We start from the raw sequence: 57,671 nt of genomic DNA, 5'->3' as shown, positions 1-57,671 counted from the left end.
GCTGCTGCCTGAGTTCCTCGGCGGTTCGGCCGACCTGGCCGGTTCCAACCTGACCCTGTGGAAGGGCTGCAAAGGTGTCTCGGCCGAAGACGCCAGCGGCAATTACATGTACTACGGCGTGCGCGAGTTCGGCATGAGCGCCATCATGAACGGCGTGTCCCTGCACGGCGGCCTGGTGCCTTACGGCGCGACCTTCCTGATGTTCATGGAGTACGCACGTAACGCCGTACGCATGGCCGCGCTGATGAAGAAGCGTGTGATCCATGTGTACACCCACGACTCCATCGGCCTGGGCGAAGACGGCCCGACGCACCAGCCGGTCGAGCAACTGACCAGCCTGCGCACCACGCCGAACCTGGACTGCTGGCGCCCAGCCGACGCGGTGGAATCCGCCGTGGCCTGGAAGCACGCCATCGAGCGCAAGGACGGCCCGTCGGCGCTGATCTTCTCGCGTCAGAACCTGCAACATCAGGTGCGCACCGACGCGCAGATCGCTGACATCAGCCGCGGTGGCTACGTGCTCAAGGATTGCATCGGCGAGCCGGAGTTGATCCTGATCTCCACCGGTTCCGAAGTGGGCCTGACCGTTCAGGCTTACGACAAGCTGACCGCCCAGGGCCGCAACGTGCGTGTGGTGTCCATGCCGTGCACCAGCGTGTTCGAAGCCCAGGACGCCGACTACAAGCAATCGGTGCTGCCGTTGCAGGTCAGCGCGCGTATCGCCATCGAAGCGGCACATGCCGACTACTGGTACAAGTACGTGGGCCTGGAAGGCCGCGTCATCGGCATGACCACCTACGGTGAGTCGGCGCCGGCGCCGGCGTTGTTCGAAGAGTTCGGTTTCACCCTGGAAAACATCCTGGGCCAGGCTGAAGAACTGCTGGAAGACTAAGGCTGTAGATTGAGGTGGCTGTGCTGGCCTCTTCGCGAACAAGCCCGCTCCCACATTTGATCGGGTTCACACAGTTGCAATTGTGAACCCATTCAAGTGTGGGAGCGGGCTTGCTCGCGAAGGTGGTGGCACATTCACCCCTTCACCCAAGTTGATCGAGAACCCCATGCCCCAACCGCGTCCCTACAAAGTTGCACTCAACGGCTACGGCCGCATTGGTCGTTGCGTCTTGCGTGCTCTGTTCGAGCGAGGGGGCGCCGCCGGGTTTGAAATTGTTGCGATCAACGATTTGGCCGACATGGCCAGCATCGAATACCTGACACGCTTTGACTCCACCCACGGCCGCTTTCCCGGCGAAGTGCGGGTTGACGGCGATTGTCTGCATATCAACGGCAACTGCGTGAAAGTACTGCGCAGTGCCACCCCCGAGGGCATCGACTGGGCGGCGCTAGGCGTCGACCTGGTATTGGAATGCTCAGGTGCCTACAACACCCGTGCCGATGGCCAGCGTTTTCTCGACGCCGGAGCACCGCGTGTGTTGTTTTCCCAGCCGATGGCCAGCGAGGCGGATGTCGACGCCACCATCGTCTATGGCATTAACCAGGATTGCCTGACCGGCAGTGAGCTGCTGGTGTCCAACGCTTCCTGCACCACCAACTGCAGCGTGCCGCTGTTGCGCCTGCTGGATCAGTCGATTGGTATTGATTACGTGTCGATCACCACAATTCACTCGGCGATGAACGACCAGCCGGTGATCGACGCCTATCACCATGAAGACCTGCGCCGCACACGCTCGGCGTTCCAGTCGGTGATCCCGGTGTCCACCGGCCTGGCCCGTGGCATCGAACGTCTGCTGCCGGAACTTGCCGGGCGAATCCAGGCCAAAGCCGTACGGGTGCCGACGGTGAACGTCTCCTGCCTGGATATCACCTTGCAAACCGTCAGCGACACCGATGCCGTGGAGGTCAACCGGATCCTGCGCGACGCCGCTACCAGCGGCCCGCTCAAAGGCCTGCTGGCCTATACCGAGTTGCCCCACGCCAGTTGTGATTTCAACCATGACCCGCATTCGGCGATCGTCGATGCCAGCCAGACCCGCGTTTCCGGCCCGAGGCTGGTGAACATCCTGGCCTGGTTCGACAACGAATGGGGTTTTGCCAACCGAATGCTCGACGTTGCGGAACATTATCTGCATATCGCCTCTAAACAACCTCAACAGTAATTCAGGAACTGCGACCCATGACCGTGTTGAAGATGACCGACCTCGATCTGCAAGGTAAGCGCGTACTGATTCGCGAAGACCTCAACGTCCCCGTCAAGGACGGTGTAGTCACCAGCGATGCGCGAATCCTGGCCTCGCTGCCGACCATCAAGCTGGCCCTGGAAAAAGGCGCGGCCGTGATGGTCTGCTCCCACCTGGGTCGCCCGACCGAAGGTGAGTTCTCCGCCGAAAACAGCCTCAAGCCGGTGGCCGACTACCTCAGCCGTGCCCTGGGCCGCGACGTGCCGCTGGTGGCTGATTACCTGGGCGGCGTGGACGTGAAGGCCGGCGATATCGTGCTGTTCGAAAACGTGCGCTTCAACAAAGGCGAGAAAAAGAACAGTGACGAACTGGCCCAGCAATACGCGGCCCTGTGCGACGTATTCGTGATGGACGCTTTCGGTACCGCTCACCGTGCCGAAGGCTCGACCCACGGCGTGGCCAAGTTCGCCAAGGTTGCGGCAGCCGGCCCACTGCTGGCCGCTGAACTGGACGCACTGGGCAAAGCCCTGGGCGCACCGGCGCAACCGATGGCCGCCATCGTGGCCGGCTCCAAGGTGTCGACCAAGCTGGACGTGCTTAACAGCCTGAGCCAGATCTGCAACCAACTGATCGTCGGCGGCGGCATTGCCAATACGTTCCTGGCCGCAGCCGGTCACCCGGTGGGCAAGTCGCTGTACGAACCGGACCTGCTCGACACCGCCCGCGCCATCGCCGCCAAGGTCAGCGTGCCATTGCCGGTCGATGTGGTTGTTGCCAAGGAATTCGCTGAAAGCGCCGCCGCCACCGTCAAGCTGATCGCTGACGTAGCCGACGACGACATGATCCTGGACATCGGCCCGCAAACCGCGGCCAACTTCGCTGAACTGCTGAAAGCCTCCCAGACCATCCTGTGGAACGGCCCGGTCGGCGTATTCGAGTTCGACCAGTTCGGCAACGGCACCAAAGTGCTGGCCAAGGCGATTGCCGAAAGCTCGGCCTTCTCCATCGCCGGCGGTGGTGACACCCTGGCGGCCATCGACAAATATGGCGTGGCTGACCAGATCTCCTACATTTCTACCGGTGGCGGCGCGTTTCTAGAATTCGTCGAAGGCAAGGTCCTGCCTGCGGTGCAAATGCTGGAAACCCGAGCCAAAGGTTAAGGCACGTGATCAGGAAAAGGAGCATTCCCATGATCAAGTCGTTGGCACTGGTGATTGCAGCGGGCGTGTTGGCCGGCTGTGGCAGCACGCCAAGCGCGGCGCAGGAGGCGAGCAAGCCTGCGCCCGCACAGGATAAAAACTGCTATCAGGCTGACTGGCAAGCCGAGACCATGCCGGTGATCAACAAGCGCATCGGCAACGAACGGCTGGAGAAATACGACTCTGCGCCCAACGGTCAGGAACAGGGTTGCCCTTGACGGGTCTGATCAACTAACCGACAGCAGTGGCGGCCTTTGGGCCGTCGTTCGAGGATTGGCAATGAAAGGCGTTTTCGCCCTGGCGGCACTGGCCCTACTGGCTGGTTGCAGCAGCATGAACATGTTCAATAAGGCAGAACCTGCCGATAAGTGGACCACCTGGACCTGCGACAGCAAAGCCGAGGTCAACTGGCGTTTTGCTAACCAGGCCCGTTCCGAGGTGGATGTACGCCTCGGCGGTTCCGACCAGGTTTACCGTCTTAAACAGGACGTTGCCGCCTCGGGCGTGCTGTACAGCAACGACCAGTTGGCGTTTCACACAAAAGGTGAGGAAGGCCTGGTTTACTGGGTTGCCACCGACGATTTGATCGGGCGTGGCTGCAAGGCCCAATAAGATTTCAAATTTGATGAAATCCAAATGTGGGAGGGGCTTGCCCCTTCCTACATTAAATCCGGTTCCAAAGTGGCATAGGTGGTGGGCCGGACACTGCAATAACGATTCAGCGGGCCAGGCATGCAAAACCTGACCGGCAATAACTTGAATAGCAGCCGCCGCTACGGCAGGCTTGCACGATTAACGACCCTCGACCGGGAGAGACAACACAATGGCACTTATCAGCATGCGTCAAATGCTGGACCACGCAGCCGAGTTCGGCTACGGCGTCCCAGCCTTTAACGTCAACAACCTTGAGCAGATGCGCGCCATCATGGAAGCCGCTGACAAGACCGACTCCCCAGTGATCGTCCAGGCTTCGGCCGGTGCGCGCAAATACGCCGGTGCCCCGTTCCTGCGTCACCTGATCCTCGCCGCGATTGAAGAATTCCCGCACATCCCGGTGTGCATGCACCAAGACCACGGCACCAGCCCTGACGTGTGCCAGCGCTCCATCCAACTGGGCTTCAGCTCGGTCATGATGGACGGCTCCCTCGGCGAAGACGGCAAGACCCCCACCGACTACGAATACAACGTACGCGTGACCCAACAAACCGTAGCCATGGCTCACGCCTGCGGCGTTTCGGTTGAAGGCGAGCTGGGTTGCCTGGGCTCCCTGGAAACCGGCATGGCCGGCGAAGAAGACGGCATCGGCGCCGAAGGTGTGCTGGATCACAGCCAAATGCTGACCGACCCGGAAGAAGCTGCGGACTTCGTCAAGAAAACCCAGGTCGACGCCCTGGCCATCGCCATCGGCACCAGCCACGGCGCCTACAAGTTCACCAAGCCGCCCACCGGCGACGTACTGGCCATCGACCGCATCAAGGAAATCCACAAACGCATCCCCAACACCCACCTGGTGATGCACGGCTCTTCATCGGTACCGCAAGAGTGGCTGGCGATCATCAACCAGTACGGCGGCGACATCAAAGAAACCTACGGCGTACCGGTTGAAGAAATCGTCGAAGGCATCAAGCATGGCGTGCGTAAGGTCAACATCGACACCGACCTGCGTTTGGCCTCCACCGGTGCCATGCGTCGCCTGATGGCCACCAACCCGAGCGAATTCGACCCACGTAAATTCTTCGGTGCTACCGTGACCGCGATGCGTGATGTGTGTATCGCACGCTATGAAGCGTTTGGTACTGCCGGCAATGCCTCGAAGATCAAGCCGATCTCGCTGGAAGCGATGTACCAGCGTTATTTGAAAGGTGAGTTGAACGCTAAGGTGAACTGAGCCTCAGGTGTTTAAAAAGAAGCCCGCAGCGATGCGGGCTTCTTTTTTGTGGCCGGATTTTGATCAGCTTGGCGGTGAAGTATCGAACCCTCGCTGTTCAACCACCCGAAACACATCACTCACATCCTGCACCAGAATGCGCGCGGTATTGGCCACGTTATTCAAGTCGCACTCTGCAAAGTCCGGCAGGCTGGAGCAGGCCATCAGGTTGAGGTGTTCGAGGGCGGCGTTGAGGCGTTCGCGCAGGCAGGCGTGGAGGTCGAGCAATGGGGCGTCGCTGTCGATGAGGAGCACTGGGTAATCGGTGGCGGTTTCGGTGCAGGGCGTGAAGCGGCGGGGTGGGAGTTGTTGAACCATGGCAAATATTCCTCGTATCTAAAAGGACTACCGCCGTTCGCTGCGAAACGAATGGGTGGTAGCTGTGTGCGGGTTCGCAGACCGAGGATACGAGGAACCCGGCAGACCCGAAGGTCTCCCACACACAGCCACCATAAAACAGACGTCGGGCGCAGATGCACTCGTCATTGTATTCATGATGCTTGGTTACACACGTATCGTTAGGGCTGCGAAACCCTATCGCCATTCAATGCCGGCGACGGGGCAAACTATAAGCGTCGACTTGGCATGCCGCAACGGTCGTGTAGGACGAGCGCAGCGTCTTCAGGCAAAGTAGATCAACTGTGGGAACCGCGCTTGTCCGCGATGGCTCCCACAGGGGTTGAATGGTGTGTTTAAGACGTCGGCGTTATTTGCGAATCGTCCTTGGGACTACCGGGACAATTCACGCAAGATCAATACCCAACCGCACAAACGTCACCTGTTTTAATCGCCAAAAACTATAGTCCACTGTTAGTTCTCACAGTTGTTTATGGCGATAGGCGCGCGATGCTAAGGCGGTAAAGCATCACTGACGGGAGCGATAGTGCATGAGCACTCGCAAACCGGTCGCTCCAATGTGGCCACCACCGGGTCGGTTTCCCCCGCCACGCGAGCCCGAGCTAATGCCGATAACGCCCAAAGCCTCAGCGCCGGTTCCTCGCGCGCCTGCAAAGCCACGCTCAAAGGGATAGGCGCTGGGTTCTCTGGTTGCATTGAGTTCCGTTTACAGGGGACGGCGTTTATTCGTGATCAATATCCAACTTTTCAAATACCACCTTCGCGCCTTCCTTGCTGTCCCCACTGTTGTCCTGCACATACGCGCCCGCCTTGAAGTACAGCGGTTTGTCGCCCCACGCCGCGCCGATGCGCTCGTTCCATTCGCTGTCGGCGGCGTACACGCTGAGCAGCCCGGCTTTGTTGAGGTTGATTACATAGGTGAAGCTTTTCTCCAGTGGCACATTGGAGGCGACGATGATCACGCGACTGGTGTCTTCATCCGGGCGCATGCGCACTTTGGCGACGATATTGCCGGTCTGAGTCTTTTCCTTGAACTGGTATTCGAGCTTGATCAGTGGCCTTTGGCTGTCGTAGGCGTGGATCTGCCCGATGACGATCTTGCCGCTGGAGGGCACTTGGTTGACCGCCAGGGTGGCGCGCAGGAAGTTGTCGGCTTCGGGGTAGGTCCAGTTGCGCAGACGCCCGTCAGCGTAGGTTTCGCGCAATTCGCTGCGCGGGTAGATGGCGTTTTCGGTGCGGGTGCCGGTGACGGGGGTCCAGAATTGCACGTTGCTGCCTTCGGCCTGGAAGTACTGGTCGTTGAAGCCGCTGAGCAGTTTCGGTGTTTCGATAGTCGCGGGGGGCGAGCCGACCGGAATGCTCAGGTTCCAAGTGGAGAGGTCGATCATGGTGTTGGCCTTATACAGGGGGTGAAGGCTTTGGCCCGAGGGCCTTACAGGTTCTTTATAGGCGGTGGTCAACCAGTTGTTAAACATTTACTGGCAATTTATTGGCGCCAAGGGAATGCCAAAAAGCCATGTTTCCCATGAATCGTGGCTTGTAGAGGGTGACCGTTAGTCGGCTGACTGAACTTTGGCGCAATGATGGCATCCACGTCACTTCTGATTTTCAGGATCCAGGGCTAGAGTGAGGCCTTGATGTTTGTCCGGGTTTTCTGTCAGAAGTGACCGGAGTAGACCTAAGGAAGAGTCCCAGCATGGAATGCGCTCCACATCACGGCGATGGCAGTTCGGTTCTTCTGGTGGTCGATGACTACCCGGAAAACCTGATCAGCATGCGCGCACTCTTGCAATGTGATGACTGGCAGGTGGTCACCGCAGCGTCCGGCGTGGAAGCCCTAGAGTTGTTGTTGTCCCACGAAGTCGACCTGGTATTGCTGGATGTGATGATGCCCGGCATGGACGGCTTCGAAGTCGCCCGCTTGATGCGCGGCAGCCAGCGAACGCGCATGACGCCGATCATCTTTTTGAGTGCCAACGCCCAGTCACCCGCGGCGGTGCTGGAAGGCTATGCCAGCGGCGCCATTGATTACCTGTTCAAGCCCTTCGACCCGCATATCCTCAAGCCCAAGGTCCAGGCTTTGCTGGAGCATCAGCGTAATCGCCGGGCGTTGCAGCGCCTGAGCCATGACCTGGAATCCGCCCGCGCCTTCAATGCCTCGGTATTGGACAACGCCGCCGAAGGCATCCTGGTCGTCAGTGAGGAGGGCGTGATTGCGTACGCCAACCCGGCGATTTCGCGCCTGCTCAATGCCACGATCCACGAGTTGCAAGGCCAGGAGTTCCTGAGCTTCCTGCAAAAGCCACACGTGCCGGTCTGGTCGGACTCGCAAATGCACGCCGGTTACTGCAAGGGCGAAACCTGGCGCCTGCATGATGCGATCCTGCGTACCGGGCGCGGTCAGCAAGTGTCGGTGGCCTTGTCCTGCGCGCCGTTACCCGCGGAGCAGAAGGCCATGGTGGTGACGGTGTTGGACATGTCTGAAGTGCGCCATTTGCACCAGCAGTTGGAGTTCCAGGCCGTGACCGACCCGCTGACCGGGTTGCTGAACCGGCGTGGTTTCTACCAGGCGGTAGAAAATACCCTGTTGCGCGTCGAGCGGGCCGAGCAGTCCCTGGTGTTGTTGTACCTGGACCTGGATGGCTTCAAGCGGGTCAACGACTCCCTGGGCCATGATGCCGGCGACCGTGTACTGCGTTGGGTTTCCGAGCAACTGCAGGGGTGTCTGCGTTCCTACGACATTATTGGCCGCATGGGGGGGGATGAATTTACCGCGTTGCTGGAGTTGGAGTTCCCGGAGCAGGCCGCGAAAATTTCGGAAAAGTTGATCGAACGGGTGTCCGTGTGCCATCAGGTCGACGGTTTGGATGTGATGCTCGGCGTGAGCATTGGCATCGCAACCTACCCCGATTGCGGCGCGGATTTGAACGGCCTGTTGCGTGCCGCCGACATCGCCATGTACGAAGCCAAGCGTGCGGGGCGTCAGCAATATCGCTATTACGATCAGGAAATGAACGGCCGCGCCCGCTCCCGCCTGATGCTTGAAGACAGCGTGCGCACGGCCATTCAAAACAAGGATTTCGTCCTGGTCTACCAGCCCCAGGTTTCCCTGGCGGACGGGCGTTTGCGCGGGGTTGAGGCGCTGTTGCGGTGGCAGCACCCCAGTGTCGGCGATGTGCCGCCGGGGTTGTTCTTGCCGTTGCTGGAAGAAGCGCGGCTGATCAGCCAATTAAGCGCATGGATCTACCAACAGGCCGCTGCCCAGCGTCAGGCGTGGCAAGCCACCTTCGACGATGACCTGGTGTTGAGCGTGAGCCTGAGCAGCAACCAGTTCAATATGCCCAACCTGGTGACGCAACTGCAGCAGGTGCTGGAGCGACATGGGTTACAGGGGCGTCAGTTGGAGGTGCAAATCAGCGAAGACAGCTTGATGAGCAACCTGGAAGCATCTGCCAAGCAGCTCAAGTTGCTGCGCCAAATCGGCGTGCGCATCGCCCTGGATGACTTCGGTTCGGGCAGCTGTTCCCTGGCCCACCTGCGCGACCTGGCGTTCGACACCCTCAAGCTCGACCCGCAATTGGTCGCGCGCCTGCCCGGCTCGGCCCGCGACGCGGCGATGGCGCGCAGCATTATCGAGCTGTGCGCGCATTTTGAGGTGCTGGTGGTGGCCGAGGGCGTGGAAACCCAGGAGCAAGCCAACTGGCTCAAGGCCCAGGGTTGCCCGTTTGTCCAGGGGGCATGGGCGGCGCCACCGCTGATGGCCTCGGAAGTAGCCGACTGGGCGCGCGCCCGCCTGCGTTGAATTCGCTACACTGACGGCCATTCGAACCTTGTTGCAGACCTCAATGACCGCGCTGAAATACCTCCAGGCCTACCCGCCCGCTCTTCAGGAACAAGTGCGCCAACTGATCGCCAAGGACCAGTTGGGTGCCTATCTGGACCAGCGTTACCCCGAACGCCATGCCGTACAGAGCGATAAGGCCCTGTACGCCTACGCCTTGGCCTTGAAGCAGGAGCACCTGCGCAACGCTCCCGCCATCGACAAAGTGCTGTTCGATAACCGCCTGGACCTGACCCACCGCGCCCTCGGCCTGCACACCACGATTTCGCGGGTGCAGGGCGGCAACCTGAAGGCCAAGAAAGAGATCCGCATTGCCGCGCTGTTCAAAGAGGCGGCACCGCAATTCCTGCGCATGATCGTGGTACATGAGCTGGCGCACTTCAAGGAATCGGACCACAACAAGGCGTTCTATAAACTCTGCGACTACATGATGCCAGGCTACCACCAGGTGGAATTCGACCTGCGCGTGTACCTCACGTATCGCGACCTGCAGGGCAAACCCTGACCGCACAAGGCGACCCACCATGGAAGTGAGCAAGACCAAAAGCAGTTTCTATCGCCGTCTGTACGTGGCGTACCTGATCGACAGTGGGCTGGCCAGCAGCGTCCCGGCGTTGACCGACGCCACCGGCATGCCCCGACGCACGGCGCAGGACACGATTGCGGCGTTGGCCGACCTGGATATCGTGTGTGAATTCGAGCAGCAGGAAGGTGCCCGCAACCATGCCGGGCAGTATCGGATTCGTGATTGGGGGGCGATTGATCGGCGCTGGATCGAGGGTAATCTGGCGGCCATCAAACAGGTTTTGGGTTATCCCTGACGTTTGCGCTGAACCGGCTGGCGCCATCGGGAGCAAGCCCCCTTCCACATGTGAGAGGGGAGATGTGGCCCCTCAAGCGCGCCGCATACCGATATGAGGGATGTCATCCTCAAGGTATTCCTCACCCGCCACCATAAACCCGTACTTCCCGTAATACCCCTGCAAATGCGCCTGGGCTGACAGAAAAATCGGCGTTTCGGGCCAAATCTCTTCGATTTGACGCAGAGTTTCTTCCATCATCTGGTGCCCCAAACCAGTACCGCGTGCCGCTGGCGCAACGATCACCCGGCCGACCACTACGTCACCGCCCTGGGATTCCGGGTCCAGCAGGCGCAGGTAGGCCACCAACGCATCATCTTTCCAGGCCATCAGGTGGTGGGTATCGCCAGCCAGGTCCTGCCCGTCGATGTCCTGATAGACGCACTTCTGCTCGACAACGAAGACTTCGCTGCGCAAACGCAGGATGGCATACAGCTGCTCCTTGCCCAGGTCGCTGTGATGTTTGCAAACCCAATCGACTGTCATGGTGTGGTCTCACGTAAATGTCTGTGCTGGATAGTAAGCGCGGTGGGCGGCGGTGTCTAAATCAACTATTTTTGTGAATGAAATCAATTTGCCATCATTGAGTGCGTTCACCGGCCGTTTCTTTGTGTAATCTGAGCTAATGTTAGAGCCTCAGGCATTGCCTGAACCAAGGCCATTGCCTGCCCGCCAAGGACTTTGAGCATGCTGCGACTCTCTCGTGCCGTTGCGTTGATTGGAGTGTTGTTGCTGGCGGCGCCTGCGTTTGCAGAGCGTCTGCGCCTGCGTTTGGTTGCAGATGCCTGGCCCCCCTTTACCGATGCCACGTTGATCAACGGCGGGCTGGCGACCGATATCGTCAGCACCGCCCTGGCCCGTGCGGGTTATGCCAGTGAGTTTGAACAGGTGCCGTGGGCTCGGGCGCTGATGGGCGTGGGCGACGGGCGCTATGACGTGCTGATCAACGCCTGGTACGACGATGCCCGCACGCACCTGGGAGAGTTCTCCGGCGAGTACCTGGTCAACCGCGTGCGGTTTATCAAGCGTCGCGACGACCCCATCGAGTATCAGAACCTTGAACAATTGCACGACTACCCCGTCGCCGTGGTGCGGGGGTATGCGTATTCAGCAGCGTTCGATGGGGATACGCAGTTGCAGAAAGTCCCGGTGCATAACTTCGCCATGGCCGTGCGCATGCTGGCGGCGCAGCGGGTGCGGCTGACGGTGGAGGATGAATATGTCGCGCGTTATTACTTGTCCCGCGAATCGCCCAAAGTGCGCAATGCGGTGGAGTTCCTGCCCAAGCCGCTGAGTGAAAACAGTCTGCATATCCTGGTAAGCCTCAAGCACCCCGAGCACGCGCAGATCGTGGCCGGGTTTGATCGGGAGATTGCCAGGATGAAGGCCGATGGCAGCTATGCACGGTTGATGAGTGCACATGGGATGTAGCGGCCTAAGCCGCGCTGGTGTCCTTGATCAAATGCGCCGCCAACGTACGCAGCGGCCCCAACTGCCGGCAGATCAACGCCAACTGCGTCTGCACCAGTCGCTGCCCTTCATCGATCTCATCCGGCATCTGCTCCAGGTCCGCGGCCAGGGCTTCCTCGGCATCGCTCTGGATCGCAATGGGTTGCTTGTTGGCCAGCCCCGTGGCGATCTCATCGATGCTCGCCGCGAGGGTCTTGCCCGCGCCGTCGATCAGGTGTTCGTGCACCTCGGCCGGCAGTTGCGTGTCGCGGTGCGCGCCGAGCCCTGACAAGTAGCTGAGCAAGGTATGGGACAGCACCAGGAAACGGAAACCCACGTCCGCTTCCTTACGGAAATGCCCCGGCTCCATCAACATATTGGCCAGGGTGGTCGACAGTGCCGCGTCGGCGTTGTGCGCGTTGCGCCGGGCCAGGCGATAAGCCAGGTCGTCGCTCTTGCCGGCGGCATATTGCTGCATGATCTGGCGCAGGTAGATGCTGTTGCAGGTCAGGGTGTTGGCCAGCACTTTGTTCAGGCGGCGGCCCTGCCAGTCCGGCAGGAACAGGAACACCGCCAGGCCGGCGATCAGGCTGCCGAGCAACGTGTCGAGCAACCGTGGCAAAAACAGCCCGTAGCCATCGCCCACCTGATTGAAGCAGAACAGCACCATCAAGGTAATGGCCGCGGTCGCGAGGGTGTAGCGCGTGGTGCGGTTGATAAAGAACACCAGGCCTGCGGCGATGGCGAACATCGATTGCACCAGCGGGCTGGGGAACAGGTCGAACAGCGCCCAGGCCACGGTGAGGCCGATGGCGGTACCGATGATCCGCTGGCCAAGCTTGCGCCGGGTCGCACCGTAGTTCGGCTGGCACACAAACAGTGTGGTCAGGATGATCCAGTAACCCTGGGACGCGTGAATGACATGCAAGGTGCCGTAGCCGATGCTCAGCGCCAGGGACAGGCGCAGGGCATGGCGAAACAGCAGCGACGTCGGCGTGAGCTGCGTGCGCAGGCGCGTCCACATTTCCTTGAGGTTGCGCGGGGCGCGGTCCAGCAGGTTGCTATCGGTGGCGTCGGCCAGGGCGTCGGGGTTGCTGGCGTCGCCGAGCAGGCGGTCGAGCGTCGACAGGTTGGCCGCCAGCGCCCGCAGCGAGCGCAGCAGGCCGCGCCAGGCCGGGTTGCTCTGGATGCGCAGGTGTTCCAGCGAGGCGTTCAGGTCACTGAGGGCCTCGGCGAAGCTGTCGTCATAGATGAACGGCTGGCGCAACTGGATCGACTCGGCCAGGGCCTGGCAGGCCTTGCCTTGCTGACGCAACAGGCGCTGGCAGCGGAACAGCACATCGCTGTGGAAGAACGCCTCGGCCAGGGCGTTGTAAGGGTAATGGGATGAGCTGGCGCGTTCGTGGATGTCCTGGGCCAGGAAGTACAGTTTGAGGTAGCGACTGACCTTCGAGCCCGGTCGACCATTGCCCACGCGGTGCAGGATGATTTCCTTCGCGGCATTCAGCGCAGCCACGACTCGGCCGTTTTGCTGGGCCAGTTCCAGGCGCCGTGCTTCCACATCCAGTTGGCGGATCGGTTCGAACAACGACGATTTGAGCTTGAGGTAACGCCCCAACTCGCGGAACAACCGCGCCAGGCTCTGCTGCACCGGCTGGTTGGAAAACAGCGCCTGCCACAGCACCGACAACGCGCCGTACCAGGCGGCACCCGCCACCAACAGCAGTGGCTCGTGCCAGAAATCATTCACGGCACCACCGCGCTGGTCCACACCGATCATGGTGTACACCGACAGAATCAGCGTGGCCGATGCAATCGCCCCATAACGTTCGCCCAAGGCGCCGAGCATGGTCAGGCCGAACGTCGCCAGGGCCAGGGAAATGGCGAAAATCCAAGGGTAGGGGAACAGCAACTCCACCGACAGCGCGGCGATGCTGAAACACACCAGCGTCACCGCCAGGGCATTGAGGCGGCCTTGCCAGCTGTCGTCGGTCTCGGCCAGGGCGCTGGCGATAATCCCCAGGAACAGTGGGATCAGCAGGGTCATTTCATCCTGGTACCAGCACAGCGCCATACTGCCGGTAAGGGCGATGAATACCCGAATGCTGTAACTGAATTTATCCAGCGCCCACAGGCGCCGCATGGACTGCTTGAACGAGGTCGATGACATGAAGTCTGGAGTCTTCCGGAGCGATGCCGCTAAATTGAGCTATCAAGGACGCCACGGCAAGGGTGGCGATCACATCCCCGCGCAAATATTTCCCAGGCACGCCGCAAATCAAAATGTGGGAGGGGGCAAGCCCCCTCCCACATGTTTTACCGTGCTGTGTCAGACGTATTGCGCGGCCGCGTAGCCCGAAGCCCACGCCCACTGGAAATTGAACCCGCCCAGGTGACCGGTCACGTCCAGCACCTCGCCGATAAAATACAGCCCCGGGCTTTTCAGCGACTCCATGGTCTTGGACGACACTTCCCGCGTATCCACCCCACCCAGCGTCACCTCGGCGGTGCGATAGCCTTCGGTACCCGCCGGCACCAGCTGCCAGCTCCCCAGTTTTTGCGCGATGTCGGCAATTTCGGCGTGGGTGTATTGCTTCATCGGCTTGGACACGAACCAGGTTTGCGCCAGCAGGTTGGCCATCTTCTTGGTGAAGATTTCACCCAGCAAGGTTTTCAGCTCGCTGTCCGGGCGCTCGGCTTGTTGCTGTTGCAGCCAGGTGTGGGCGTCGTGGTCGGGCAGCAGGTTAATCTCTACGGTGTCGCCGGGTTCCCAGTAGGACGAAATCTGCAGGATCGCCGGCCCGCTCAGGCCACGGTGGGTGAACAGGATGTTTTCGCGAAAGCTCTCGTTGTTGCAACTGACCAGGCAGTCCACGGAGGTGCCCGACAGCTCTGCGCACAACTCCTTGAGCTGATCGGTGATGGTGAACGGCACCAGCCCCGCGCGGGTGGGCAGCAGTTCATGGCCGAATTGCCTGGCCACCTGGTAACCGAAACCGGTCGCGCCCAGGGTTGGGATCGACAAACCACCGGTGGCGATCACCAGGGATTCACACCGCAGCTCGCCCAAGGTGGTCTGCAATTGGTAGCCGCTGTCGAGCCTGGCAATTTCCTCGATGGAGGTGTCCAGGTGCAGGCTGACGCCGGTCTGGATGCACTCATCGAGCAACATGCCGAGGATGTCGCTGGACTTGTTATCGCAGAACAGCTGGCCGAGCTTTTTCTCGTGGTACGGCACGCCGTGCTTGGCCACCAGCCCGATAAAGTCCCACTGGGTGTAGCGGGCCAGCGCGGATTTGCAGAAGTGCGCGTTGTGCGAGAGAAAGTTGGCCGGCTCGGTGTACAGGTTGGTGAAATTGCAGCGGCCACCGCCGGACATCAGGATCTTTTTGCCGGCCTTGTTGGCGTGGTCGATCAGCATCACCTTGCGTCCACGCCCGGCGGCGGTCAGCGCGCACATCAAGCCTGCGGCGCCGGCGCCAATGATCACAACTTCGGTCGAGCGCACAGCAATGTCCTCATACAAATTCTGATGTGAAATACAGTCAAATGTGGGAGGGGGCTTGCTCCCGATTGCGATGTATCAGTAACAGATGTACTGACTGACACACTGCTATCGGGGGCAAGCCCCTCCCACATTGGATCTCCGATAAATATGGAGGTCCGTGTTACAGGATGCGAACGCGCAACGAACGGCCCTTGATCTTGCCGTCATTCAGCCGCTGCAACGCCTGTTTGGCGATGCCACGCTCCACAGCCACGAAGGCCTGGAAATCAAAGATCGCGATCTTGCCCACCTGGGCGCCCGGGATGCCGGCTTCGCCAGTCAACGCGCCAAGAATGTCACCTGGGCGAACCTTGTCTTTACGCCCGGCGGCGATACACAAGGTGCTCATCTGCGGCAGCAACGGGCCACCGCCTTGCGGCTTGAGGTTGTCCAACTGGTCCCAGTTCAGCGGCGATTTCTGCAACTGCTCGATGGCCTGGGCGCGGTGGGCTTCGGACGGCGCGACCAGGCTGATGGCGATGCCGGTCTCACCGGCGCGGCCGGTGCGGCCCACGCGGTGGATGTGGATTTCCGAGTCGCGGGCCAGTTCGACGTTGATCACCATGTCCAGCGCATCAATGTCCAGGCCGCGAGCGGCAACGTCGGTGGCAACCAGTACCGAGGTGCTGCGGTTTGCGAACATCGCCAGCACCTGGTCACGGTCGCGCTGCTCCAGGTCGCCATGCAGGCCGACGGCGGAAATGCCCTTGGCCGTCAGGTGATCCACGGTTTCCTGCACTTGCTGCTTGGTAAAGCAGAACGCCACGCAGGAGGCCGGACGGAAGTGCGCGAGGACCTTGGTCACCGCGTCCATGCGCTCTTGCGGCGAGATCTCGTAGAAACGCTGCTCGATCTGGTCGTCGGAGTGGAACGCTTCGGCTTTCACTTGCTGAGGCGCACGCATGAACTTGGAGGCCAGTTGCTTGATGCTCACCGGGTAAGTGGCCGAGAACAGCAGGGTCTGGCGGCGCGGTGGGGTCTTGCTGATGATGTCTTCGATGGCGTCGTAGAAGCCCATGTCGAGCATGCGGTCGGCTTCGTCGAGGATCAGGGTGTTCAAGCCGTCGAGTACCAGCGAGCCCTTGCGCAGGTGTTGCTGGATGCGGCCCGGGGTGCCGACGATGACGTGGGCACCGTGTTCCAGGGACGCGATCTGCGGGCCGAGGGACACGCCCCCGCACAGGGTCAGCACCTTGATGTTGTCTTCGGCGCGGGCCAGGCGGCGGATTTCCTTGGCAACCTGGTCGGCCAGCTCACGCGTCGGGCACATCACCAGCGCCTGGCAGCCGAAGTAACGCGGGTTGATCGGGTTCAACAGGCCGATACCAAATGCAGCGGTCTTGCCGCTGCCGGTCTTGGCCTGGGCAATCAGGTCCAGCCCTTTGAGGATCACCGGCAAGCTTTGCGCCTGGATCTGCGTCATCTCGACATAACCCAGCGAGTCGAGGTTAGCCAGCATGGCGGCGGACAAGGGCAAAGTATTAAAAGCGGTGGCGATGGTAGTCACGGGGCTGGCTCTGCAAAACAAAATGTCGCGCAGTGTACCAGCCCTGTGGGAATTTCCCTGCAAGTTCTAGACGAGACGCCGGTCAATGCTCGATATGCTGCTCTGGGCTGGCCGCGCGTTTGCCGTCTGTTGGCGACAGTTGCAGGAAGATCCCCGCGGCCAGCATCGCCATGATGCCCACGGTGAGGAAGGTCAACTGGAACGCGCCGAGCACCGTGCTCACGCCGTCGTTGCCGGTTTCTGCGGTAAAGCCGCCGAGCAACGCGCCGGCGCATGCCACGCCGAGGCTCAGGGACAGTTGCGCCACGACCGACAGCAAACTGTTGCCGCTGCTGGCCTGGGCGTCGTCGAGGTCGATCAGGGTGACGGTATTCATCGCGGTAAATTGCAGCGAGTTGATGGCCCCCAAAACCGCCAGCATGCCCAGCAGCAACGGGTAGGGCGTGTGCTCCGTAACCAGCCCCATGCTGGCCAACATGATCCCCAACGCCAGGGTGTTGCCGGTGAGCACCACGCGGTAACCCAGGCGCTCGATCAGCGGGCGGGCGATGGACTTGGCAAACATCGCCGCCGCCGCCAGAGGCAACATGCTCATGCCAGCCTGCGACGGCGAATAACCCAGCGCCACTTGCAACAGCAGCGGCACCAGGAACGGCAGCGCACCACTGCCCAACCGTGCGAACAGGTTGCCCAGGATGCCCACCGCGAAAGTGCGCGTCTTGAACAGCACCGGCGAGAACAGCGCATTGTCGATATGCCCGGCGCGCAGCCAATACGCCGCCAGGCACGCCAGCCCGCCGAACAGCAGTAACATCACCCGCAGGTGCGGCAGGTGCAGTTCGCCCAGGCCTTCCATGGCGATGGTGATCAGCACCATCGCCGCGCCAAACAGCAAAAAGCCCGCGCCGTCGAAGCGTGTGCGCTCGCTGCCGCGCAAGTCGGGGATGAATTTCCACACGGCGTAGCAGCCGATCATGCCCACCGGCAGGTTGATCAGGAAGATCCAGTGCCAGGTCAGGTATTGCACCATCCAGCCGCCCATGGTCGGGCCGAGCAGGGGGCCGAGCAGGCCGGGGATGGTAATGAAGCCCATGATTCGCACCAGTTCGGAGCGGGGGTAGGCGCGTAACACCACCAGCCGCCCGACCGGCAGCATCAACGCACCGCCCAGACCCTGCACCACCCGTGCACCCACCAACATGGTCAGGCTGCTGGACAAGGCGCACAGCAAGGAGCCGATGCTGAACAGCATGATCGCGCCAAAGAAGATTTTCTTGGTGCCGAAGCGGTCGGCGATCCAGCCCGATGCCGGGATCAGCAACGCGACGGTGAGCATGTAGGCGATCACCACGCCTTGCATGCGCAGCGGGTTTTCCGCCAGGTCTCGGGCCATGGCCGGCAGCGCCGTGTTCAGAATCGTCCCGTCCAGCGACTGCATGAAGAAGGCGATCGCTACCACCCAGGGGAGCCAGCGGGCGGTCTTGGCATCGAGAGGGGCGCGATTCGGCATGGGATCCCTTTTGTTAGCAGGCTATGTGTCGGCGATTATGCGCCATCCGCCTCTGCTTTTCCCACTGGCGGTTCGTCTAAGTCCGACAACGCCGCGTGCTCGCCCACCAAAAAATTCAACAGCGCACGATGCACCGCCAACGCGGCTTCGCGGGACTCCAGATCAAGCAAGTGGCCAGTGTGCTCGGCGACGGCGAAGCTGCTGCGCCCCACGTACTGCTTGAACAACCGGGCATCGGCGGCCGGCGTGTATTGATCCAGCGCGCCATTGAGGAAATGCACCGGCGTTTCAATCTGCCTGAGTGCTGGCAAGTAGTTGCCATCCCCCAACGCCAGCACCTGATGGATATGAAAGCGCGCCTGGCGGTACTCGGTGGTGGCCATGTTCGCCAGGTGACGATGGTTGTTGCGCTTGAGACGCGGCGACAGGTATTGGCCCACCGTCTCGTTGAGCAAGTGGCCGACGGCGGATTTGTCATCGGCCTCGATCAGCACGCGCACGCGCTCCACATAGTCGAGCATCGCCGGGTTGAGGTTGGGCGCCAGGGCCATCACCACCGAGCTTTCGATGGAGGGCGGGTTATGCGCCAGGGTCAGCAGCGTCGAGATGCCGCCCCACGAGGCCGACACCAGGTGGTTGACCTCAAAACGCTCGACCAGGGCGCGCAGCATCTGCACTTCGTCGTCCTTGGTTACCAGGTCCAGGTCGGTGTTGTACTCACGCGAATAGCCGGAGAACGGCAGATCAAACAGCAGCACATTGAAATGCTCCGCCAGGCATTTGCTGGTGCGGGCGAAGGAGCGCGTGGTCGACAGTGCGCCGTTGACCATCAGCACGGTCTTCTTGTGCGGGTCGTTACCGAGTTGTTCGACGTGGACGTTGTAGTGTTTGAACAACTTTTGTATGACCAAACTTCCATGGTTCATCGCAGCACTCCCTGTGGTGTGGCGGTATGCCATTAACCCTTATAACGAGGTTTTTTGCAGGCGACAACAGGCCGCCCATGCACGCGGGGGGGAAGAGAATTGACTGAAGGAAGGGCCGAAACCGAGCTGTCTGAAATTAACGCAATACAGTGTGGGAGGGAGAGCAAGCCCCCTCCCACAGGGATTTTGGTGTTTAAAGGGTCAGGGTCAGGCGCTTGATCAAGGCACCGGGAAGCAGATTGGATGAAGTATTGCGCTGCCCATAGGTGCTGGCCGACAGCAGCAGCTCGCGTTCCGCCGTCAGCGCTTCCAATTGCGAACCCAGCAAGCTGTAGACGCTGTCATCAAAGCGCATGGTGCTGATCGGCGCCTTGATTTTGCCGTCTTCTACCCAGAATGTGGCGAAGCGCGTCATGCCGGTCAGGCGCGCCGCCGGCAGGTCGGAGTAATTGAGGTACCACAGGTTGCTGATGTACAGCCCGGTGCCCAACTGTTTGAGGATATCGGCCTGGGCCAGGCTGCCCGCCGCCATCTGCAAGGCGCTGGGGGCTTCGTCGCTGCTGGCGCCGTTGGCGCTCAGGCCATACTCGGCGGCGCTGCGCGAATTGACCAGTCGGCCGTCGGCCTTGCCGGCGTTAATCAGGGTCACATCGCTGCGCGGGTAGCCTTCCGTGGAGAACGCCTGGCTCAGGGAGCCGCTGATCTGTTCATTCACGGTCACCAGCGGGCTCAGGTGCTGCTCACCGGCATACAGTCGTTGCAATGAGCTGCCCTTGCTGGCGATGGCTTGGGCGGAGAACCCACCCCAGTTGATGATGCCGATGATTTCTTCCAGCGCGGCCGGCGCCAGATAGGCGCGGTACTCTCCGGGCGGCAATGGGTGCAGTGGGCGGTCGAGGAACACCAATTGCTCGCGCGCCTGCTGCAAGCGCGCGGCGAACTCGGCGCTGTCCCAGGTGTGCCCGGCGTAGCTGGCTTTGACCGCTTCGCCATTGGCATGGAACAGGCTGAAATCGAAGTTGAAGCTATTGGCCTGGTGCCAGCCGAACGCCCCGTCGGAGCTGGCAAAGCCACGGCTGATCGGGCCGGCGGCGTAGATGCCGACCAGGTCTACGCCGGCGGCGGCCTGGCTGATGTCTTCCAACACCTGCGCCAGTTGGGGCAGCGGCCGCGCCTGTTCATTGCTGCTTTGCCAGGCGTTGTGGTTGAGCAACAGGTACGGGTCCGGCGGCAACAACGGCAAGGTTTCGCGCAGTTGCTGCAAGCCCTCGGCGAGGCGTTGGCGGTCCAGTTCCGGCTCGCCGGCCAGGGTAATGCCCAGGTCGGCATGCCGGCCGTTATTGATCAGTTTCAGGTTGAGGCTGGCCTGCTGCACCTGGCCGGCCTGGCGTACCTTGGCATGGTTGAAGCGCACGAACTCAGAGGCTTCCGCCGCGTAGCCGAGGTGAAATTGTTCCTTGTCGGTGACGGCCTGTTTGAGCCACTCCACCAGCGCCTTGAAATCATTCATCAGGCATCTCCCCCAAATACGTCGACATTGCTGAATACACAGGCCGGCGATGCATGGCCGACGCGGATCACCTGGTTGGGCTCGCCCTTGCCGCAATTCGGCGTGCCCAACACCTTGAAGGTGCTGGCGTCGCCCACGGCGCTGAGCTTGCGCCAGAACTGCGCGGAAATGGCGCGGTAGTTGGGGTTCTTCACCACACCCTTGAACTCGCCGTTTTCGATCAACTGGCCCCATTCGCAGCCGAATTGGAACTTGTTGCGTGCGTCATCAATGGACCATGAGCGGTTGGTCGACATCAGGATGCCGTTTTCGATGCCGCCCACCAGTTGTGCCAGGCTCTTGTCGCCCGCTTCGATATTCAGGTTGGCCATACGGTCGATCGGCGGGCGGTTCCAACTGCTCGCACGGCTGTTGGCCACGCCGCCCAGCCCGGCGCGAAATTGCGACAACGCCCCACCCAGCGGCTTGAGCAGCAGCCCCTCGCGGATCAGGAATTGCTTGCTGGCGCGGGTGCCGTCGTCGTCGTGGCTGTAGCTGGCGAGCTGCTCGGGAATGTCCGGGTCGAAGGTCACGTTGAGCAGCTTGGAGCCGTATTGCAGATGGCCGAAGTCGCTGGCCTTCACAAAGCTGGTGCCGGCGTAGTTGCGCTCGTCACCAAGAATGCGGTCCAGTTCCAGCGGGTGGCCGATGGATTCGTGGATCTGCAGGATCATCTGGTCGGGCATCAGCAGCAGGTCGCGCGGGCCCTGGGGTGTGTTCGGCGCCAGCAGCAGTTGCAGGGCTTCGTCGGCCACCCGTGGCGCCGCACCGACCAGGTCGAAGCGGTTGATCACATCAAAGCCGCCCTGCTGGCCGAAGTTGGTGCCGCCGAGGGTGCGGGTCTGGCTGTCGCTGCCATCAAAGGCGGTGACGTTGACGCCTGGGAATACAAAACGCTGGGCCTGACGCAGTACGGCGCCGGCGGTGTTCAGGTAGATCTGCTCGACGTGGGTCATGCCCAGGCTCACGTCCCAGCTCACCAGGCGCTCGTCCCTGGGCACGGCGGCCGACGCGTCGCCCAGCAACTGGTAGCAATCGCTCAAGGACGGGAAGGGCTGGCCGAGGTCGGGCGACAGGTAATCGGCGACGTCGCTGGACACCTGTTGCTCGCGCAGGTCGAGCAACGCGTGGGGTTTGATGCGCCGGGCCTGCTGCTCGGCGCGCTCGAGGGCGGCTTGCAGGCCGGCAAGCGAGATATCGTTGGTCGCGGCGTAGGCTTCAACCCCGTTGAGGCGCACGGTGAGCATGGCGCCTTCGTCGTGGCTCAGGTGCGGCGGTTCGGCGACGTTCTTGCGTACCGACAGGTAGTGGCCGGATTCGCGGACGTAGCGTAGGGAGAAAAATTCGGCGGCGGTGCGCAGGGCACTGAAGTGTTTTTTGAGTGTGGCGTGGTGGTCGAACATGGGGCCTTCCTTGTGGGCGGCTCAGCGCGGGCAGGCAAACAGAGTAGGCCTGGGCTGGGGGCTGATCAAGGAAAGTGTAAAGGCAGGGGTGTGGTTTCTGGTCGGGCCTCATCGGGGGCAAGCCCCTCCCACATTTGACTGTGTTTACGCATCTGAATGGGTGAACACAGTCAGTGTGGGAGGGGGCTTGCTCCCGATAGCGGCGCCACGGTGTATCAGTTACTGCGCAATCTCACGCAACGGCTTGCCACGCACCGGCGCATCGCCCGCCACGTAGTAGTCGGCGGTGCTGCGCGGCAGTGGCTTGCGCCCACGAATCTTGTCGGCGATTTTCTCGGCGATCATGATCGTCGGCGCGTTCAGGTTGCCGGTGGTGATGATCGGCATGATCGACGCATCGACCACACGCAGGCCTTGCATGCCATGCACGCGACCTTCGCCATCCACCACGGCCATCTCGTCGGTGCCCATCTTGCACGAGCACGAAGGGTGGAACGCAGTCTCGGCGTGCTCGCGGATGAACCTGTCCAGTTGCTCATCGGTTTGCACCTCGATACCGGGGCTGATTTCGCGGCCACGGTACGGGTCCAGTGCCGGTTGCTGCATGATTTCACGGGTCAGGCGGATGCCATCGCGAAATTCCTGCCAGTCCTGTTCGGTGGCCATGTAGTTGAAGAGGATGCTCGGGTAGTCCCGTGGGTTCTTCGACTTCAGCTGGATACGGCCACGGCTCGGCGAACGCATGGAGCCCATGTGCGCCTGGAACCCGTGCTCTTTCACACCATTGCTGCCGTTGTAGTTAATCGCTACCGGCAGGAAGTGGTACTGGATATTCGGCCATTCGAATTCTTCACGGGTACGGATAAAACCGCCCGCCTCGAACTGGTTGCTGGCGCCGATACCGGTACCGTTGAACAGCCATTCGGCACCGATGGCCGGCTGGTTGTACCAGAGCAGCGACGGGTACAGCGACACCGGCTGGGTGCACGCATATTGCAGGTACAGCTCAAGGTGGTCCTGCAGGTTTTCGCCGACGCCGGGCAGGTCGTGAACCACCGGGATGTCGAGGCTTTCCAGCAATTTGGCCGGGCCCACGCCGGAGCGTTGCAGCAATTGCGGCGAAGCGATGGCGCCGCTGCACACCAGTACTTCCTTGCGTGCACGGGCTTCAACGCGCTCTTCGGCGGCGCCGATCAGGTAACGCACGCCCACCGCGCGCTTGCCTTCGAACAACACCTTATCGGTGAGGGCGTGGGTGACGATGGTCAGGGTCGAGCGCTTTTTAGCCGTGTCCAGGTACCCGCGTGCGGTGCTGGCGCGACGGCCGTTGGGCGTGACGGTACGGTCCATCGGGCCGAAACCTTCCTGCTGGTAGCCGTTCAAGTCTTCGGTACGCGGGTAACCGGCCTGCACGCCGGCTTCGACCATGGCGTGAAACAGCGGGTTATTGCCGGCTTTAGGCGTGGTCACGCTGACCGGGCCATCGCCGCCGTGCCAATCGTTGGGGCCGATGTCGCGGGTTTCGGCCTTGCGGAAATACGGCAGGCAGTCGAGGTAGGTCCAGTCTTCCAGGCCCGGCAGTTTCGACCAGTTGTCGTAGTCCATGGCGTTGCCACGGATGTAGCACATGCCGTTGATCAGCGAGGAACCGCCCAGGCCCTTGCCCCGGCCGCACTCCATCCGGCGACCGTCCATGTGCGGCTCCGGGTCGGTCTCGTAGGCCCAGTTGTAGCGGCGGCCTTGCAGGGGGAACGCCAGGGCGGCAGGCATCTGGGTACGGAAGTCGAGGCGGTAGTCCGGGCCACCGGCTTCCAGCAACAGGACGGTGACGCCTTCGTCTTCGGTCAGACGGGTCGCCAGGGTGTTACCGGCGGAGCCGGCACCCACAATGATGTAATCGTATTCTTGGGACATTGGATGCACCCTCTTTGAGGTGGGGTCAGGTCGGGCCTCATCGGGGGCAAGCCCCTCCCACATTTGGAATGTGTTCACCAATCAAAGTGTGGGAGGGGGCTTGCCCCGATGGCGGCCTCAAAGGCACTACAAATCTCGGGTGTTAGAACACCGAGGCGTAGTCGCCCAGCTCAACCTGTACCGATTTGATGCGAGTGAAGTTGTTCAGCGAGCTGATGCCGTTCTCACGGCCCACGCCCGACTGCTTGTAGCCACCCACCGGCATCTTCGCGTCGGACTCGCCCCAGGCGTTGATCCAGCAGATACCCGCTTCCAACTGATGAATCACGCGGTGGGCGCGGTTCAGGTCCTTGGTGACCAGGCCGGCGGCCAGGCCGAAGTCGGTGTCGTTGGCGCGGCGGATCACTTCTTCTTCAGTCTCGTAGGTGAGGATGCTCATCACCGGGCCGAAGATTTCTTCGCGCACGATCACCATGTCGTCGGTGCAGTCGGTGAACACGGTCGGTGCCACGAATGCGCCTTTGGCCAGGTCGCCCTCGGTCAGGCGGTCGCCGCCGCACAGCAGGCGGGCGCCTTGCTCTTTGCCCTTGGCGATATAGCCCAGCACGCTTTCCATATGGGCAAAGCTGACCAGCGGGCCGAAGTTGGTGTTTTCGTCTTGCGGGTTGCCGATGCGAATGCGCGCCACGCGCTCGACGATCTTGGCTTCGAACGCCGCTTGCAAATGCTTGGGCACGAACACGCGGGTGCCGTTGGTGCAGACCTGGCCGGAGCTGTAGAAGTTGGCCATCATCGCGGTGTCGGCGGCGCGGTCGAGGTCGGCATCGTCGAAAATGATCAGCGGGGACTTGCCGCCCAGCTCCATGGTCACGTCCTTGAGCGACGAACTCGACGCGCTGGCCATGACTTTCTTGCCGGTGTCGGTGCCGCCGGTGAACGAGACTTTCTCGATGCGCGGATGCTCGGTCAGCCAGGTGCCGACTTCACGGCCGCTGCCGGTCAGCACGTTGAACACGCCCGCCGGTACGCCGGCTTCGGTGTAAATCTCGGCCAGTTTCAGGGTGGTCAGCGAGGTGACTTCGCTGGGCTTGAAGATCATCGCGTTACCGGCCGCCAGCGCCGGTGCGGATTTCCACAGGGCGATCTGGATCGGGTAGTTCCACGCGCCGATACCGGCGACCACGCCCAGTGGCTCGCGGCGGGTGTAGACGAAGGCGGTGTCGCGCAGCGGGATCTGCTCGCCTTCGATGGCCGGCACCAGGCCTGCGTAGTATTCCAGCACGTCGGCGCCGGTGACGATGTCGACGTACTTGGTTTCGGAGAAGGCTTTACCGGTGTCCAGGGTTTCCAGGGCGGCCAGTTCATCGTTGCGCTCGCGCAGGATGTCGACGGCACGACGCAGGATGCGCGAACGCTCCATGGCGGTCATGGCGGCCCAGATTTTCTGGCCTTTTTCGGCGCTGACCACGGCACGTTCAACGTCGTCTTTGGTGGCGCGTTGCACTTGGGCGAGAACTTCACCGTTAGCCGGGTTGATGGCTTCGAAGGTGGCATCGCTGCCAGCGTCGCTGTAGCCGCCGTCAATGTAGAGTTTTTGCAGGTCGAAACGGGCCATAAAGTCCTCGCAAGTGCATAAGTGGTTGGCGTTACCCGCCGCACAAGGGGCGGCGGACGTTCAGGGGTTGAGCGGTTATAGGTGCTCTAACTCACCTGCTTGGCCAATTGGAAATCCATGTATTCGTGAGCGATGCGTTGCGCCTGCTCCGTATCGAAAGCGTCTCCCGACAGGGCACCGCGCAACCACAAACCGTCGATCAGGGCCGCCAGGCCTCGGGCTGCGCTGCGTGCCTCGGGCAACGGCAGCGTGCGGCGGAACTGGCAGCACAGGTTGGAATACAGACGCTGATCGTTGATCCGCTGCAACCTGTGCAAAGACGGGTGATGCATGCTGGAGGCCCAGAAGGCCAGCCAGGTTTTCATTGCCGGGCCGTTGACCTGGCTGGCGTCGAAGTTGCCGGCGACGATCACCTGGAGGTGAGCGCGTGGGCTGTCGTCTTTCAACGCCTGTCGACGGGCGTGGATGTTTTCCATCAGCACGCTCATCAAGTACTGCATCGTCGCTGCGATCAGGCCGTTCTTGTCCCGAAAGTAGTGACTGATGATGCCGTTCGAAACGCCGGCCAAACGGGCGATCAACGCAATGCTGGCATCTCCCATCCCGACCTGATCGATGGCCGTCATCGTGGCTTCGATCAATTGCTGGCGGCGTATGGGTTGCATACCGACCTTGGGCATGTAGCACCTCTCCTTAGGCCTGCCGACGGGCGATCACGTCCATCGGCTTGAAGGCCAGTCTATTTTGTTTTGATTGAACGTTCAATCAACAAAGAATAAGCTCTGCGACAAATCGTCGCTGCTGGCAGGTATTTCCTACTTGAAAGACAGCGACATCTGACACCTGGAAAACCCCGCAAACGCCCTATGCACCGCCTCGGCGGGGGCAGGGATTTTCGGGCTGTCTTTATAACACCCGTCCGTCGACTGCCGAAAAATCGATGGCGCGGGATAACCGTTGCCTTGTGTTTCTCTCTCGCACTGCCTGGAGCATCTGCGCCATGAGTTCTGCCTCTCTAATAAAGACCCCGCCGGAAAAGGTGCGGGTCAACGGTTGGGTGTTCTACACCTCCACCGCGCTGATTCTGTTGTTGACCGCCATCCTGATCATCGCCCCGCAGGAGGCCGGGCGCATGCTCGGCGTCGCCCAGGCCTGGCTTTCCAAAAGCTTCGGCTGGTACTACATGGTGGTGATCGCCGCTTACCTGGTGTTCGTGGTCGGCCTGGCGTTTTCGTCCTACGGCAAGTTGAAATTGGGCAGCAAGGACGACACCCCGGACTTCAGCTACGGCGCCTGGGCCGGGATGCTGTTTTCGTCGGGCATCGGCATTTCGCTGCTGTACTTCGGTGCGTCCGAACCGTTGGACCACTACTTCAACCCGCCCGAAGGCGCGGCGGCCAGCAATGGCGCGGCACGCCAGGCATTGCAACTGACCTTCCTGCATTGGGGCCTGCATGGCTGGGCGATCTACGCCCTGGTCGGCCTGGCCGTTGCGTACTTTGCGTACCGCCACAACCAGCCGCTGGCCTTGCGTTCGGCGCTGTACCCGCTGGTGGGCGAGCGGTGGGTGAAGGGCGCGGCCGGCCACGCGGTGGACGGTTTCGGCATGTTCGTAACCCTGCTGGGCCTGGTGACCAACCTGGGGATCGGCGCGATGCAGGTGTCGTCCGGGCTGGAAAACCTGTTCGGCATGCAGCACAACAACACCAACCTGTTGATCGTGATCATCGTGATGAGCACCGTGGCGACCATCGCCGCCGTGTCGGGGGTGGAGAACGGCATTCGTCGCTTGTCCAACCTCAACATCGTGCTGTTCAGCGGTTTGCTGATCTTTGTGCTGTTGTTCGGCCCCACCCTGCACTTGCTCAACGGCCTGGTGCAGAACACCGGTGACTACCTCAACGGCATCGTGCTGAAAACCTTCGACCTGTATGTGTACGCAGGCGATGGCGACAAAACCGAGCGCTGGATGGGCCTGTGGACCCTGTTTTACTGGGCCTGGTGGATTTCCTGGGCACCGTTCGTGGGCATGTTCATCGCGCGTATTTCCCGTGGCCGCACGGTACGTGAACTGGTGGCCGGCGTGCTGCTGATCCCGCTGGGTTTCACCCTGGCGTGGCTGTCGATCTTCGGTAACTCGGCACTGGACCTGGTGCTGAACCAGGGTGCGGTGGCGTTGGGCAAGACCGCCCTGGAACAACCCTCCATGGCGATCTACCAACTGCTGGAACATTACCCGGCGTCGAACATTGTTATCGGTGTGTCGATCTTCGTGGGCTTTGTGCTGTTCCTGACCCCGGCGGATTCCGGCGCGGTGATGATGGCCAACCTTTCCTGCAAAGGCGGCAACGTAGACGAAGATGCGCCGCACTGGCTGCGGATCTTCTGGTCGGCGGTGATCACCCTGGTGACCATCGGCCTGTTGTTTGCCGGTAACTTCGAAGCCATGCAGACCATGGTGGTGCTGGCGGGGCTGCCGTTCTCGGTGGTGTTGATTTGCTTTATGTTCGGTTTGCACAAGGCCATGCGCCAGGATGTGGCCATCGAACAGGAGCAGGCGCAATTGGCTGAACGTGGGCGCCGTGGTTTCAGCGAGCGCTTGACCGCCCTGGACCTGCAACCGAGCCAGGCCACCGTGCAACGCTTTATGGACAAGCACGTGACGCCGGCGCTGGAAGAGGCCGCGACTGCGTTGCGTGAGCAAGGGCAGGATGTGCAGACGCTGCTGGGTAAATCCAAGCGTTGCATTGGCGTGCGCATCGAGATGGAGGAGGGCAACCCGTTTGTCTACGAAGTGAGCCTGGATGCTTACTCGGCGGCGCCGAGCGACGTGCCGGAAGAAGAACGCATCCGCTATTACCGGGCCGAGGTGTACCTGCACAACGGGCCTCAGGAGTACGACCTGATGGGCTTCGCCCAGGAACAGATTACCCGGGACGTGCTCGATCAGTTTGAAAGCCATCGGCAGCTCCTTGGCCGGGTCTATAGCTGACAGTTGAGCTTGGCAGTGCTTTAAATGTGGGAGGGGGCTTGCTCCCGATGGCAGTGTGTCAGTCAGTACCGCTGTTACTGATACACCGTCATCGGGAGCAAGCCCCCTCCCACATTGACCCTGTTTCTTCAGTGGGTTTTGCAGTGTGGGTCAGCCCAGGTTTTTGCCCAGCAGGGCATGGTAGAGCTCACTGTCGCCCAGAATTCCCACCACCTTGTTGTTGTCGTGCAACACCAGCTTGTTTCCCGTCTGGTAACGAATCTGCAACGCATCGCGCATGCCGATATTGGAGTCCACCAGCGTCGGCACGCGGCCCAAACCTTCCACGGCTTGCCCCGGTGCCCAGTTCTGCAGGTTCATCACCACGCCATTCTGGCGCGCGCCCTGAATGGTGTTGCCTTCGGCCAGGTCCAGCCATGAGTCGCCGCCCGGGTCCAGGCATACCGAGCCGTTGACGCGCGTGCAGTTGTCCAGCGTGCGCATCAGGCTGCGGCCGCACAGTACGTTCAGCGGGTTGGTATGGGCGACGAAGGTGCGTACATAGTCGTCCGCCGGGTTCAGCACGATCTCTTCCGGCACGCTGTACTGGATGATCTTGCCGTCTTTCATGATCGCAATACGGCTGCCCAGCTTGAGCGCCTCGTCGAGGTCGTGACTGACGAACACGATGGTTTTGCTCAGCTTGCGTTGCAGCTCCAGCAGTTCGTCCTGCAAGCCTTGGCGGATCAGCGGGTCGAGAGCGGAGAAGGGTTCGTCCATCAGCAGGATGTCGGCGTCCATCGCCAACGCGCGCGCCAGGCCGACGCGCTGCTGCATGCCGCCGGACAGCTCATCGGGCTTCTTGTTGCGCCATTGGGTCAGGCCCACCAGCTCCAGTTTCTCGTCCACCAGCTTGCGCCGTTCTTTCTCGGGGCGGCCCTGCATTTCCAGGCCGAAGCTGATGTTTTCGCGCACCGTCAGCCAGGGCATCAGGGCGAACTTCTGGAACACCATGGCGATGCGCTTGGTGCGCATCATTTTCAGCTCGGCCGGGGTGCACGAGGCGATGTCGATCTGGCGACCTTCATGCTCCACAAACAGCTGGCCACGGCTCACGGTGTTGAGGCCGTTGATGCAGCGCAGCAAGCTCGACTTGCCGGAGCCCGACAGGCCCATCAGCACGCAGATCTCGCCTTTCTCGATGTCCAGGCTGGCTTTTTCAACGCCGACGATCTGCCCGGTCTTTTTCAGAATCTCGTTACGGCTCATGCCCTGGTCCAGCAGCTTGAGCGCTTCGCGTGGGTCTTTGGAGAAGATCACGTCGACTTTGTCGAATCGGATAATGCTCATGCATCACCCCCTACTTTAGCGTCGGGTTGTTTGCAGATGCGGTCGAGCATGATGGCCAGCAACACAATCGCCAGGCCGGCTTCGAAGCCCAGGGCAATGTCGGCGGTGTTCAGTGCGTTGACCACCGGCTTGCCGAGGCCATCGGCACCTACCAGGGCGGCGATCACCACCATCGACAGCGACAGCATGATGCATTGGGTAATGCCGGCGGCAATGCTCGGCATGGCGTGGGGCAGTTCAATGCGCGAGAGCAACTGACGGCGCGAGCAGCCAAAGGCCTTGCCGGCGTCCATCAACTCTTGCGGTACATCGCGGATACCCAGGTAAGTCAGGCGGATGGGCGCGGCAATCGCGAACACCACCGTGGAAATCAAACCAGGCACCACACCCAGCCCGAAGAGGGTCAGGGTAGGGATGAGGTAGACGAAGGTCGGTACGGTCTGCATCAGATCGAGCACCGGCCGCATCATGGTGTAGAACATCGGTTTGTGCGCGGCAACAATGCCCAGCGGCACGCCGATGACCACGCAGACCAGCGTGGCGAACAGCACCTGCGCGAGGGTCTCCATGGTTTCCTGCCAGTACCCCAGGTTGAGGATCAGCAGGAAGGAGGCGATGACAAAAACAGTCAGTCCCCATTTACGTTGAATAAAGTGAGCCAGCAGCGCAATCAGACCGATCAATGCCAGCGGATTGAACCAGGTCAGCGCAAACGTCACGCCGTGGATCATCGTTTCCAGTGTCGATGCGATTGCGTCGAAGTAGTTGGCGCCGTGTTGGGTCAACCATTCGACGAAGGCAGCGATGTACTGGCCTAGTGGGATTTTCTGTTCAGTCAGCATGGTAGTGAATGTCCACATGCGAAGAGGGAAACGTCCCGGGCCAGCGCACCGGCCCGGGGTCAGCAGGTATTACTTGGCGAGGTAAGCTTTGACTGCATCGAGCCCTGGTTTGCCATCAACGGTGGTGACACCGGCGAGCCAGGTGTCGAGCACTTGCGGGTTCTTTTTCAGCCAGGCCTTGGCGGCGGCGTCGGCCTTCATTTTGTCGTCCAGGACGTTACCCATCAGCGTGCTTTCCATGTCCAGCGTGAACACCAGGTTTTTCAGCAACTGACCCACGTTGCTGCATTCCTGGGTGTAGCCCTTGCGGACGTTGGTGTAGATGGTGGCCTGACCGTAGTTGGGGCCGAACGAGTCGTCACCGCCGGTCAGGTACTTCATCTTGAAGCGGGTGTTCATCGGATGCGGTTCCCAGCCCAGGAACACGATGGCCTGGTCGCGCTTGGAGGCGCGTTCGACCTGGGAGAGCATGCCGGCTTCGCTGGACTCGACCACCTTGAAGCCGGCGGTTTTGAGGCCGAAGGCGTCTTTGTCGATCAGCGTCTGGATGGTGCGGTTGCCGTCGTTACCTGGCTCGATGCCGTAGATCTTGCCACCCAGCTCATCCTTGAATTTGGCGATGTCGGCGAAGTCTTTCAGGCCTTTGTCGTACAGCGCCTGTGGGACCGCCAGGGTGTACTTGGCGTTCTCCAGGTTGGCGCGCACGGTTTCCACGGTGCCCGCATCACGGTACTGCTTGATGTCGTTTTCCATGGTCGGCATCCAGTTGCCGAGGAAGATGTCCATGTTCTTGCCGTCAGCCAGTGACTTGTAGGTCACCGGTACCGAAATCATCGTGGTGCGCGGCTTGTAGCCCAGGCCCTTGAGGATTTCGCTGGTGGTCGCGGTGGTGACGGTGATGTCGGTCCAGCCGACATCGGAGAAGTTGACGGTCTTGCACTGTTCCGGTTCTGCAGCGTGCGCCATGACTGGCAGACTCAGCATGGCGGCCAACAACAACGAGGGTGAACCTTTCATCTGGGTAGACTCCTGTGTTTTTTCTGGCGGCCTTCGCCGCGCTTTATAAGTGTTGCGGTTGGAGCGTGCGACAACAGCTCTGCCACGGTGCCTTGCAAACGAGTCGAGACTGATCATGTACCAGTGAAAATCTGACGCCTACAGGGTGCGTCGTATCCAGTACAGGGAGGGTCGTATCCAGTGTTGGTGACGTCGTTTACAGCTTTTTCCCAAGGTAAAACCACGGGATTTGCTCATCTGCACCGCAAAAAACGGCCAAAAACAGTGTTCGCACGCAAGCGACGCTGGTGAGCATGGATGCGTCGGTGTGAGACGCCGTGACGGCAGATAAAACCTTGATGATGCTGCCATCTGGGCCTGTAGCTCGCGTAACCCTTTCTTGATCCCAATTTCGGCGCCGGCTGTCCATATCCTGCGTTGCTGCTCCTCGCCATAGCGGAGCTATGACTCGTCGCAGCGCCTTGGCTATGAACAGCCGGCATCCGAACTTGGGCTCAATAAAGGGCCACGCGAGCTACGAGCGTAGCAGCTCACTGTTGCCCGGCCCGTGCTTATCGAGGAGTTCCACGTTAATGGCTATCAGCGTTTTCGACCTGTTCAAGATCGGCATCGGGCCTTCGAGTTCTCACACCGTCGGCCCCATGCGCGCCGCGGCGTTGTTCGTCCAGGCACTGCGTGGGCGCGAATGGTTGGAACAGGTTCGGCGTGTCGAAGTTCAGCTGTACGGCTCATTGTCGGCCACCGGCATCGGCCATGGCAGCGACACCGCCACCATCATGGGCCTGATGGGCGAATGGCCGGACGCGATCGACCCCTCGCAAATCGGCCCACGCATCCATACCCTGCGCGAAACCGACACCCTGCTGCTGGACGGGCGTTTGCCGGTGCCGTTTGTGTGGGCCCGGGACATGCGCCTGCTCGATGAAAACCTGCCGTTCCATCCCAACGCCATGACCCTGGTGGTGTATGGCGATGACGGTGAGCTGCACCGCGACACTTACTACTCGGTGGGCGGCGGTTTTGTGGTGGATGAAGCCCAGGCCCAAAGCGGCGTGGCGGACATGGACCGCACCGAACTGCCCTATGACTTTTCCAGCGCCGTGGAGCTGTTGCACCTGTGCAAGACCCACAACCTGCGCGTCGCCGAGTTGATGCTGGCGAATGAAAAGGTCTGGCGCTCCGAAGAAGAAATCCGCAGCGGCTTGATGAAACTCTGGCGTGCCATGCAGGACTGCGTGGAGCAGGGCCTCAAGCACGAAGGCATCCTGCCTGGTGGCCTGAACGTGCGCCGTCGCGCGGCCAAGTTGCACCGCAGTTTGCAAGAGCTGGGCAAACCCAATGTGATCGGCTCGACCCTCAGCGCCATGGAGTGGGTCAACCTGTTCGCCCTGGCGGTCAACGAAGAAAACGCCGCCGGTGGGCGCATGGTCACCGCACCCACCAATGGCGCGGCGGGCATCATCCCGGCGGTGCTGCACTACTTTATGAAGTTCAGTGAAGAAGTCACCGAGGCCAACGTGGTCGACTACCTGCTCGGCGCGGCGGCGGTAGGGATCCTGTGCAAGAAGAACGCTTCGATCTCCGGCGCCGAAGTCGGCTGCCAGGGTGAGGTGGGTTCGGCGTGCGCGATGGCTGCGGCGGGGCTCGCGGAAATCCTGGGCGCCACGCCGGAGCAACTGTGCAACGCCGCCGAAATCGGCCTGGAACATAACCTCGGCCTGACCTGCGACCCGGTGGGCGGGCTGGTGCAAGTGCCGTGCATCGAGCGCAACGCAATCGCGGCGGTCAAGGCGATCAACGCCGCGCAAATGGCCCTGCGTGGCGACGGCCAGCACTTTATCTCCCTGGACCGGGTGATCCGCACCATGCGCGATACCGGCGCAGACATGCATGACAAGTACAAAGAGACGTCGCGGGGTGGCTTGGCGGTCAGCGCGGTTGAGTGCTGAGACCGGGTCGCCTGCATCGCGGTGGTTCAGGCGACACTGCTCATAAAGTGAACACCCAAGCCAAAAGCGCCACCTTTTAGCGCGTCGCAAACAGATAAGTAGCTCCCAAACGATTTCCCCTCGACCTTCTGTCGCCCGTGCTTTGGGTGACAGACCCGTCCCACCCCCTCAAAGCGCCTTCCCACAAGTGCTACCGATCTGCTCACGCACTGTGGCGAGCCTGCTCCTACGTCGTTTTCAGGCTATATCCCGCACATCCCGCGCGGGCTTATATAGACGCGTCAACAGGTCGTTTTCAGGATTTATTGAATACGCATTCAATTTTAGGCACGGCATTTGCTCTATCCATTCAAAGCCTCTCTTCTTTACAGATGAAGAGCGCAATAACAAGAGCCTCGCCTGAGGCCATCACCCGCTTTGTGTGAGGAGATACCGCGATGACGTCGTTCAACTCAGGGGCCCAACCCCAGAACCGTGCGCCTCAATCCATCGGCTTTTTGCTGCTGGACAATTTCACGCTGATTTCCCTGGCGTCGGCAGTCGAACCGCTGCGCATGGCCAACCAGTTGTCCGGTCGCGAGCTGTATCGCTGGACCACGCTGAGTGTGGATGGCAACCAGGTCTGGGCCAGCGACGGTCTGCAAATCACTCCCGATGCCTCCATGCACAAAGCCCCGGTGCTCGACACCGTCATCGTATGCGGCGGCGTGGGGATCCAGCGCACCGTCACCCGTGAACACGTGTCGTGGCTGCAAAGCCAGGCGCGCCAGTCCCGTCGCCTCGGCGCGGTGTGCACCGGCAGTTGGGCCCTGGCCTGCGCCGGTCTGCTCGACGGATTCGATTGCAGTGTGCATTGGGAATGCCTGGCCTCGATGCAGGAAGCCTTCCCCCGTGTATCGATGAGCACCCGCCTGTTCACCCTCGACCGCAACCGCTTCACCAGCTCCGGCGGCACTGCGCCGCTGGACATGATGCTGCACCTGATCAGCCGCGACCACGGTCGTGAACTGTCGGCCGCCATCTCCGAGATGTTCGTGTACGAACGCATCCGCAACGAACAGGATCACCAGCGCGTGCCGCTCAAGCACATGCTCGGCACCAACCAGCCGAAGCTGCAGGAAATCGTCGCGCTGATGGAAGCCAACCTGGAAGAGCCGATCGACCTGGACGAACTGGCGGTGTACGTCGCCGTGTCGCGTCGCCAGTTGGAGCGCCTGTTCCAGAAATACCTGCACTGCTCACCGTCGCGCTACTACCTCAAACTGCGCCTGATTCGTGCACGGCAGCTGCTCAAGCAAACGCCGATGTCGATCATCGAAGTGGCGTCGGTGTGCGGGTTTGTGTCCACGCCGCACTTCTCCAAGTGCTACCGCGAATACTTCGGTATTCCGCCACGCGATGAGCGCGTGGGTTCCAACACTGCCCAGCAGGTGGCGATGATGCCGATTCCGCAGGCGCTGGTGCTGGCGCCGTTGGCGGGGCCGATGTCGGCGTTGAGCCAGGCGCGCAATGAGTCGACGTTTGCCAGCGTAAGGCTTTAAACCGAGTTGACCGCATCGCAGGCAAGCCTCCTCCCACACTGGACCATGGACGGACGCGGTCAAGTGTGGGAGGGGGGCTTGCCCCGATAGCGATCTGTCAGGCGCCAGAGTTCTGCTTGAACTGCATCAACGCCGGCAACAACTGCTTATCAATCGCCTGACGCACCGCCGGCAAAATCGTCGCGCTACTGGTGTACATCTGCTCAACCATGCCCTTGAGCGCCTTGGCCCGTGCTTCGCTCAAGCCGCGCACGGCGCACTCGCAGGCCTGTTCGGCGCTGGCGCCGCTGGACACTTCGAAACCCAACGAGCGCAGTTGGTCCAACAGGTCATTCTGGTCAATCAAATCCGCGTGCATCATGACGTTTATCCTGTGAGGGGAGCGGGGTCTGAGCTGGATTCTGGTAGCCGCCCAGGCACGCGGCAAGGACAGAATGCGCGAATGCCTCGGATGGCTATGAGCGTGTCGTTTTCGGGCCATGTGCCGAACGCACTTACCGGCACACTGAACCCAGGCCCACAGCTTGAAGGTTTGGTCACCCTCGGGATGTACAGCTCACACAAGGCACCTCTGCCCCGATCCAGTCACGGCTGGATCGGGGCTTTTTTTGCCGGTAAACCGATGGCCCGGCCGAGCAGGGCAGGCCTTGGCAGGTCGGCTTGTTCAGCGCTGATGGCGTTGAGTCTTTCCAGCGTAGCCTCACTGAACGGCGTGGCATGCGGCCCGGCAAGGTCGACGTGCAACAGCATCTGCTCATTGCCCGCGAGGGACTTCCCATCACCCGCCAGGTGCAGGCTGTGATAGAGGTGCAGGCGCTTGGCGTCGTGGGCGATCAGTTGGGTATGTACCTCAACCTCGGCGCCGAGTTTCACTTCGTGCAGGTAGTTCAGGTGCAGCTCCAGGGTGAACAGCGAGTGGCCGCTGGCTTCGCGGTTGTCGCTGTCCAGGCCCAGGGTGTCCATCAGCGCGTCGGTGGCGTAGCTGAAAATCAGCAAATAGAACGCGTCGCGCAGATGGCCGTTGTAGTCGACCCAGGCGGGCTGGATTTTTGTGGTGTAGGTGGTCAATGCAGGCATGAGTCCGTACTCGGTCGAAGGTGGGAGGAGCAAGCCCCCTCCCACAGGGTTATTCAGCGAAGCTCATGCCGTGCTTGGCTTTGGTGGTTTTCACCGCCTCCAGTACCGCCAGCAGGCAATCATCACGATAGCGCTCCAGCGCCGAAATGCTGTGCGTGCCCAACTGGTCACGGGTGCCATCGACCACCTCGTCGATCAATTTGTCGGTCAGTTCCGGCGCCGGCAAATAGGTCCACGGCAACTGCAACGCCGGGCCGAACTGCGCCATGAAGTGGCGCATACCCGCATCACCGCCCGCCAGGGTGTAGGTGAGGAAGGTGCCCATGAACGACCAGCGCAACCCGGCGCCAAAGCGAATGGCATCGTCGATTTCGCCGGTGGTGGCCACGCCGTCATTGACCAGGTGCAGCGCCTCGCGCCATAGCGCTTCGAGCAGGCGATCGGCGATAAACCCCGGGACTTCCTTGCGCACATGCAGCGGGCGCATGCCGAGGGATTCATACACCGTGATCGCCGCCTGGATCGCCTCCGGTGCGGTATTTTTACCGCCCACCACCTCCACCAATGGCAGCAGGTAAACCGGGTTGAACGGGTGCCCGACCACACAGCGTTCCGGGTGGGTCGAACCCTCATAGAACTCGCTCGGCAACAGGCCCGAGGTGCTCGAACCGATCAACGCATTCGGTTTGGCCGCTGCGCTGATCTTGCCGTGCAGTTCCAGCTTCAGCTCCAGGCGTTCGGGGGCGCTTTCCTGGATGAAGTCGGCGTCTTTACGCACGCCTCAACCGTCGCCACAAAGCGCAGGCGGTCCTGGGACGCGCCGGGCGCCAGGCCCTGTTTCTCCAAGGCGCCCCAGGCATTGGCGACGCGTTTGCGCAGCGCCGCTTCGGCGCCGGGGGCCGGGTCCCAGGCCACTACATCCAGGCCATGGGCCAACGCGCGGGCTACCCAGCCGCTGCCGATGACACCGCTGCCGAGGGCGGCGAAGGTTTTGATTTCTGTAATAAAGCGCATGGCACATTCCTAAAGAGTTCGGTGATCCCCTGTGGGAGGGGGCAAGCCCCCACATTTTTAGCCGCGTTTGGTCAGGCCCATCCTGATTCGGCCTTCGGCCGGGCTCAGCACCCGCGCGCCCAACCGGCTGAGGATTTCCCCCGCGCGTTCCACCAGTTGACCATTGGTGGCAAGCACGCCCTTGTCCAGCCACAGGTTGTCTTCCAGGCCGACCCGCACGTTGCCGCCCAGCAGCACCGCCTGCGCCGCCATCGGCATTTGCATGCGGCCGATGCCGAAGCCGGCCCACACCGCGTCGGCGGGCAGGTTGTCGACCATGGCTTTCATGGTGGTGGTATCGGCCGGCGCGCCCCATGGGATGCCCAGGCACAGTTGGAACAGCGGGTTGTCCAGCAGGCCTTCCTTGATCATCTGCTTGGCGAACCACAGGTGGCCGGTGTCGAAGATTTCCAGCTCGGCCTTTACGCCCAGTGCTTGGATGCGTTTGGCCCCGGCACGCAGTTGCGCCGGGGTGGACACGTAAATGGTGTCGCCATCGCCGAAGTTCAGGGTGCCGCAGTCCAGCGTGCAGATTTCCGGCAGCAGTTCTTCGACATGCGCCAGGCGCGTCAACGGGCCGACCAGATCGGTGTTGGGGCCGAACTCCATCGGGTTCTCGCCGCCACCGATCTCCAGGTCGCCACCCATGCCGGCGGTCAGGTTGACGATGATGTCGATGTCGGCCTCGCGGATGCGCTCCATCACTTCGCGGTACAGCGCCACATCGCGGCTGAACCTGCCGGTTGCGGGGTCGCGCACATGGCAATGGACCACGGTGGCGCCGGCCTTGGCCGCTTCAACCGCCGCTGCGGCGATCTGTTTGGGGGTGACCGGCACGTGCGGGCTTCTGGCGGTGGTGTCGCCAGCACCGGTGAGTGCGCAGGTGATGATGACGTCGTGGTTCATGAGTCGGTTCCTTACAGGCGTGGTGGTGCCGTTCGCGGTCGGTAATGACCGCGAAACGGTGATTCGAAAAGATTATTTACCGGTCAATTGCAGGTTGGCCGCAGCCGGTTTGCCGTCAAAGGTGGTCACGCCTTCCAGCCAGCGGGCCTGGTCCTGGGGGTGATCCTTGAGCCATTGCCTGGCGGACTCCAGAGCGTCCTTGTGATCCAGCAGCGGCTGCATCATCCGGCTCTCGTCGGCGGCGGTGAAGGTCAGGTTGGTCAGCAGTTTGTGCACGTTGGGGCATTGTTCGGCGTAGGTGGGCGTCGTCACGGTCCAGACGGTGGCCATGCCTTCGTTCGGGCCCAGGGCGTCTTCGCTGCCGCTGAGGTAGGTCATCGCGACGTTGACGTTCATCGGGTGCGGCGCCCAGCCGAAGAACACCACGGCTTCCTTGCGGCGCACGGCGCGGTCCACGGCAGCGAGCATGCCGGCTTCGCTGGACTCCACCAGCTGGAACTTGCCCAGGCCGAACTGGTTCTTGGCGATCATCGCCTTGATCTGCGTATTGGCGCCCGAACCTGGCTCGATACCATAGATCTTGCCCCCCAGTTCTTTCTCGAACCTGGCGATGTCGGCGAAGGTTTTCAGGCCCTTGTCCGCCAGATAAGTCGGTACCGCCAAGGTGGCGCGGGCGTCTTCCAGGCTGGGTTTGTCGAGAACCTTGACCTGTTTGGCATCGACGAAGGGGCTGATGGTCTGGGTCATCAGCGGGTTCCAGTAGCCCAGGAACAGGTCCAGGCGCTGGTCGCGGATGCCGGCGAAGATGATTTGCTGGGAGGCGCTGGTCTGTTTGGTCTGGTAGCCGAGGCCGTCGAGCAACACTTGGGTCATGGCGCTGGTGGCGATGACGTCGGTCCAGTTCACCACGCCCATGCGCACATTCCGGCAGGATTGCGCGTCGGCGGCGAATACGCTGGTGCTCAAGATGGCGCTGGCGCTGAGTGCGAGCACGCAGCGGCGGATCAGTCGGTTCATGGTGGGGCCCTCGGCAGGTCGTTATTGTGGGGTCCGGCGTCTTTGTGCGCCGTGAGGCCAAGTTACGTACCTTCGCAGCCGACAAAACGCACGGCGGCGACCGGCTCTTGCACTGGAGCGACCTGTCCCCTTGAATCCGCGGGTGAACGGGCGTATCACAGTGCCACGCTGCCCGTATGACGAGAGCGCCACCATGTCCCAGGATTTCTACTTTCTGCTGATGCCGGGGTTCTCGGCCATCGGGTTTATTTCCGCGCTGGAACCGCTGCGGGTGGCCAACCGTTTTCGCGGCGAGCTGTACCGCTGGCATGTGTTGAGCGCCGACGGCGGCGCGGTGCTGGCGAGCAACGGCATGTCGGTCAACGCCGATGCCGCGCTGGAACCGCTGAAAAAAGGCGCGACCTTGCTGGTGGTGGCCGGCTTCGAGCCGTTGCAGTTTGCCACCTCCGCGCTGGAGCACTGGTTGCGGCGCCTCGATCACGACGGCGTGACCCTCGGGGCCATCGACACCGGCGCCTGCGTGCTCGCCGAAGCGGGCCTGCTCGATGGCCATCGCGTGACCCTGCATTGGGAAGCCATCGACGCGTTCAAAGAATCTTATCCACAGCTGACGGTGACCCAGGAACTGTTCGAGATTGACCGTCGCCGCATCACCTGCGCCGGCGGCACCGCGTCCATCGACCTGATGCTCGACCTGATCGCCCAGGCCCACAGCTCGGAGTTGGCCATTCAAGTGTCCGAGCAATTCGTGCTCGGCCGTATCCGCCCGCGCAAAGACCATCAGCGCATGCAGATCGCCACGCGCTACGGCATCAACAACAAAAAACTGGTGCAGGTGATCGGCGAAATGGAACAGCACACCGAACCGCCGCTGAGCACGCTGGCGCTGGCTGAAGCGATCAAGGTTACCCGGCGCCAGTTGGAGCGCTTGTTCCGTCTGCATCTGAACGATACGCCGAGCAACTTCTACTTGGGCCTGCGCCTGGAAAAAGCCCGGCAACTGCTGCGCCAAAGTGACCTGAGTGTGCTGGAAGTGAGTATTGCCTGTGGGTTTGAGTCGCCGTCGTATTTCACGCGCAGTTACCGAGCGCGGTTTGCCAAATGCCCACGGGAGGATCGGCGACGGGAGGTGGTTTGACGGGCGATTATAGTCAATTATACTCAGCGCTATAATTTATAGCGTTTTGAATAATTGAGTATAAAGCCATGTCCAAGCACAGCGGTTTTGTGTTCCGCCGTCCCGCCCTGGCAAGCAGCATTGCCGATGGTCTGGTGGGCGCCGGTATTCAGGATTTCACCTCCGGGCTGTTCCTTGCGGCGCCGCGTCGCACCGGCAAAAGTACATTTTTGCGCGAGGATCTGATCCCTGAGTGTCAGCTGCGAGGTTGGCTTGCCGTGTACGTCGACCTGTGGGCCGACAAAGACAAAGACCCGGCGGAGTTGATCGCCAGTGCTATTGCCGCCGCCCTGGTGCCCTATGAAAAAGGCATTCGCAAACTGGCCAGAACATTGGCATCGAGAAACTGAGCTTTCTGCGTACCTTGTCCTGGGACTTCAGCAAGCCCCAATTGCCCGTCGGCGCGACGTTGACCCAGGCCTTGGAGTTGCTGCACAGCGCTGCCGAAAAACCCGTGGTGCTGGTGATTGACGAAGCGCAGCACGCGTTAAGCAGCGATTCGGGAATCAACGCGATGTTCGCGCTCAAGGCCGCCCGGGATCAGCTCAACCAAGGCCGTGACGAGGACGGCAGTGGCTTGCACCTGGTGTTCACCGGCTCCAACCGCGACAAGCTGGCCCATCTGGTCCTGGGCAAAAGCCAGCCGTTCTTTGGCTCCAGCATCACGCCGTTTCCGCTGCTGGGCAAAGCGTTCACCCAAGCCTACACCGCGCACCTTAATGCCCACCTGGCCACGACCAACCAGTTCAAGGCGGCGGATATCGACGACGCCTTCGAGCTGGTCGGCCGCCGCCCCGAGATGCTGCGCACCATCATCGGCGAGGTCGCCTTGGAGTTGGGCGAGGCGAGCAATCTGGGCGAATTGCTGCACAGCCGCGCCGAATTGCTGCGCGCCGGTGTATGGACCGAATTCGAAAGCGCCTGGAACGCGCTGACCATCCCGCAGCGTGCAGTGCTGCAGGTGATGGTGGAGCGCTTGCACGGCAATCAACCCTTTGCGCCGTTTACCGACAGCACCATTACGGCGGTCAGCAAGGCACTGGAGGATATGGGCAGCGATGTGGTGCCGGGTACCCAGACTATTCAGGCCTGTATCGATGCCTTGCGTGACAAGGAATTGGTATGGAAGTCGAGCCGGGGCGGCTACGCGCTGGAAGACAAGGCGTTCGGGGATTGGCTGCTGTACAAGCGCCCTACACCCCAACTGAAAACAACCTGAATCCAATGTGAACCGGGTCTGACTGTGGTGTGGCTTACTTTTTCATCAGTACCGAACAGGCTGCTTTATAAGCCTCATGCTGATACTTGTTCAGCGTCGCCGGCAGTTCAAAACCGTGCTTCTTGTTCTGCGCATTGATCGTCTGCGGCGACAGCAGCGTCACCTCGACCGACTCCAGCAGCTGAAACACGCCTTCAATCTTGAACGTGGTCGGCCCGCCGGCGAATTCGCCTTTCTTGCTGCGCTTCTTGATCGCGATGCGAGTGATGGCGTTGGCCTGCACAAAGGCCTTCACCTGGGCGGCAAAGGCTTTGACGTTGGCCGCTTCGTCGTCATCTTCCAGCGCGATTTTCTTGGTGGCCAGGGCGACATGGGTCAGCGCCTGGTTGTCCAGCGAGGCGACGGCGATGATGGCTTCGCTGCCTTTGATTTCGATACCGCAGATGCTCATGAATGGCCTTGGTTCAGATTAAAAGTGGCAGGGATTGTCGCTTATTCCTGCCCAATCGACTCCAAAACTCCGACCGCTCATCGCTCATGCGCGCCAGGCAATCATTTTGCGCAATCGCATACGCCTTGGTGCCGGTCACCGCCGGGAAGGTGTCCACGGCGCAATCGGCGTCACGCAGTTTTTCCCACTTCTGCTGGGCGTCCTTCAGACGAGCGGTAATGTCCGCCAGCTTGGTCTTGTCGCTGCCGTAGGTCGAAGCCATGCGTTCGAGCAGGCCCTGATAGTTGTCTTTTAACAACTGTTCAGCGGTGGTTTTGTTGTAGGAGGCGCATTCCAGGGTTTGTTTGTCGTTTTCGATGCCATCGCACGGCGTGCTGTCGGTGTCTTCGGCCGCGTGGACGCCGGTTGCGATGAGTGCCAAAGCCAGGAAAATCGATTTCATTGCGCCGTCTCATATCAGGTAATGGCCGAATTCTGGCTCAAGCGTAAGACAAATAACAGCCGCTAGTCAGACACCTCTTAACACCCTTTGTCGCGGATTGACGCTTTCGGCAATTCCCCTGTCGTTTTTGCACCCGGCTCGGTCGGCCCCTGGGCATATGCTGGCCCCAAAGCGCCGGCAGACGATTCGGCGCATGAATCGCCAATAAGGGGACGCCTGATGAGCCCAGCCGAGTTGCACGCCGACAGCATCGTTATCGACGGGCTGATTATTGCCAAGTGGAATCGCGACCTGTTCGAGGACATGCGCAAAGGCGGCCTCACCGCCGCCAACTGCACCGTGTCGGTGTGGGAAGGCTTCCAGGCCACGATCAATAACATCGTCGCCAGCCAGACCCTGATCCGCGAGAACAGCGACCTGGTGATCCCGGTGAAAACCACCGCCGACATCCGTCGCGCCAAAGAGCAGGGCAAGACCGGCATTATTTTCGGTTTCCAGAATGCCCACGCGTTTGAAGACCAGCTCGGCTACGTCGAGATCTTCAAGCAGCTCGGCGTCGGTGTGGTGCAGATGTGCTACAACACCCAGAACCTGGTGGGCACCGGCTGCTATGAGCGTGACGGCGGCCTGTCGGGCTTCGGGCGTGAGATCGTTGGCGAGATGAACCGCGTCGGCATCATGTGCGACCTGTCCCACGTGGGTTCCAAGACCAGCGAAGAAGTCATCCTCGAATCGAAAAAACCGGTGTGCTACTCCCACTGCCTGCCGTCGGGCCTTAAAGAGCACCCGCGTAACAAGTCCGATGAAGAACTCAAGTTCATTGCCGACCATGGCGGTTTTGTCGGTGTGACCATGTTCGCGCCGTTCCTGGCCAAGGGCATCGATTCGACCATCGACGACTACGCCGAAGCCATTGAATACACCATGAACATCGTCGGCGAAGACGCCATCGGCATCGGCACCGACTTCACCCAGGGCCATGGCCAGGATTTCTTCGAAATGCTCACCCATGACAAGGGCTACGCCCGCCGCCTGACCAGCTTCGGCAAGATCATCAACCCGCTGGGCATCCGCACCGTGGGCGAGTTCCCCAACCTCACCGAGACCCTGCTCAAGCGCGGCCATCCTGAGCGCGTGGTGCGCAAGATCATGGGCGAGAACTGGGTGAACGTCCTAAAGGACGTCTGGGGCGAATAAGCCACCGCTCGCTTGATCCTTCACCCGTCGCCATTCGCGCGGCGGGCATCAAAACGAATTTTCTGGAGTTAAGTTTCCATGGCCAAGATCGCCCCGCAATTGCCAATCGAAGTCGACAGCGAAACCGGTGTCTGGACCTCCGACGCCCTGCCGATGCTGTACGTGCCGCGCCATTTCTTCGTCAACAACCACATGGGCATCGAAGAAGTACTGGGCGCCGACGCCTACGCCGAGATTCTCTACAAGGCCGGCTACAAGTCCGCCTGGCACTGGTGTGAAAAAGAAGCCGAGTGCCACGGCCTGGAAGGCGTCGCGGTGTTCGAGCACTACATGAAGCGCCTGTCGCAACGCGGCTGGGGCCTGTTCAAGATCCAGGACATCGACCTCGACAAAGGCACCGCCAGCGTCACGCTTGAGCACTCGGCATTCGTCTATGTGTACGGCAAGGTCGGGCGCAAGGTCGACTACATGTTCACCGGCTGGTTTGCCGGTGCCATGGACCAGATCCTGGAAGCCCGTGGCAGCAAGATCCGCACCGTCGCCGAACAAGTCTACGGAGGCTCCGAAGAGGGCTTTGATTCTGGTTTGTTCACCGTCAAGCCGTTGTAAGCCGAGGACCGTGCCATGGCTTTCGAAGCAATGTTCCAGCCGATCCAGATCGGCAAACTGACTATCCGCAACCGCGTACTCAGTACTGCCCATGCCGAGGTGTATGCCACCGACGGCGGCATGACCACTGACCGCTACGTGAAGTACTACGAAGAGAAAGCCAAGGGCGGTATCGGCCTGGCGATCTGCGGCGGCTCCTCGGTGGTGGCCATCGACAGCCCCCAGGAATGGTGGAGCTCGGTGAACCTGTCCACCGACCGCATCATCCCGCACTTCCAGAACCTGGCCGACGCCATGCACAAGCATGGCGCCAAGATCATGATCCAGATTACTCACATGGGCCGTCGCTCGCGTTGGGACGGCTTCAACTGGCCGACCCTGATGTCGCCGTCCGGCGTGCGCGAGCCGGTGCACCGCGCTACCTGCAAGACCATCGAGCCGGAAGAGATCTGGCGCGTGATCGGCAACTACGCCCAGGCTGCGCGCCGGGCCAAGGCCGGCGGCCTGGACGGTGTGGAACTGTCCGCGGTGCACCAGCACATGATCGACCAGTTCTGGAGCCCGCGGGTCAACAAGCGTACCGACGAATGGGGCGGCAGCTTTGAAGGCCGCATGAAGTTCGGCCTGGAAGTACTCAAGGCCGTGCGTGCCGAAGTGGGCGATGACTTCTGCGTGGGCATGCGCCTGTGCGGCGACGAGTTCCATCCGGACGGCCTGTCCCACGAGGACATGAAGCAGATCGCCAAGTACTACGACGACACCGGCATGCTCGACTTCATCGGTGTGGTGGGCTCGGGTTGCGACACCCACAACACCCTGGCCAACGTGATCCCGAACATGAGTTACCCGCCGGAGCCGTTCCTGCACCTGGCGGCCGGCATCAAGGAAGTGGTCAAGGTCCCGGTGCTGCACGCGCAGAACATCAAGGACCCGAACCAGGCCACGCGGATCCTGGAAGGCGGCTATGTGGACATGGTCGGCATGACCCGTGCGCACATCGCAGACCCGCACCTGATCGCCAAGATCAAGATGGGTCAGATCGACCAGATCAAGCAGTGTGTCGGCGCCAACTACTGCATTGACCGCCAGTATCAGGGCCTGGACGTGCTGTGCATCCAGAACGCCGCGACCTCCCGTGAATACATGGGCGTGCCGCACATCATCGAAAAATCCACCGGGCCCAAGCGCAAAGTCGTGGTGGTCGGTGCCGGCCCAGCCGGGATGGAAGCGGCGCGCGTCGCCGCCGAGCGTGGCCACGACGTGACCTTGCTGGAGAAAAAAGAATTTATCGGCGGGCAAATCACCACGGCTTCCAAAGCGCCGCAGCGCGACCAGATTGCCGGCATCACGCGCTGGTTCCAGCTGGAACTGGCGCGCTTGAAAGTCGACCTGCGCCTGGGCGTGGCGGCCGATGCAGACACCATCCTGGACCTGCGTCCGGACGTGGTCGTGCTGGCGGTCGGCGGGCACCCGTTTATCGAGCAGAACGAACACTGGGGCGCCGCCGAAGGTTTAGTGGTGAGCAGTTGGGACGTGCTCGACGGCAAAGTCGCGCCGGGCAAGAACGTGCTGGTGTACGACACCATCTGCGAATTCACCGGCATGTCGGTGGCCGACTTCCTGGCCGACAAAGGCTGCCAGGTGGAGATCGTCACCGACGACATCAAGCCGGGCGTTGCCATTGGCGGTACGTCGTTCCCCACCTACTACCGCAGCATGTACCCCAAGGAAGTGATCATGACCGGCGACATGATGCTGGAGAAGGTCTATCGCGAGGGTGACAAGCTGGTGGCGGTGCTGGAGAACGAATACACCGGCGCCAAGGAAGAACGGGTGGTCGACCAGGTGGTAGTGGAGAACGGCGTGCGTCCGGACGAGGCCATTTACTACGGGCTCAAGGAAGGCTCGCGCAACAAGGGCCAGATCGACGTCGAAGCGCTGTTCGCGATCAAGCCGCAGCCGTGCCTGAGCGAGGCGGGCGAGGGGTACTTGCTGTTCCGCATCGGTGACTGTGTGGCGCAGCGTAATACCCACGCCGCCATCTATGACGCCCTGCGCTTGTGCAAGGATTTCTGACCCGACTGGGTTCAAATGTGGGAGGGGCTTGCCCCGATGGCGGAGTGTCAGTTGATACAGCTGTAGCTGACCCACCGCTATCGGGGGCAAGCCCCCTCCCACATTAGTTTTGTGTGGTCTGTGGGAGCTTCACCATGTTGAACACCTTGCTGCCTATTCTCCTGTTTGCCGCCCTGGGCCTCGCCGTCCTCGGCGCCCTGCGCCGCGTGAACATGTGGCGCCGTGGCCGCGCCTCCAAAGTCGACCTGCTGGGCGGCCTGCTGGCCATGCCCAAGCGCTATATGGTCGACCTGCACCACGTGGTCGCCCGCGACAAATACATCGCCAATACCCACGTCGCTACGGCGTTGGGTTTTGTGCTGTCGGCGCTGCTGGCGATCCTGGTACACGGTTTCGGCCTGCAAAGTCGCATTCTTGGCTACGCGCTGCTGTTGGCGTCGACATTGATGTTTGTCGGCGCGATCTTCATGTACCTGCGCCGCCGCAACCCACCCGCGCGCCTGTCCAAAGGCCCCTGGATGCGCCTGCCGAAAAGCCTGCTGGCGTTCTCGGTGAGCTTCTTCCTGGTGACCTTGCCGGTGGCCGGGATTCTGCCGGCGGACTTCGGCGGCTGGTTGCTCGCGGCGCTGCTCGGTGTGGGCGTGCTGTGGGGCGTGTCCGAGATGTTCTTCGGCATGACCTGGGGCGGGCCGATGAAACACGCCTTCGCCGGTGCCCTGCACCTGGCCTGGCACCGCCGTGCCGAGCGCTTCGGCGGCGGCCGTTCCACCGGTTTGAAGCCGCTGGACCTGAGCGATAAAACCGCGCCCCTGGGGGTGGAAAAACCCAAGGATTTCACCTGGAACCAACTGCTCGGCTTTGATGCCTGCGTGCAGTGCGGCAAGTGCGAAGCGGCGTGCCCGGCGTTTGCCGCCGGCCAGCCGCTGAACCCGAAAAAACTCATCCAGGACATGGTGGTCGGCCTGGCCGGTGGCACCGATGCCAAGTTCGCCGGCAGCCCGTACCCTGGCAAACCGATCGGCGAGCACGGCGGCAACCCGCACCAGCCGATCGTCAATGGTTTGGTGGACGCCGAGACCCTGTGGTCGTGCACCACCTGCCGCGCCTGCGTGGAAGAGTGCCCGATGATGATCGAGCACGTGGACGCCATCGTCGACATGCGCCGCCATCTCACCCTGGAAAAAGGCGCCACGCCAAACAAGGGTGCCGAAGTCCTCGAAAACCTGATCGCCACCGACAACCCCGGCGGTTTCGCGCCGGGCGGTCGCCTGAACTGGGCGGCGGATTTGAACCTGCCGTTGCTCAGCGACAAAGGCAGTTGCGACGTGCTGTTCTGGGTCGGTGACGGTGCCTTCGACATGCGCAACCAGCGCACCCTGCGCGCTTTCGTCAAGGTACTGAAGGCGGCCAAGGTCGACTTCGCCGTACTCGGCCTGGAAGAACGCGACAGCGGCGACGTGGCGCGACGCCTGGGCGATGAAGCGACCTTCCAATTGCTGGCTTCGCGCAATATCCAGACCCTGGCCAAATACAGCTTCAAACGCATCGTCACCTGCGACCCGCACAGTTTCCATGTGCTGAAAAACGAATACGGCGCCTTCAACGGCAACTACCTCGTGCAGCATCACAGCACCTTCATGGCCGAGCTGATCGGCGACGGCGCGCTGAACCTGGGCCAGCACAAAGGCAACAGCGTGACTTACCACGACCCGTGCTACCTGGGCCGTTACAACGGTGAGTACGAGGCGCCGCGCCAAGTGCTGCGTGCGTTGGGCATTGAGGTCAAGGAAATGCAGCGCTCGGGCTTCCGTTCGCGTTGCTGCGGCGGTGGCGGCGGCGCGCCGATCACCGACATTCCCGGCAAGCAACGGATCCCGGACATGCGCATGGAAGACATCCGCGAAACCGGCGCCGAACTGGTGGCCGTGGGTTGCCCGCAATGCACCGCGATGCTTGAAGGTGTGGTCGAACCCCGCCCATTGATCAAAGACATTGCCGAACTGGTGGCCGACGCCTTGCTTGAAGAACCCACACCGGCGAAAGCGCCTAAACGTGAACCAGCGGAGGTGCACTGATGAGCGACATTATCCGCCGCGACCCCCGTGCCGAATGGATCGCCCGTAACCGTCTGCACCCGCTGCACGCGGCGATGCAGCCGGCGCAACACAGCTGGATGGGGCCTAACGGCGTTGTCCGCAAAAACGTGCATGGCGTGGGTTTTATCGGCCCCAACGGCATCAAGCGTATCGACCGCAGCGGCGCCCAGCAGGGCGGCGCGGCCAAGCGCAGCGCTGCGGTAGAGGTGCAATTGCCGCTGCATCAGGTGCCGGCGCCTGCGTTCTACATCAACGTAGTGCCGGACATGGTCGGCGGCCGCCTGAGCAGTCACGACCGCGACCTGCTGGGCCTGGCGCGGCAACTGGCCGGTGACGACGGCGCGGTGTTGGCGGTGGTGTTTGGTGAGCACAAGGAAAGCGCGTTCGCCACCGCCGGCGTCGACCGCCTGCTGGTGCTCGAAGGTCACGAATTCGAAGGTTATTCACCGGAGCAACGCGTGCAGGGTCTGCGCGCTGTGGATAACCAGTTCAACCCGCGCCACTGGCTGTTGCCCGACAGCCGTAGCGGCGGGGGCGAGTTGGGTCGGCGTTTTGCCGCCAGCCTCAAGGAACGCCCAGCCACACGGGTGTGGCAGATCAAGGGCGAGGAGTGCATCGGCCGCGCCGGTGCGGGCCAGCAAGACGTGGCGCGGCCATTACCGCGCTTGATCCTGGCTGCCGTGGAATGCGCCGATCCGGTCAGCGAAACCCGCCACGAAGTACTGCCCGTGGAGTTATCCACAACCCTGGCCCGCAGCCTGCCGCGTATCGAAGACCTCGGCGCGGTGGCGGTGGACCCGGCGGCGATCCCAATGGCCGAGGCGGAATTCATTTTTTCCGGCGGCAATGGCGTGAAGGACTGGGCACTGTTCCACCAGACCGCCGCCGCGCTCGGCGCCACCGAAGGCGCCTCGCGGGTCGCGGTGGACGATGGCTTTATGGCGCGTGACCGGCAGGTGGGCGCCAGTGGCACCTGGGTGACGGCGCGGGTGTATGTGGCCGTGGGGATTTCCGGGGCGATCCAGCACCTGCAAGGCATTGGTGCCTGCGACAAGGTGGTGGCGATCAACCTCGACCCCGGTTGCGACATGATCAAGCGTGCCGACCTGTCGGTGATCGGCGAAAGCGCCGCGATACTGCAAGCCTTGATCGATGCGGTCGAGGCCTACCGCAACGGCGCCAAGCGCGATGCGGCTTAAGCAAAGGATATGGCCATGACGACCAATGTAATCAGCCTGGTGTCCATCGGTGCCCACCCCACCTCGGGTCGCCCACGGCGCGCGGAGCAAGATGCGCGTGCCGTGGAATTGGGCCTGCAGATGGCTGGGGATAAGTTGCAGGTGCTGCACGCCGGCAACATCGCCGAACCCACGTTGCGCAGCTACCTGGGCATGGGGCTGCCACACCTGCATGTACTCGAACAACCGGCCGGTGCTGACGCATTGCCGGTGCTCAGCGACTATTTACGCGAGGCTGGTGCGCAGGTGGTGCTCACCGGCAGCCAGGCGGAAACCGGCGAAGGCTCGGGCATGCTGCCGTTCCTGCTGGCCGAGCAATTGGGCTGGCCGTTGATTGTGGGGCTGGCTCAGGTCGAGTCGATCGAAGGTGGCGTAGCCCACGTGCTGCAGGCCTTGCCGCGCGGTCAGCGGCGGCGCTTGAAGGTACGTTTGCCGTTTTTGGCGACGGTGGATAACGCGGCGCCCAAGCCCCGGCAAAGCGCGTACGGCCCGGCGCAACGCGGTGAGCTGGCGGCCCATGAAGTTGAAGTTGAAGAAGACGAGTTATTCACAGGCGCGGTGCTGCAACCGGCCAAGCCTCGGCCCAAGCGCCTCAAGGTGATCAAGGCCAAGAGCGGTGCCGACCGTATGAAAGCCGCCACGGCCAAGGCCAGCGGCGGCGGTGGGCAGGTGCTCAAGGGGCTGAGCCCCGAAGAGGGCGCGCAAGCCATTCTCAAGCTGCTCATAGAAGAGGGCGTCGTCCGCTGATCCACCGTGGGAGGGGCAAGCCCTCTCCCACAGGGTTGTGGAGTTTACCCACAATGCCTGTTGATCCGCCTGTGGATAACCTGTTCGCGGCTGCCCACAGCCTATATGAATCAAGCGCTCCAGCCCCCCGTACAAAAAATAACCAGGCTAACTCACGGTTTTTCATGGGTTTTTCTCCAGCGCACGGCGCAGACTTGCCCCCAAAGTCTGTTGGCGCTTCTGTGGATAAGATGTTTGCTGTCGCGTGCAGCCCTTATAAACAAAGGCTTGCAGAGCTTTGATCATATTTTGATCAAATAAGCAGTTTTAACCGTTTGATGGTCCGCAAAGCCTCGGTTTATGACGCTTCCAGCGGGTTTTCCACAATGCCGCCGAAGTTGCCCCCAAAGTCTGTTGGTGCTTCTGTGGATAAGGTGTTCGCGCACCGCTGTGACCCACGTTATTCGTGGGTTACAAGCAATTGATCAATAAGTGATCAGGCGCACTGGAAACCCTGAAACTTGAATAAGTCACGGATTTTCTTCAGTTAATTTTTGCGCAGGAAGCAGTTGCCCACAATTGCTGTGGGTGGCTCTGTGGATAAGTTGTTGGGTAACGGCTGCAGGCCAGGGTTACACAGGGTTGTCAGGGCTTTGGCTGTTTTTGTACAGCCAGAGCCCCGACAGTCGCGGCCTCACTCGTGGGCGGCTATGCCTTTGAGGTAAGGCGCGGGCGCCGCACCCAGGTTGCTCAGCATGCGTTCGCTGTACCAGTCCACAAAGTTCACCACGCCGAACTCATAGGTCTTGGAGTACGGGCCAGGCTGGTAGGCGGTGGAGTTGATGCCGCGCTGGTTCTCTTCGGCCAGGCGACGGTCCTGGTCGTTGGTGGCGTCCCACACCTGGCGCATGCGCTCCACGTCATAGTCCACGCCTTCGACGGCGTCCTTGTGGACGATCCACTTGGTGGTGACCATGGTTTCCTGGGCGCTGATCGGCCACACGGTGAACACAATGATGTGATCGCCCATGCAGTGGTTCCACGAGTGCGGCAGGTGCAGGATGCGCATCGAGCCCAGGTCCGGGTTCTTGATGCGGCCCATGAGCTTGGCGCAGCCTTGTTTGCCGTCCAGGGTCATCGACACGGTGCCTTTGAGCAGCGGCATGCGCACGATGCGGTTACGCAGGCCGAAGCTGGCGTGGGCGTAAGGGATTTTTTCGGCATCCCAGGCGGCGGCGGAGGCGGCGACGTGGTCCTTGAACGCCTGGTCGGCGCGTGGGTCGGTGACGTCATCCCATTCCAGCAGGGTTTTCAGCAATTCCGGGTGCGAGGCATTGCAGTGGTAGCACTCGCGGTTGTTTTCCAGCACCAGTTTCCAGTTGGCTTTCTCGAACAAGGTGGTTTGAATGGCCACCTTGGTGTTCTCCATGTCGTACGGTTCCATGTAATGGTTCAGTGTCGACAGGAAGTCATCGATGGCCGGCGGGTTCTCGGCCAGGCTGATGAAGATGTAGCCGCCGGCGGTCTTCACGTTCACCGGTTTAAGGCCGTATTGCTTCATGTCGAAGTCGGCGCCCATCTCGGTGCCGGCGAACAACAGGCGGCCGTCCAGTTCGTAGGTCCACTGGTGGTAGTGGCAAACGAGCTTGGCGACCTTGCCCTTGTCGCTGGTGCACAGGCGCGAGCCACGGTGGCGGCACACGTTGTGAAACGCATGCACCACGCCGTCGGCGCCACGGATCACGATGATCGGGTTCTTGCCCACTTGCAGGGTCAGGTAGTTGCCCTTGGTGGGGATCTCGCAGGTCATGCCAGCGATCAGCCACTCTTTCTGGAAGATCTCCTGCATGTCGATATCAAACAGCCGCTCATCAGAGTAAAACGGCTGCGGCAGCGAAAAGGTGCGCTCGCGCTCTTGCAGCATCTGCGCGGTGGCCTTGCGTGCGGGTTCCAGCGGATCGCCCAAGCTTAAGGTTGCGGTGACGTCCATCGTGTATGTCCTCATGGCCATTCTGTGTGGCCGGCGAATAGTGGCTACGGTTGTTGCAATGCAAGGCGTAAAGAAAGCGTTGTCGTTGGCAGCGAGTGTGGGCCTGCGGTTGCCTCGAACCTTATCCATGGGCGACATGGCCCAATCTGATCCCGACGCGCAAGCCCCGGTAGTTGGGGGCTGGTCGCGATAAGTATGTGAATGTCGCAGATAGGTAAATGGGTGGTTCTCGCGTTACGCAGAATCGCCACCATAAAGCCGAACATCGGCAGTGGAGAATCAGCATGTCCAACAGCTTCCTGAATCCGGTAACCACCCAGACCTGGGCCAATGGTCGGCACATCGTCCGTTGCGTCAAAGTCATCCAGGAAACCTGGGACGTGCGCACCTTTTGCTTTATGGCCGACCAGCCGATCCTGTTCTTTTTCAAGCCGGGGCAATTCGTCACCCTGGAGCTTGAGATCGAAGGCCAGCCGATCATGCGCTCGTACACCATTTCCAGCTCGCCTTCGGTGCCTTACAGCTTCTCGGTGACCATCAAGCGCGTACCCGGCGGCAGGGTTTCCAACTGGCTGCACGACACGCTGCACGAAGGCCAGGAGCTGGCGGTACACGGCCCGGTCGGGCTGTTCAACGCCATCGACTTCCCAAGTCCGAAAGTGTTGTACCTCAGCGGCGGCGTGGGTATCACCCCGGTGATGTCCATGGCGCGTTGGTTCTACGACACCAACGCCAACGTCGACATGACGTTTGTGCACAGCGCCCGCTCGCCCAAAGACATCATCTACCATCGCGAGCTGGAGCATATGGCCTCGCGGATCGACAACTTCAGCCTGCACCTGATCTGTGAAAAGCACGGCCTGGGTGAACCCTGGGCCGGTTATCGCGGTTACCTGAACCACAAGATGCTCGAACTGATGGTGCCGGACTTCCTGGAGCGCGAAGTGTTCTGCTGCGGTCCGACGCCTTACATGAGCGCAGTCAAGCGCCTGTTGGAAGCCGCCGGTTTCGATATGGCGCGCTATCACGAGGAATCCTTCGGCGCCACGCCACCGGAAGCGCGGGCCGATGCGGTGGAGCAAGCCGAACAAGCGGCGGATGCGCCGGAAGTCGACCTGGCGGACCTGCATCAGGTGGAGTTCATTGCGTCGGGCAAGAGCATCCGCGTAGCACCGGGCGAAACCGTGCATGCGGCGGCGGCCAAGCTCGGGTTGATGATCCCCAAGGCCTGCGGCATGGGCATCTGCGGCACCTGCAAGGTGATGAAACTGGGCGGGGAAGTGGAGATGGAGCACAACGGCGGGATCACCGAGGAAGACGAGGCCGAGGGGTACATCCTGTCGTGCTGCAGCGTGCCGAAGGGCGACGTGCGTATCGAGTTCTAACAGCGAGTACCGCCCAATGTGGGAGGGGGCAAGCCCTTCCCACAGGTTGATTTGCGTTCATCCGTGAGGGTCAGGCGCCCATGACTTCGCGAATGTCCGCCGCCAGTTCCCGCACGCGTTCTTCGTCGGTGTCCCACGCACACATGAACCGCGCGCCGCCTTTACCGATGAAGGTATAGAAGCGCCAGCCCTTGGCCGTCAGCGCGGCAATCGCTGGTTCCGAGAGTTGCAGGAACACGCCGTTGGCCTGCACCGGGAACATCAGCTCCACACCGGGAATATCCGTCACCAGGCTACTGAGCAATTGCGCGCAGTGGTTGGCGTGGCGGGCGTGTTTGAGCCAGGCGTCGTTTTCCAGCAGGCCCACCCATGGGGCCGACAAAAAGCGCATTTTCGAGGCGAGCTGGCCGGCTTGTTTGCAGCGGTAATCGAAGTCTTCGGCCAGCGTGTGGTTGAAGAACAGAATCGCCTCGCCCACGGCCATGCCGTTCTTGGTGCCGCCAAAACACAGCACGTCTACCCCGGCTTTCCAGGTCAGATCGGCCGGTGAGCAGCCGAGGAACGCGCAGGCGTTGGAAAAACGCGCGCCGTCCATGTGCAGGTTCAGGCCCAGTTCTTTGCAGGTGGCGCTGATGGCGCGGATTTCTTCCGGGGTGTAGACGCTGCCGACTTCGGTGGCCTGGGTCAGCGTGACGACGCGCGGCTTGGGGTAGTGGATGTCCTGGCGCTTGAGGGCGATCTCGCGGATCGACTCCGGGGTCAGCTTGCCGTTTTCGGTGCGCGCGGTGAGCAGCTTGGAGCCGTTGGAGAAAAACTCCGGCGCGCCGCATTCGTCGGTTTCGACGTGGGCGGTTTCCGAGCAAATCACGCTATGGTAGCTCTGGCACAAGGATGACAGCGCCAGCGAGTTGGCGGCGGTGCCGTTGAAGGCGAAGAACACTTCGCAGTCGGTTTCGAACAGGTTGCGGAAACCGTCGGCGGCGCGGTGGGTCCACTCATCATCGCCATAGGCGCGTTGATGGCCGTGGTTGGCTTGTTCCATGGCGGCCCAGGCTTCCGGGCAGATGCCCGAATAGTTGTCGCTGGCGAATTGTTGGCTCTTGTCAGTCATGGCCCATTCCTGTGGTCGATATTGGTGCGCACTTTAACCAACATTGGCTGGGGTGCGCACGCGCTGTAAATGCAAAGTCAGTGGGGAATTATGCACGCTACTGCAACGATGCCTGTCGGACGTGTCCGCGACGGCGCTGGATCTGCTCAAGTGGCTGGCGCTGGTGTGCATGGTGCTGGACCACCTGCGTTATGTCGGTTTGAGCCTCGATGGCTTGTATGTGCCGGGGCGCCTGGCGTTCCCGTGGTTCTGCCTGGCGATTGCGGCTAATGTGCAGCGGGTGCGAAATACGCCCGTGGCCGCGCACTGGCGCTACCTGGGCTGGTTGCTGTTGTTCAGTGCGCTCAGCGAAGTGCCATACCGGTTGTTTATCGAGGATGCCGATACGTTGAATGTGCTGCCGACTCTGGCGCTGGGTTTGCTGGTTGCCAGAGGATGGCAGCAGAAAGCGCCTGTTGGTCGGGGGTTGGCGCTGATTGCGCTGTTGCTTGCGGGTGTGTTCAGCGCGCAGTTGATGTTCGGTTTATTTGGTGTATTGCTGCCGTTGGCCATGCTGCTGGTGTTCACCCGCCCTTGGTATTTCTGCCTGCTACCGGGCCTGGTGTGCGTGGCCGCCAACCAATGGCAAACCCTGCTCAATAGCGGCACGCCGGTGGCGCTGTTGGGGTTGGTCGCATGCCTGATCGCGCCATGGGTGGGTTTGGTCTTATTGCGACACGCCAAACATGTCGCGCCACCGCCCATGCGCCGCTGGGCGTATGCCGCTTATCCACTGCATTTCCTCCTGCTGCTGCTCGCCCGCCAGATCATCGCCTGACCCCCTCCCACACACGGCCTGTTCCACATTTGTTCTGCGTCGCAGAGGGAATGTCGTAAACGCACCTTTGCGTGGCGTCCGTAGGCATTTGACCTGCCTGCGCCAGCCCTACCATCGCATCAAAGGGCCCTGCACGGGCCTCAACAATACGAAAGGCTGGGAGAGACGCGATGTTCAGCAAGAAAGACCAGATCCAGGGTTATGACGATGCACTGCTGGCGGCGATGAACGCCGAGGAGCAGCGTCAGGAAGATCATATCGAGCTGATCGCGTCAGAGAACTACACCAGCAAGCGTGTGATGGAAGCGCAAGGCAGCGGCCTCACCAACAAATACGCCGAAGGCTACCCGGGCAAGCGCTACTACGGCGGCTGTGAGCACGTGGACAAGGTCGAGGCCCTGGCCATCGAACGCGCCAAGCAGCTGTTCGGCGCCGATTACGCCAACGTGCAGCCGCACTCCGGTTCGTCCGCCAACAGCGCCGTGTACCTGGCGCTGATCAATGCCGGCGACACCATCCTGGGCATGAGCCTGGCCCACGGCGGTCACCTGACCCACGGCGCCAAAGTGTCGTCCTCGGGCAAGCTGTACAACGCGGTGCAATACGGCATCAACACCGATACCGGCCTGATCGACTACGACGAAGTCGAGCGCCTGGCCGTCGAGTGCCAGCCGAAAATGATCGTGGCCGGTTTCTCCGCCTACTCCAAGACCCTGGACTTCCCACGCTTTCGCGCCATCGCCGACAAAGTAGGCGCGTTGCTGTTCGTGGACATGGCCCACGTCGCCGGCCTGGTCGCCGCCGGCCTGTACCCGAACCCGCTGCCGTACGCCGACGTGGTCACCACCACCACCCACAAGACCCTGCGCGGTCCACGGGGCGGCCTGATTTTGGCCAAGGCCAACGAAGCGATTGAAAAGAAACTCAACGCCGCCGTATTCCCCGGCGCCCAGGGCGGCCCGCTGATGCACGTCATCGCCGGCAAGGCCGTGTGCTTCAAGGAAGCGCTGGAGCCAGGCTTCAAGGCCTACCAGCAACAAGTGATCGACAATGCCCAGGCCATGGCGAGCGTGTTTATCAAACGCGGCTACGATGTAGTGTCCGGCGGCACCGATAACCACCTGTTCCTGGTCAGCCTGATCCGTCAGGGCTTGACCGGCAAAGAGGCGGACGCCGCCCTCGGTCGCGCTCACATCACCGTCAACAAGAACGCGGTGCCGAATGACCCGCAGTCGCCGTTCGTGACCTCGGGCCTGCGTATCGGTACCCCGGCGGTGACCACGCGTGGTTTCAAAGTGCCGCAGTGCATCGAACTGGCCGGCTGGATCTGCGACATCCTCGACAACCTCGGCGACGCCGATGTCGAGGCCAACGTGGCCAAGCACGTGTCTGCCCTGTGCGCTGATTTCCCGGTTTATCGCTGAGCGCGGTTTTGGAGTAATGACTATGCAACGCTACTCGGGCTTCGGCCTCTTCAAGCACTCCCTCAGCCATCACGAAAACTGGCAGAAGATGTGGCGCACGCCGACCCCGAAAAAGGTCTACGACGTGGTCATCGTCGGCGGTGGCGGGCATGGTCTGGCGACCGCGTACTACCTGGCCAAAGAGCACGGCATCACCAACGTGGCCGTGGTCGAAAAAGGCTGGTTGGGCGGCGGCAACACCGCGCGCAACA

The 57,671-nt window shown here is 61.4% G+C and carries 46 protein-coding genes and 4 pseudogenes (2 of these 50 cut by a window edge); 25 read left to right on the top strand and 25 right to left on the bottom strand.

Going from position 1 to position 57,671, the window contains the following annotated elements; all coding sequences use genetic code 11:
- From tkt to fba, 6 genes are all read left to right on the top strand, one after another.
- Window positions 1-892 carry the 3' end of a transketolase gene (gene tkt / locus AB4O25_RS16495; protein ID WP_017531021.1) on the top strand. The gene continues 1,106 nt to the left of window position 1, outside the view, so the window shows 892 of its 1,998 coding nt (coding positions 1,107-1,998); its start codon lies off the left edge, out of view; its stop codon occupies window positions 890-892.
- A gap of 166 nt (window positions 893-1,058) precedes the next feature.
- Window positions 1,059-2,114 carry an erythrose-4-phosphate dehydrogenase gene (gene epd / locus AB4O25_RS16490; RefSeq protein WP_017531022.1) on the top strand — a complete coding sequence of 352 codons (1,056 nt, stop codon included), beginning with the start codon at window positions 1,059-1,061 and terminating at the stop codon, window positions 2,112-2,114.
- A gap of 17 nt (window positions 2,115-2,131) precedes the next feature.
- Window positions 2,132-3,295, top strand: a complete 1,164-nt coding sequence (locus tag AB4O25_RS16485; protein WP_017531023.1) for a phosphoglycerate kinase — start codon at window positions 2,132-2,134, stop codon at window positions 3,293-3,295.
- A gap of 29 nt (window positions 3,296-3,324) precedes the next feature.
- Window positions 3,325-3,552, top strand: a complete 228-nt coding sequence (locus tag AB4O25_RS16480) for a hypothetical protein (RefSeq protein WP_065879338.1) — start codon at window positions 3,325-3,327, stop codon at window positions 3,550-3,552.
- Between the two features lie 61 nt (window positions 3,553-3,613).
- Window positions 3,614-3,946: an MliC family protein gene (locus tag AB4O25_RS16475; protein WP_017531025.1), complete on the top strand. Its 333-nt coding sequence runs from the start codon at window positions 3,614-3,616 to the stop codon at window positions 3,944-3,946.
- A 211-nt stretch (window positions 3,947-4,157) separates the two neighbouring features.
- A complete protein-coding gene (fba, locus tag AB4O25_RS16470) occupies window positions 4,158-5,222 on the top strand; it encodes a class II fructose-bisphosphate aldolase (protein WP_003234513.1) in 1,065 nt (354 codons plus the stop codon).
- A gap of 63 nt (window positions 5,223-5,285) precedes the next feature.
- Here fba and AB4O25_RS16465 read toward each other — a convergent pair whose 3' ends face one another.
- Window positions 5,286-5,579: a fructose-bisphosphate aldolase gene (locus AB4O25_RS16465; RefSeq protein WP_065879340.1), complete on the bottom strand. Its 294-nt coding sequence runs from the start codon at window positions 5,577-5,579 to the stop codon at window positions 5,286-5,288.
- A gap of 761 nt (window positions 5,580-6,340) precedes the next feature.
- Complete coding sequence (locus AB4O25_RS16460) at window positions 6,341-7,006, bottom strand: polysaccharide lyase family 7 protein (protein WP_065879395.1); 666 nt, start codon at window positions 7,004-7,006, stop codon at window positions 6,341-6,343.
- Window positions 7,007-7,314: 308 nt separating this feature from the next.
- On the opposite strand from AB4O25_RS16460, the gene AB4O25_RS16455 reads away from it, so the two are divergent.
- Genes AB4O25_RS16455 through AB4O25_RS16445 form a run of 3 tightly spaced genes read left to right on the top strand, consistent with a single transcriptional unit; the run spans window position 7,315 to window position 10,280 of the window.
- Window positions 7,315-9,420, top strand: coding sequence for a putative bifunctional diguanylate cyclase/phosphodiesterase (locus tag AB4O25_RS16455; RefSeq protein WP_116078195.1), 2,106 nt, complete (start codon window positions 7,315-7,317; stop codon window positions 9,418-9,420).
- A gap of 43 nt (window positions 9,421-9,463) precedes the next feature.
- Window positions 9,464-9,964, top strand: coding sequence for a M48 metallopeptidase family protein (locus AB4O25_RS16450; RefSeq protein WP_017531032.1), 501 nt, complete (start codon window positions 9,464-9,466; stop codon window positions 9,962-9,964).
- A 19-nt stretch (window positions 9,965-9,983) separates the two neighbouring features.
- Window positions 9,984-10,280: a winged helix-turn-helix domain-containing protein gene (locus AB4O25_RS16445; protein WP_460149783.1), complete on the top strand. Its 297-nt coding sequence runs from the start codon at window positions 9,984-9,986 to the stop codon at window positions 10,278-10,280.
- Window positions 10,281-10,352: 72 nt separating this feature from the next.
- Here AB4O25_RS16445 and AB4O25_RS16440 read toward each other — a convergent pair whose 3' ends face one another.
- On the bottom strand, window positions 10,353-10,805 hold the full coding sequence (locus AB4O25_RS16440) for a GNAT family N-acetyltransferase (protein WP_460149781.1): 453 nt from the start codon (window positions 10,803-10,805) through the stop codon (window positions 10,353-10,355).
- A gap of 201 nt (window positions 10,806-11,006) precedes the next feature.
- Here AB4O25_RS16440 and AB4O25_RS16435 point away from each other — a divergent pair, with 201 nt between their 5' ends.
- Entirely contained in the window at window positions 11,007-11,750 is a 744-nt protein-coding gene (locus tag AB4O25_RS16435) for a substrate-binding periplasmic protein (RefSeq protein WP_017531035.1), read from the top strand.
- A gap of 4 nt (window positions 11,751-11,754) precedes the next feature.
- On the opposite strand, the gene yccS is transcribed toward AB4O25_RS16435, so the two are convergent.
- From yccS to betI, 10 genes are all read right to left on the bottom strand, one after another.
- Complete coding sequence (yccS, locus tag AB4O25_RS16430) at window positions 11,755-13,938, bottom strand: YccS family putative transporter (RefSeq protein ID WP_017531036.1); 2,184 nt, start codon at window positions 13,936-13,938, stop codon at window positions 11,755-11,757.
- Window positions 13,939-14,097: 159 nt separating this feature from the next.
- Window positions 14,098-15,276 carry a BaiN/RdsA family NAD(P)/FAD-dependent oxidoreductase gene (locus AB4O25_RS16425; protein WP_017531037.1) on the bottom strand — a complete coding sequence of 393 codons (1,179 nt, stop codon included), beginning with the start codon at window positions 15,274-15,276 and terminating at the stop codon, window positions 14,098-14,100.
- A gap of 160 nt (window positions 15,277-15,436) precedes the next feature.
- On the bottom strand, window positions 15,437-16,774 hold the full coding sequence (gene dbpA / locus AB4O25_RS16420; protein ID WP_241665007.1) for an ATP-dependent RNA helicase DbpA: 1,338 nt from the start codon (window positions 16,772-16,774) through the stop codon (window positions 15,437-15,439).
- A gap of 130 nt (window positions 16,775-16,904) precedes the next feature.
- The gene (gene mdtD / locus AB4O25_RS16415) at window positions 16,905-18,332 is read right to left on the bottom strand and encodes a multidrug transporter subunit MdtD (protein WP_017531039.1); all 1,428 of its coding nucleotides are present in this window, start codon (window positions 18,330-18,332) and stop codon (window positions 16,905-16,907) included.
- A gap of 35 nt (window positions 18,333-18,367) precedes the next feature.
- Window positions 18,368-19,258 carry an alpha/beta fold hydrolase gene (locus AB4O25_RS16410; protein WP_017531040.1) on the bottom strand — a complete coding sequence of 297 codons (891 nt, stop codon included), beginning with the start codon at window positions 19,256-19,258 and terminating at the stop codon, window positions 18,368-18,370.
- 193 nt (window positions 19,259-19,451) lie between these two features.
- On the bottom strand, window positions 19,452-20,768 hold the full coding sequence (locus AB4O25_RS16405) for a TldD/PmbA family protein (RefSeq protein WP_460149780.1): 1,317 nt from the start codon (window positions 20,766-20,768) through the stop codon (window positions 19,452-19,454).
- On the bottom strand, window positions 20,768-22,210 hold the full coding sequence (locus AB4O25_RS16400) for a TldD/PmbA family protein (protein ID WP_017531042.1): 1,443 nt from the start codon (window positions 22,208-22,210) through the stop codon (window positions 20,768-20,770). The genes AB4O25_RS16405 and AB4O25_RS16400 overlap by 1 nt, the downstream gene beginning before the upstream one ends.
- Before the next feature lie 219 nt (window positions 22,211-22,429).
- On the bottom strand, window positions 22,430-24,124 hold the full coding sequence (gene betA, locus AB4O25_RS16395) for a choline dehydrogenase (protein ID WP_068938114.1): 1,695 nt from the start codon (window positions 24,122-24,124) through the stop codon (window positions 22,430-22,432).
- A 142-nt stretch (window positions 24,125-24,266) separates the two neighbouring features.
- Window positions 24,267-25,739: a betaine-aldehyde dehydrogenase gene (gene betB, locus AB4O25_RS16390; protein ID WP_065879347.1), complete on the bottom strand. Its 1,473-nt coding sequence runs from the start codon at window positions 25,737-25,739 to the stop codon at window positions 24,267-24,269.
- A gap of 86 nt (window positions 25,740-25,825) precedes the next feature.
- On the bottom strand, window positions 25,826-26,419 hold the full coding sequence (gene betI, locus AB4O25_RS16385) for a transcriptional regulator BetI (protein ID WP_003176593.1): 594 nt from the start codon (window positions 26,417-26,419) through the stop codon (window positions 25,826-25,828).
- A gap of 377 nt (window positions 26,420-26,796) precedes the next feature.
- Here betI and AB4O25_RS16380 point away from each other — a divergent pair, with 377 nt between their 5' ends.
- Window positions 26,797-28,731, top strand: a complete 1,935-nt coding sequence (locus tag AB4O25_RS16380; protein ID WP_223271450.1) for a BCCT family transporter — start codon at window positions 26,797-26,799, stop codon at window positions 28,729-28,731.
- A 150-nt stretch (window positions 28,732-28,881) separates the two neighbouring features.
- Here the strand turns inward: AB4O25_RS16380 and choV are convergent, their stop codons facing one another.
- The 3 genes from choV to AB4O25_RS16365 form a co-directional block, all read right to left on the bottom strand.
- On the bottom strand, window positions 28,882-30,060 hold the full coding sequence (choV, locus tag AB4O25_RS16375; RefSeq protein ID WP_017531046.1) for a choline ABC transporter ATP-binding protein: 1,179 nt from the start codon (window positions 30,058-30,060) through the stop codon (window positions 28,882-28,884).
- Entirely contained in the window at window positions 30,057-30,902 is an 846-nt protein-coding gene (gene choW, locus AB4O25_RS16370) for a choline ABC transporter permease subunit (RefSeq protein WP_010207125.1), read from the bottom strand. Before choW ends, choV begins: the two co-directional genes overlap by 4 nt.
- A 69-nt stretch (window positions 30,903-30,971) precedes the next feature.
- Complete coding sequence (locus AB4O25_RS16365; RefSeq protein ID WP_017531047.1) at window positions 30,972-31,919, bottom strand: choline ABC transporter substrate-binding protein; 948 nt, start codon at window positions 31,917-31,919, stop codon at window positions 30,972-30,974.
- 572 nt (window positions 31,920-32,491) lie between these two features.
- Between AB4O25_RS16365 and AB4O25_RS16360 the strand changes: the two genes are divergently transcribed.
- Both AB4O25_RS16360 and gbdR read left to right on the top strand, forming a co-directional pair.
- Window positions 32,492-33,868 (top strand): L-serine ammonia-lyase, encoded by a 1,377-nt coding sequence (locus AB4O25_RS16360; protein ID WP_065879348.1) that lies wholly within the window; start codon window positions 32,492-32,494, stop codon window positions 33,866-33,868.
- A gap of 437 nt (window positions 33,869-34,305) precedes the next feature.
- Window positions 34,306-35,409 carry a choline metabolism transcriptional regulator GbdR gene (gbdR, locus tag AB4O25_RS16355; protein WP_065879349.1) on the top strand — a complete coding sequence of 368 codons (1,104 nt, stop codon included), beginning with the start codon at window positions 34,306-34,308 and terminating at the stop codon, window positions 35,407-35,409.
- A 97-nt stretch (window positions 35,410-35,506) separates the two neighbouring features.
- Here gbdR and AB4O25_RS16350 read toward each other — a convergent pair whose 3' ends face one another.
- From AB4O25_RS16350 to AB4O25_RS16330, 5 genes and pseudogenes are all read right to left on the bottom strand, one after another.
- Entirely contained in the window at window positions 35,507-35,770 is a 264-nt protein-coding gene (locus AB4O25_RS16350) for a hypothetical protein (protein ID WP_017531050.1), read from the bottom strand.
- Between the two features lie 224 nt (window positions 35,771-35,994).
- On the bottom strand, window positions 35,995-36,486 hold the full coding sequence (locus tag AB4O25_RS16345; RefSeq protein ID WP_017531051.1) for a thioesterase family protein: 492 nt from the start codon (window positions 36,484-36,486) through the stop codon (window positions 35,995-35,997).
- 49 nt (window positions 36,487-36,535) lie between these two features.
- Window positions 36,536-37,500 (bottom strand): annotated as a pseudogene (locus tag AB4O25_RS16340) (L-carnitine dehydrogenase).
- Between the two features lie 57 nt (window positions 37,501-37,557).
- Entirely contained in the window at window positions 37,558-38,445 is an 888-nt protein-coding gene (locus tag AB4O25_RS16335) for a beta-keto acid cleavage family enzyme (RefSeq protein ID WP_116078207.1), read from the bottom strand.
- A 72-nt stretch (window positions 38,446-38,517) separates the two neighbouring features.
- A complete protein-coding gene (locus tag AB4O25_RS16330) occupies window positions 38,518-39,462 on the bottom strand; it encodes a choline ABC transporter substrate-binding protein (RefSeq protein ID WP_460149778.1) in 945 nt (314 codons plus the stop codon).
- A gap of 193 nt (window positions 39,463-39,655) precedes the next feature.
- Here AB4O25_RS16330 and AB4O25_RS16325 point away from each other — a divergent pair, with 193 nt between their 5' ends.
- Both AB4O25_RS16325 and AB4O25_RS16320 read left to right on the top strand, forming a co-directional pair.
- Window positions 39,656-40,600 carry a GlxA family transcriptional regulator gene (locus tag AB4O25_RS16325; RefSeq protein ID WP_068936247.1) on the top strand — a complete coding sequence of 315 codons (945 nt, stop codon included), beginning with the start codon at window positions 39,656-39,658 and terminating at the stop codon, window positions 40,598-40,600.
- Window positions 40,601-40,668: 68 nt separating this feature from the next.
- Window positions 40,669-41,858: pseudogene (locus AB4O25_RS16320) on the top strand (AAA family ATPase).
- A 34-nt stretch (window positions 41,859-41,892) separates the two neighbouring features.
- On the opposite strand, the gene AB4O25_RS16315 reads toward AB4O25_RS16320, so the two are convergent.
- Complete coding sequence (locus AB4O25_RS16315; protein WP_116078210.1) at window positions 41,893-42,309, bottom strand: DUF3010 family protein; 417 nt, start codon at window positions 42,307-42,309, stop codon at window positions 41,893-41,895.
- A 41-nt stretch (window positions 42,310-42,350) separates the two neighbouring features.
- Window positions 42,351-42,751, bottom strand: a pseudogene (locus AB4O25_RS16310) (lysozyme inhibitor LprI family protein).
- Window positions 42,752-42,970: 219 nt separating this feature from the next.
- Between AB4O25_RS16310 and AB4O25_RS16305 the strand changes: the two are divergent.
- From AB4O25_RS16305 to etfB, 6 genes are all read left to right on the top strand, one after another.
- Window positions 42,971-43,948 (top strand): dipeptidase, encoded by a 978-nt coding sequence (locus AB4O25_RS16305; RefSeq protein WP_017531059.1) that lies wholly within the window; start codon window positions 42,971-42,973, stop codon window positions 43,946-43,948.
- A gap of 78 nt (window positions 43,949-44,026) precedes the next feature.
- The gene (locus AB4O25_RS16300; RefSeq protein WP_017531060.1) at window positions 44,027-44,557 is read left to right on the top strand and encodes a DUF5943 domain-containing protein; all 531 of its coding nucleotides are present in this window, start codon (window positions 44,027-44,029) and stop codon (window positions 44,555-44,557) included.
- Between the two features lie 15 nt (window positions 44,558-44,572).
- Window positions 44,573-46,633, top strand: a complete 2,061-nt coding sequence (gene dgcA / locus AB4O25_RS16295) for a dimethylglycine demethylation protein DgcA (RefSeq protein WP_017531061.1) — start codon at window positions 44,573-44,575, stop codon at window positions 46,631-46,633.
- 134 nt (window positions 46,634-46,767) lie between these two features.
- Window positions 46,768-48,708 (top strand): dimethylglycine demethylation protein DgcB, encoded by a 1,941-nt coding sequence (gene dgcB, locus AB4O25_RS16290; RefSeq protein WP_017530739.1) that lies wholly within the window; start codon window positions 46,768-46,770, stop codon window positions 48,706-48,708.
- On the top strand, window positions 48,708-49,928 hold the full coding sequence (etfA, locus tag AB4O25_RS16285; protein ID WP_017530740.1) for an electron transfer flavoprotein subunit alpha: 1,221 nt from the start codon (window positions 48,708-48,710) through the stop codon (window positions 49,926-49,928). Before dgcB ends, etfA begins: the two co-directional genes overlap by 1 nt.
- A gap of 15 nt (window positions 49,929-49,943) precedes the next feature.
- Window positions 49,944-50,714 (top strand): electron transfer flavoprotein subunit beta, encoded by a 771-nt coding sequence (gene etfB / locus AB4O25_RS16280; protein ID WP_017530741.1) that lies wholly within the window; start codon window positions 49,944-49,946, stop codon window positions 50,712-50,714.
- A gap of 673 nt (window positions 50,715-51,387) precedes the next feature.
- Here the strand turns inward: etfB and gbcA are convergent.
- Window positions 51,388-52,683, bottom strand: coding sequence for a glycine-betaine demethylase subunit GbcA (gene gbcA, locus AB4O25_RS16275; RefSeq protein WP_017530742.1), 1,296 nt, complete (start codon window positions 52,681-52,683; stop codon window positions 51,388-51,390).
- A 284-nt stretch (window positions 52,684-52,967) separates the two neighbouring features.
- Here gbcA and gbcB point away from each other — a divergent pair, with 284 nt between their 5' ends.
- Window positions 52,968-54,068, top strand: a complete 1,101-nt coding sequence (gene gbcB / locus AB4O25_RS16270) for a glycine-betaine demethylase subunit GbcB (RefSeq protein ID WP_017530743.1) — start codon at window positions 52,968-52,970, stop codon at window positions 54,066-54,068.
- 70 nt (window positions 54,069-54,138) lie between these two features.
- Here gbcB and AB4O25_RS16265 read toward each other — a convergent pair whose 3' ends face one another.
- The gene (locus AB4O25_RS16265) at window positions 54,139-55,179 is read right to left on the bottom strand and encodes a threonine aldolase family protein (RefSeq protein WP_116078216.1); all 1,041 of its coding nucleotides are present in this window, start codon (window positions 55,177-55,179) and stop codon (window positions 54,139-54,141) included.
- Between the two features lie 90 nt (window positions 55,180-55,269).
- Here AB4O25_RS16265 and AB4O25_RS16260 point away from each other — a divergent pair.
- From AB4O25_RS16260 to AB4O25_RS16250, 3 genes and pseudogenes are all read left to right on the top strand, one after another.
- Window positions 55,270-55,996 (top strand): annotated as a pseudogene (locus tag AB4O25_RS16260) (TraX family protein).
- A 170-nt stretch (window positions 55,997-56,166) separates the two neighbouring features.
- Window positions 56,167-57,420, top strand: coding sequence for a serine hydroxymethyltransferase (glyA, locus tag AB4O25_RS16255; protein WP_065879357.1), 1,254 nt, complete (start codon window positions 56,167-56,169; stop codon window positions 57,418-57,420).
- Between the two features lie 22 nt (window positions 57,421-57,442).
- Window positions 57,443-57,671 carry the 5' portion of a sarcosine oxidase subunit beta gene (locus AB4O25_RS16250; RefSeq protein WP_010207084.1) on the top strand. The gene runs 1,022 nt beyond the window's last position, so 229 of the gene's 1,251 nt are visible here — the first part of the coding sequence; its start codon is at window positions 57,443-57,445; the stop codon falls past the right edge of the window.

The sequence above is a fragment of the Pseudomonas sp. S3_A03 genome (assembly GCF_054668275.1).
This window is presented reverse-complemented; position numbering and strand designations above follow the sequence as displayed.

What these genes read in the sequence shown, in the direction of transcription:
- epd (WP_017531022.1), top strand. Translation starts at nt 1,059, where the DNA reads ATGCCCCAACCGCGTCCCTACAAAGTTGCACTCAACGGCTACGGCCGC.
- AB4O25_RS16485 (WP_017531023.1), top strand. Translation starts at nt 2,132, where the DNA reads ATGACCGTGTTGAAGATGACCGACCTCGATCTGCAAGGTAAGCGCGTA.
- AB4O25_RS16480 (WP_065879338.1), top strand. Translation starts at nt 3,325, where the DNA reads ATGATCAAGTCGTTGGCACTGGTGATTGCAGCGGGCGTGTTGGCCGGC.
- AB4O25_RS16475 (WP_017531025.1), top strand. Translation starts at nt 3,614, where the DNA reads ATGAAAGGCGTTTTCGCCCTGGCGGCACTGGCCCTACTGGCTGGTTGC.
- fba (WP_003234513.1), top strand. Translation starts at nt 4,158, where the DNA reads ATGGCACTTATCAGCATGCGTCAAATGCTGGACCACGCAGCCGAGTTC.
- AB4O25_RS16465 (WP_065879340.1), bottom strand. Translation starts at nt 5,579, where the DNA reads ATGGTTCAACAACTCCCACCCCGCCGCTTCACGCCCTGCACCGAAACC.
- AB4O25_RS16460 (WP_065879395.1), bottom strand. Translation starts at nt 7,006, where the DNA reads ATGATCGACCTCTCCACTTGGAACCTGAGCATTCCGGTCGGCTCGCCC.
- AB4O25_RS16455 (WP_116078195.1), top strand. Translation starts at nt 7,315, where the DNA reads ATGGAATGCGCTCCACATCACGGCGATGGCAGTTCGGTTCTTCTGGTG.
- AB4O25_RS16450 (WP_017531032.1), top strand. Translation starts at nt 9,464, where the DNA reads ATGACCGCGCTGAAATACCTCCAGGCCTACCCGCCCGCTCTTCAGGAA.
- AB4O25_RS16445 (WP_460149783.1), top strand. Translation starts at nt 9,984, where the DNA reads ATGGAAGTGAGCAAGACCAAAAGCAGTTTCTATCGCCGTCTGTACGTG.
- AB4O25_RS16440 (WP_460149781.1), bottom strand. Translation starts at nt 10,805, where the DNA reads ATGACAGTCGATTGGGTTTGCAAACATCACAGCGACCTGGGCAAGGAG.
- AB4O25_RS16435 (WP_017531035.1), top strand. Translation starts at nt 11,007, where the DNA reads ATGCTGCGACTCTCTCGTGCCGTTGCGTTGATTGGAGTGTTGTTGCTG.
- yccS (WP_017531036.1), bottom strand. Translation starts at nt 13,938, where the DNA reads ATGTCATCGACCTCGTTCAAGCAGTCCATGCGGCGCCTGTGGGCGCTG.
- dbpA (WP_241665007.1), bottom strand. Translation starts at nt 16,774, where the DNA reads ATGCTGGCTAACCTCGACTCGCTGGGTTATGTCGAGATGACGCAGATC.
- mdtD (WP_017531039.1), bottom strand. Translation starts at nt 18,332, where the DNA reads ATGCCGAATCGCGCCCCTCTCGATGCCAAGACCGCCCGCTGGCTCCCC.
- AB4O25_RS16410 (WP_017531040.1), bottom strand. Translation starts at nt 19,258, where the DNA reads ATGAACCATGGAAGTTTGGTCATACAAAAGTTGTTCAAACACTACAAC.
- AB4O25_RS16405 (WP_460149780.1), bottom strand. Translation starts at nt 20,768, where the DNA reads ATGAATGATTTCAAGGCGCTGGTGGAGTGGCTCAAACAGGCCGTCACC.
- AB4O25_RS16400 (WP_017531042.1), bottom strand. Translation starts at nt 22,210, where the DNA reads ATGTTCGACCACCACGCCACACTCAAAAAACACTTCAGTGCCCTGCGC.
- betA (WP_068938114.1), bottom strand. Translation starts at nt 24,124, where the DNA reads ATGTCCCAAGAATACGATTACATCATTGTGGGTGCCGGCTCCGCCGGT.
- betB (WP_065879347.1), bottom strand. Translation starts at nt 25,739, where the DNA reads ATGGCCCGTTTCGACCTGCAAAAACTCTACATTGACGGCGGCTACAGC.
- betI (WP_003176593.1), bottom strand. Translation starts at nt 26,419, where the DNA reads ATGCCCAAGGTCGGTATGCAACCCATACGCCGCCAGCAATTGATCGAA.
- choV (WP_017531046.1), bottom strand. Translation starts at nt 30,060, where the DNA reads ATGAGCATTATCCGATTCGACAAAGTCGACGTGATCTTCTCCAAAGAC.
- choW (WP_010207125.1), bottom strand. Translation starts at nt 30,902, where the DNA reads ATGCTGACTGAACAGAAAATCCCACTAGGCCAGTACATCGCTGCCTTC.
- AB4O25_RS16365 (WP_017531047.1), bottom strand. Translation starts at nt 31,919, where the DNA reads ATGAAAGGTTCACCCTCGTTGTTGTTGGCCGCCATGCTGAGTCTGCCA.
- AB4O25_RS16360 (WP_065879348.1), top strand. Translation starts at nt 32,492, where the DNA reads ATGGCTATCAGCGTTTTCGACCTGTTCAAGATCGGCATCGGGCCTTCG.
- gbdR (WP_065879349.1), top strand. Translation starts at nt 34,306, where the DNA reads ATGACGTCGTTCAACTCAGGGGCCCAACCCCAGAACCGTGCGCCTCAA.
- AB4O25_RS16350 (WP_017531050.1), bottom strand. Translation starts at nt 35,770, where the DNA reads ATGATGCACGCGGATTTGATTGACCAGAATGACCTGTTGGACCAACTG.
- AB4O25_RS16345 (WP_017531051.1), bottom strand. Translation starts at nt 36,486, where the DNA reads ATGCCTGCATTGACCACCTACACCACAAAAATCCAGCCCGCCTGGGTC.
- AB4O25_RS16335 (WP_116078207.1), bottom strand. Translation starts at nt 38,445, where the DNA reads ATGAACCACGACGTCATCATCACCTGCGCACTCACCGGTGCTGGCGAC.
- AB4O25_RS16330 (WP_460149778.1), bottom strand. Translation starts at nt 39,462, where the DNA reads ATGAACCGACTGATCCGCCGCTGCGTGCTCGCACTCAGCGCCAGCGCC.
- AB4O25_RS16325 (WP_068936247.1), top strand. Translation starts at nt 39,656, where the DNA reads ATGTCCCAGGATTTCTACTTTCTGCTGATGCCGGGGTTCTCGGCCATC.
- AB4O25_RS16315 (WP_116078210.1), bottom strand. Translation starts at nt 42,309, where the DNA reads ATGAGCATCTGCGGTATCGAAATCAAAGGCAGCGAAGCCATCATCGCC.
- AB4O25_RS16305 (WP_017531059.1), top strand. Translation starts at nt 42,971, where the DNA reads ATGAGCCCAGCCGAGTTGCACGCCGACAGCATCGTTATCGACGGGCTG.
- AB4O25_RS16300 (WP_017531060.1), top strand. Translation starts at nt 44,027, where the DNA reads ATGGCCAAGATCGCCCCGCAATTGCCAATCGAAGTCGACAGCGAAACC.
- dgcA (WP_017531061.1), top strand. Translation starts at nt 44,573, where the DNA reads ATGGCTTTCGAAGCAATGTTCCAGCCGATCCAGATCGGCAAACTGACT.
- dgcB (WP_017530739.1), top strand. Translation starts at nt 46,768, where the DNA reads ATGTTGAACACCTTGCTGCCTATTCTCCTGTTTGCCGCCCTGGGCCTC.
- etfA (WP_017530740.1), top strand. Translation starts at nt 48,708, where the DNA reads ATGAGCGACATTATCCGCCGCGACCCCCGTGCCGAATGGATCGCCCGT.
- etfB (WP_017530741.1), top strand. Translation starts at nt 49,944, where the DNA reads ATGACGACCAATGTAATCAGCCTGGTGTCCATCGGTGCCCACCCCACC.
- gbcA (WP_017530742.1), bottom strand. Translation starts at nt 52,683, where the DNA reads ATGGACGTCACCGCAACCTTAAGCTTGGGCGATCCGCTGGAACCCGCA.
- gbcB (WP_017530743.1), top strand. Translation starts at nt 52,968, where the DNA reads ATGTCCAACAGCTTCCTGAATCCGGTAACCACCCAGACCTGGGCCAAT.
- AB4O25_RS16265 (WP_116078216.1), bottom strand. Translation starts at nt 55,179, where the DNA reads ATGACTGACAAGAGCCAACAATTCGCCAGCGACAACTATTCGGGCATC.
- glyA (WP_065879357.1), top strand. Translation starts at nt 56,167, where the DNA reads ATGTTCAGCAAGAAAGACCAGATCCAGGGTTATGACGATGCACTGCTG.